Origin of the sequence: Aureivirga sp. CE67, assembly GCF_015767245.1 — a bacterium.
Lineage (GTDB): Bacteria > Bacteroidota > Bacteroidia > Flavobacteriales > Flavobacteriaceae > Aureivirga.
This window is the reverse complement of record NZ_JADOTV010000020.1, coordinates 1-57,671: the sequence shown is the minus strand read 5'-3', so window position 1 is coordinate 57,671 and position 57,671 is coordinate 1. Positions and strand designations below refer to the sequence as shown.

The following is a 57,671-nucleotide window of genomic DNA, read 5'->3' as shown; positions in this document are numbered from 1 at the left end:
CATAGATTCAGAATGATTTACAATGTCTTCTTCAGTATAACCAAATTCTAAAGACCCTCCATTTTCACATAATGCATTTCCATTAGTTTGAGTATGTGGCTCATCAGGATCTTCTAAAATTCCTAAATCAAAACTTCCTCCTTCTAAAAATACTCCTGAATCATAAGCTGCATCACCTGCATCTGCAATAGCTAGCTTTATTGTATAAGTTTCACCAGGTGTTACAGGATGTTGTGCAGTAAGTTCAACAGTTTGGGCATTAAAATTAATAGCACCATTTCCTGAATTTACACTATCGTAGAACTCATAAGTTTCTTGCTCAATAGTACATAAAGCACCTGAATGTACATTAGTAACCATTACAGGAATTGTCGTATTTGGAACAACAGCAATATTCTTTCCTCCTAAATCTAAAGAAACTGGAGGTGTTGTAGAGTCTGCATCTCCGTCATATTCATTTACATCTGATATACCAGGACCACTTAAAATAAATGCAAAAACATCAGAATAAGAACATTCGAAACTACCATATTCTTCAGATGCGAAAATATAGTCGAATTCTAAATTACTGACTAAAGGAACAAATGTGAATTCAAATATAGTAACATTTCTAACAGCTGGTCTTGGAACAGAAGAACTTTGTATGATACTTAGTAAATGATCATCTCCGTTTTCGTACCACCAACTACCCCATTCACTACCATCACCTAATGTACTACTTATATCTGTATTCCCAGCTCTGTATGCTTTACCTGAAGTCATGACAATTCCATTTTGAAACGGAAAGTTTTCAGTAACTCTTTTAAAGAAACCATAACTTTTTCCTGTTCTATCAGTTTCGTCATGTTCTATATCATATTCTAAAGTACCATCATTTATAAAAGTACCATCATTTGTGGTATGACTAATCCAGCCCATTTCTGTACATTCCCCAGATAAAAGAACTTGTTCTACTAAATCTTTTGGTTTCATTGTAGAAGCAGAAATGTTTTCTGGGTTTATTTGTATTTTTTGTGAATAAGCAGTTGCACTAAGCAAAAGCGATGCTGCGCAACCATAGAGTAATTTTTTAACCATAATTTTTATTTTTTTGTAAGTAATTCAAACAAATATATTAAAAGCTAACTTTTAATATTATTTTTTTGTAAAAAAAAGGAAAAAAAATTACATATAAAAGATATTTTTAACAATATTTAGATACCTAAAGCTTTTTAGAATGGTTTTTTTTTAGGAATAATTTATTTTTATTAAAACAAAAAACACCTTCCTTAAGTAGAAAAGAAAAGTGTTTTGTTATGTTTTGCTTATTATTTGTTATTCTTTTACGATAGAAAATAAATTTGGTTTAAAGGTAATCATTAACCAAACCCAATTATTTGTAGCATCTTTATCTCCACCTTTTAAAAGTTCCATCTCTTCTGTAGCAAACATTTGAGAATATCCGCCAGTTAATTGAATGTCTCTAAACATTTTATAGCTTAATTGTAAATCGATTTCTGTTCCTAGTGTTTTACTAGTTGTTCTTCCTGCTCCATCTACAATAGTATTTGCCGCTGCAAAAACATGTGGTTGAATAGTTGCTGCAAATTTTCCTTTTTTATAATTTAACTGACCATTAAAATCCGATAGGCCAACTCCTCCATGTGGATTTCCTACATAGAAATAATCCATCCATCCATTGAATTTATGATTTGTTCCAAATAAAGGATTAAAGGCTTTTACTTTATCACTAGTATCTGTCATGTCTTTCCCTGAAAGATATTCATAACCAACTCCAATAGAAAAATTATTATTGATATTATATTTAGCAATTCCACCAGCATAACCAGCCTCTACAGTATTCCCCATTAATTTTCCAGTTTGCCAATACCCTGCAAGAGATAAATCTAACTTCCCAAGTTTGTAAGTTAATCTTGGTCCCCAAGTTTGCATATAATCTACTTTCGTATCATTTGTTGGTTTTTGATATTCAAACCCAGTATTTAAAATTAAAAAACTAAGACCGAATTTTCCAAAAATTCCATGATACCATCCGTACTGAAAATTTTTATATTGATTTATTTGATATCTTTCTCTTACAATTGTTTCATTATCTGCATTCAAAGCATATCCTAAATCAAGCCTGTGTTTTTTTGAAGGTACGTAGTGAATAACTAATGCATCATGGCTTCTAGCTTGCTGTGCCCAGTCTACACCACCAAATATTCTTTGATCATCATAAGAGATAACTTGACGTCCAAATTTTACAGCAACACTTTTAGATAAAGCTAGCTCAGCCCATGCTTCGTGAACCGAATTGTTTTTATCATCTTTTGCTAAAGTTGGAACATCTCCCCAGATTCGAACATTTTGGAGAGAAACTTTTAATCTTAGATAACTTTTTTCAAAATCAAAGTTAAGACGAGTTCTTTGTGAAATAAAATTTGCTGCATCTTGACTTTCATCAAATAATGTTTGAAAACCATGTCTGTTTTCAAATCTCGGTCGGATTTCCGCTGACAAATCAAATTCTTGCCCATTTACGCTCATACAAAACAGTACAACGATCATTGATAATACAACTTTTCTCATATTTATTAATTTGAGTTAAAATTCATTTAAATTGAATAAACAATGGAAGATAAATCTGCGTTGGGGAAGAGGTTGAGTTTTTTAAATAAAAAACTGATTTTTAACTAGATAAATATAATGACAAAAAATATTCTAGGTTTATTTTTTGTGTAAATTTTAGGTTTTAATTAGGTTTTTAACATAAATTAATGAAAAAAAGATTTGAGAACTTTTAATATGATATAACTATATCTATTTTATTTAAAACCTGTAGTTGTTTTCTGTTTTTTGAATTAAATAATGAAATTGTGAAATTTGTTTAAAAATTAATTTTTTCATTGAAATCTTAAAAAAAACTTAAAATTTACTTTTCACACAATAAATAATTAAAAATACTTAAAATCAAATGGAGTTTACACTTAATATGGTTAAATTTGCGAAGTTTTTGATTTACACAAGAAATACATATGAAAAAAATTCTTAATATCCTATATTCTACACGTCTTATGGCGGTACTTTTCCTAGTATTCGCTGTAGCAATGGGAGTTGCAACTTTTATCGAGAATGATTATGGAACACAAACAGCACAAGCCTTGGTTTACAGTACTTGGTGGTTTGAGCTTATTATGGTTCTATTTATGATTAACTTTTTTGGAAATATTTTCAAATATAAATTGTATAAAAAAGAGAAATGGGTGGTTCTTTTATTCCATTTAGCTTTTGTTCTAATTATTGTTGGAGCAGGTATTACAAGATATATGGGTTACGAAGGAATCATGCCTATTAAAGAAGGGGAGACTTCAAACGTTTTCATGTCTCGTGATAATTATTTGACAACAATAATTGATGACGGAAAAGACCAAAAAAGACCAATCGAGAAGAAAATGTTACTTTCTTCAATGGGAAAACCAAATTATTCTTTTAAAGCAGATTTTAAAGGTCAAGAAGTAAAATTTGATTTGGTGGAATATATTCCTTTTGCTGAAGAAAAATTTGTAGAATCTGAGGATGGAATTGAATATTTACACTTTGTAGAATCAAGTCATGGTGGTCGTCATGATCATTATATTCAAAAAGGAACAAGTCAAGTTGTTCATGGAGTTTTAGTAGGTTTCGAGAGTGGAGGAGATTCAAATACAATTGAGTTTAAATTAGATAATGATGGAGCACTTCAATTATTAACGAAACAAGATGGAACTTTCTTCCGTATGGCAGATAGTTTTGAAGGAACTGTTAAGAAAGACTCGCTTCAGAGCTTAAACTTATTGACTCTTCACAATGTTTCAGGAATGCAATTCGTTGTTCCAAAACCTCCAGTAAAAGGGAATTATGAAACAATTTCAAATAAAGAAAATCAAGGTAATTCGGATAAATTAGTTTTCAACATTACTACAAATGGAGAAACAAAACAGATTGCTATTTCTGGTAAACAATATGCAATTGATCCTCCTTCAATCCAACAAGTTGGTGGACTTACTTTCCGTATGACTTATGGAGCGAAGCAATTAGAACTTCCTTTTAGTATTCGATTAAATGATTTCCAGTTGGAAAACTATCCTGGTTCTCAAAGTCCAATGTCTTATGCGAGTGAAGTGACAGTTTATACTCCAGAAAAATCTTTTGATTATAGAATTTTTATGAATAATATTCTTCATTTTGATGGATATAAATTCTTCCAAGCAAGTTATAATATCACAGAAGAATATGAGGAAACACACTTATCCGTGAATCATGATGATTGGGGAACTTTAATTACTTATGTCGGGTATTTTGTATTATTCGGAGGAATGGTTTTAGCTTTATTTATGAAAAACACAAGAACAGATCACCTTAAAAATCAATTGAAAAAAATTAGAGCAAAAAGAACTAGTTTAGTTATTGCTTTCTTATTAAGTTTCTCAACTTTTACTTTTGCGCAGCAACAACATAAGCAACATAAAAAAATTACAGAAGCTCAAATTGATTCTGTAATTGTAGCAACAACTGTTGACAAAAATCACGCTTACGAGTTTAGTAAGTTAGTTATCCAAGATTATGGTGGTCGTATGAAACCTCTTCATACTTTTTCTTCTCAATTATTGAGAAAAGTAAGTGGTAAAGACACTTATAAAGGTTTAGATGCAAATCAGGCTTTTATGTCTATGAATTTAATGCCAATGGTTTGGTTTGAAATTCCAATTGTTAAAATCGATAAACATGAGAAAAAACTTAAGAAGCTTTTAAAGTTACCTGAAGATGCTAAATATGCAAGTCTTCAAGACTTTTTTGATCCAGCAGGAAATTATATTTTAAGAGAGGTTCAAGAAAAAGCTTTTAGAAAACAAGTTAAGAACAAATTCGAAACAAATGTTATCGATGTAGACAAACGTGTAAATCTTCTTTACAGTGCGCTTTATGGAGATCTTTTAAAGATTTTCCCTCTAAAAGACAGTCCTGAAAACAAGTGGATTTCTCATGCAGAGTTTGATCAATTCAATAATTTCACAGGAATTGATTCTGTTTTTGTTCGTCAAATAATGCCTGTTTATAAAAGTACACTTTACACAGCAGCAAAAACAAATGATTATAAGGAGGCAAATGATATTTTAGATGGAATTAAGAAATTTCAAACAAAATTTGGTTCTGCCGTACATCCAGGTGAAAAGAAAATTGATTTAGAAATCACATATAACAATGTACAAGTTTTCAATAAACTTATTAAAGCATATTTGTTTGCAGGATTAATAATGTTATTGGTTGTAATATTTCAAATATTTTATAGTAAATCAAAAGTTTTAAAATACACAGTTATGAGTCTTACAGGGCTTATTGTTGTATTTTTCGTATTACACACTGTAGGATTAGCAGCAATTTGGTATATCAGTGGACACGCGCCATGGAGTAATGCTTATGAGTCAATTATCTACGTAGCATGGGCAACGATGTTATTTGGATTAATTTATGGTAGAAAATCATCAATGACTGTTGCAGCAGCAGCATTTTTAACAGCAATGATGTTAATGATTGCTTCTTGGAACTGGATTGATCCAGATATCGGAAACCTTGCTCCAGTATTAAACTCTTGGTGGTTGATGGTACACGTATCTGTAATTGTTGCAAGTTACGGTCCTTTTGGTTTAAGTATGATTCTTGGAGTTGTAGCAATGATATTAATGTTGTTAATGAATGATAAGAATAAGAAAAAAATAAAATCTCACATCAAAGAATTAACTTATGTAAATGAGTTATCAATGACTGTTGGATTAGTACTTCTTGTAATCGGAAACTTCCTTGGAGGAATGTGGGCCAACGAAAGTTGGGGACGTTACTGGGGATGGGATCCAAAAGAAACTTGGGCATTAATCAGTATTATGTTCTATTCTTTTGTACTTCACTTAAGATTAATTCCAGGTTTAAAAGGAGTATTTACTTTCAATTTCTGGTCAGTAATTACATTCGGATCCATCTTGATGACATATTTTGGGGTAAACTTCTACCTTTCAGGAATGCACTCTTATGCAAGTGGAGACCAAACAATTACTCCAACATTTGTATACTACACCGCAGCTATAGTTGCAGTATTTAGCGCAATTGTATACTGGAGATACAAAAAGAACTATAAAACAAAAAAATAAAATTCACAATGTGCATTTTTATAACAGTTTTTGATTACAGTTATAAAAATGTACATTTGCAGTTATAATAAACAAATCAAAACAATGTACAATAAGTATATAAAATTAGTTCTTGCAGTTGCTATTTTTGCTTGGGCTGTATTTCAATTTGTGGAAGGAAATATCATGAATGGTATTTCATTAATTTTATTAGCAGGAATTTTCGTGCTTTTCTATTTCAAAAATGAATTCATTATCATGGCATTTTTACAACTTCGTAAACAAGATTTCGATGGTTGTCAAAAATGGTTAGGATACATCAAAAATCCACAATCAGCTTTAGTAACAAAACAACAAGGTTATTATTATTATTTACAAGGTTTAATTGTGATGCAAACAAACATAAACCAAGCAGAAAAGTTATTCAAAAAAGCTTTAAGCATCGGTTTATCAATGGAGCATGATATCGCAATGGCAAAATTAAACTTAGGTGGAATTGCAATGTCAAAGCGTAGAAAACGTGAAGCAACAACTTATTTAAACGAAGCTAAAAAGCACGATAAACAAGGAATGCTAAAAGATCAAATCAAAATGATGAAAGATCAAATGAAGAAAATGTAATTTATACTTTTTTATAAAATATATAAGTCCTACAATTTATTTTGTAGGACTTTTTTTATTTATAATAATTAAAATTCCTATCTTGAGAGGGGCTAGGGGTGTGTTTCAATTTATAATTTAACTAATTAATTTTTGGCGAATCCTTTAACTCTTCGTCTCCGCTATGCTTCGCTCAGAGTACAGGTCGGGCTTTCCATTTCAAGTTTTCTTCTTCAAAAAAAGAAAAACTAAACAATCCGTGGGCTTCTATGGTCGCCTCCGTTTGTGAAATTTTTCTAATTTTTTTCAAAAGAAAAGCTTTCCATTTCAATCCCTTTCGCAAAGAAAATAATAAAAGAAAATTCCGTATTTTTAATTCAAATTTTCAAACAAAAATAATGTACGATATCGGAATCATCGGTGCAGGACCAATCGGACTTGCTTGTGGAATTGAAGCAAAAAAAAATAATCTAAGTCATGTAATTATCGATAAAGGAACTCTTACGAATTCGATTTATAATTACCCATTAAACATGACTTTTTTCTCTACTTCAGAAAAATTAGAAATCGGAAATATTCCTTTTATTTCACACGGAAACAAACCAAATCGTTTTGAAGCTTTAGAGTATTACAGAAGAGTTGCTTCACATTGGGAATTAAATCTAAAATTGTACGAAGAAGTCCTGAAAACACATAAAAAAGAAGAATATTTTGAAATAGAAACTTCGAAGAATACTTATTTATGTAAAAATATAATTGTTGCCACAGGCTTTTACGATTTACCTTTTCTAATGAATGTAAAAGGAGAAGATTTACCAAAAGTGAAACATTATTATGATGAGCCACATCCGTATTTTCAGCAAGATATTATTGTAGTAGGAGCAGCAAATTCTGCTGTAGATGTTGCTTTAGAAACTTTTCGAAAAAAAGCCAATGTAACGATGGTGATTCGTGAAACAGAAATCGGACAAAACGTGAAGTATTGGGTAAAACCAGATATAGAAAACAGAATTAGAGAAGGAGAGATTAAAGCTTTTTTTGAATCCAAAATCACTGAAATTCGACAAGATGAAGTGGATATTGTAACACCAGAAGGAAAGAAAACTTTAAAAAATGATTTTGTTCTTGCAATGACGGGATATAAACCAAATTTCAAATTGATAGAAAAAATGGGAGTGAAATTCCATGACGATTCTTATAGAACTCCAATTTATAATCAAGATACTCATGAAACTACAGTTTCAAATCTTTATATAGCTGGAGTAGTTTGCGGAGGATTGAAAACAAATAAATGGTTTATTGAAAATTCAAGAATTCATGCAGAAAAGATTATTGAAAATATAGTTAATAAATCATAAAAGTGGAAGAATTGAATGAGAATAAAGGTGTTAATTATATTCTCAATATTCGAATTTACAACATTCCTTCATCAGCAAAACTATAATAAGATTTTTGTGTGATAATTAAATGATCTAAAAGTTTAATATCTAGAACATTTCCAGCTTCTTTTATTTTTGAAGTAATATTTCTATCAGCGTTACTTGGTTTTAAACTACCTGAAGGATGATTGTGTCCAAGAATGATAGAAGTTGCACGAATTTCCAAAGCTTTTTTGAATAATAAACGAACATCAACAACGGTAGCTGTTAAGCCTCCTTTACTGAGTTGCATTTGAAAAATAACTTTATTTGAGTTGTTTAAGAAAATAATCCAAAATTCTTCGTGTGGAATATTTCCAATAAGTGGATGTAATAATTCGAAAACATTTTTGCTAGAAGTAATTTTTGGTTGCTCTAGAGCAGCTTCCAGTCTTTGTCTTTTACCAAGCTCTAAAGCTGTGACAATACTGATTGCTTTTGCTTCTCCAATTCCTTTGAATTCCATTAAGCTTTCTAAAGATGCTTTGGAAAGTTCATTTATATTATTGTTGAAAGATTTTAAAATTCGTTTGGAAAGAGCGACAGCAGATTCATTTCTAGAACCTGAACCGATTAAAATAGCAATTAATTCTGCGTCTGATAGAGCATTTTTCCCTTTTAGAGCTAATTTTTCTCTCGGCCGATCATCATCTGCCCAATGTTTAATAGATTTTTCTAAATTTAAACTCTCCATATGCTAAATTTTTTTTTCAAAAATAAGTGTAATATCTTTGCACTAAATATCATAAATATATGAAAATTATCATTGCCGGAGCAGGAGATGTTGGATTTCATCTTGCCAAACTACTTTCCTACGAGTCTCAGGATATATTTGTAATCGATTTAGATACAGAGAAATTAAATTATATTAACTCTCATTTAGATGTAATTACTGCAAAAGGAGATGCAACTTCTATTCAAAGTTTAAAAGACATAGGAATAGATACTGCAGATATGTTACTTGCGGTGACTGAATCTCAGAATACGAATATTGCAATTGCAGCAATCGCTAAAAAACTAGGAGCGAAGAAAACAATTGCAAGGATTTCTAATGCGGAGTTTTTACGTTCTGAAGATATTGATTTCAAGGAATTAGGAATTGATTCTATGATTTCACCAGAGGAATTGGCAGCAAAAGAAATTAATCTTTTACTTCGTCAATCTGTTTTCAATGATACTATTGAGTTTGAAAATGGAGCACTTCAAATTTTAGGTTGTGTGTTGGAAGAAAATTCGCCAATTACGAATTTGACTGTAAAAGAAGTACAACAAAAATTTCCAAGTATAGATTTTACAGCTATTGCAATCAATAGGCAAGATGATACGAAAACAGTAATTCCTAGAGGAGATACTATTTTTAAAGCCTTTGATCAAGTTTATTTTTCAACTCCAGCAGAAGATGCAAAGAAAATCAATCAATTGATTGGAAAAGAGTCTATTGGAATTAAAGATATTATGATTCTTGGTGGAGGAAAAATTGGGAAAAAATCAACAAGAAATCTTTGTAGTACAAATTTCAACATCAAACTAATTGAAAAGAATAAGCAAAAAGCTTTTGAATTAGCAGAAGAACTTCCAAATGCTTTAGTGATTAATGCAGACGGAAGAAATGTAGAAATTTTGGAAGAAGAAGATATCAATGATATGGATGCTTTCATTGCCGTAACAGGAAATTCGGAAACGAATATTATGTCTTGTCTTGTAGCAAAATCAAAAGGAGTGAGGCGTACAATTGCTTTGGTAGAAAATATGGATTATATCAATATTTCTCAGACAATTGGAATTAATACTTTGATTAATAAAAAACTTCTTGCTGCGAGTGCAATTTTTAAGCATGTCCGTAAAGGAGAAGTTTTAGCACATGCAAGTTTACACAATGTAAATGCAGAGATTTTAGAGTTTGAAGTTCATCCAAATTCTAAAGTGACGAAAAAGACAATCAAAGAAATCGGTTTGACTAAAAAAGCCGTTTTTGGTGGTGTGATTCGAAATGGAAAAGCATATATGACAATAGGAGATTTTAAAATGCAAGAAGGAGATAAGGCAGTAGTATTTTGTTTACGTGAAGCTATTTCTGATGTTGAAAAGTTATTTAACACGAAGTAGTAATGAACAGAATCAACTATAAAATTGTAACCAGCTTTTTAGGAATGACCTCAATGCTAAATGGATTTTTCATGCTTTTAGCAGTTCCGTTTAGTTTGTATTATGGAGAAGCAGCTTATAAAGGAATTCTTTTAGCAGGAATTATAGCCATTGCTTTAGGTTTTTTTATGTGGTTTTTTAATAAAGGCGCAAAGAAAAATCTTCATAAAAGAGATGGATATGTAATTGTAACATTCGGATGGTTAATGTTGAGTTTGACAGGAACGCTTCCGTATATGCTTACAGGTGGAATTCCGAGTTTTACAGATGCTTTTTTCGAAACAATTTCTGGATATTCGACCACAGGATCCTCCATTTTAAGTGATATTGAAGCGATGCCAAAAGGATTGTTATTTTGGCGAAGTGCAACACACTGGATTGGTGGAATGGGAATTATTGTACTGACAATTGCAATTTTACCACTTTTAGGAATTGGAGGAATGCAGCTTTTTATGGCAGAAGCGCCTGGACCTTCCGCAGATAAAATGCATCCGAGGATTACGGAAACTGCGAAAAGACTTTGGTTGATTTATTTCTGTTTGACGATTGCGGAGTTCTTTTTACTTAGAATTGCTGGAATGACTTGGTTTGATGCGATAAATCATGCGATGGCAACGATGAGTACCGGAGGATTCTCTACGAAAAACTCGAGTATGGCTTATTATAATGGTCAGCCAATGATTCAATATATTGTCACAATATTTATGTTTATTGCTGGAGCTAACTTTATGTTGAGCTATTTTGCAATAAAAGGAAAGATAAAAAGAGTAATTCAAAACGAGGAATTTAAATATTATTTCTTCGGAATTTTATTGGTAACAACAGTAATTACAGGATTAATTATTTTCTTTCAAGATCCAACTTTACAGACGAGTATCAATCATCCGAAGCCTTTTGGTAGTGCAGAAAGTGCATTTAGACATGCGTTATTTCAGGTTACTTCTGTATTGACAACAACAGGATTTGTTTCTGCTGATTTTACAATGTGGAATTCGTTTGCTACAATGGTGATGTTTTCTTTATTCTTTATTGGTGGTTCTGCAGGATCGACGAGTGGAGGAGTGAAGATTGTTCGTCATATTGTGATGATTAAAAATAGTATTCTTGAGTTTAAGAAATTATTACACCCAAATGCAGTAATTCCTGTGAGATATGACGGGAAAGGAGTGCAGAGAAATATTGTTTTTAATATTCTTTCGTTCTTTATTCTTTATATGTTGATATTTATTTTAGGTTCAGTTTTATTGACATTTTTAGGATTGGATTTTATGTCAGCAATTGGAGCAACAGCTTCTTCTTTAGGGAATATTGGTCCAGCAATTGGAAGTGTGAGTCCTGTAGATAGTTTTGGACATTTATCGGATTCTGCAAAATGGTTTTGTTCTTTCTTAATGTTGATTGGAAGATTAGAATTATTTACTGTTTTAATTCTTTTAACTCCATTCTTTTGGAAGAAAAACTAAATGATTGGAAGATGATTTTTTGCGAAAGGGATTGAAGTGAAAAGCTTTTCTTTTGAAAAAAATTAGATTTCTTAACAAACGGAGGCGACTTTAGAAGCCCACGGATTGTTTTTAGAAAATCTTTTTTTGAAAAAGAAGACTTGTAACGGAAAGCCCGGTTTTTCTGAGTTTTTTGAACGAAAGAAAAATTCGCCCAAATAGATAGAATCACGTTTTTTTTAAGGGGGAAGTTGAATAAAATATTAACACACCCCTAGCCCCTCTCAAGAGGGGAATTTGAAAAATCTAGATAAAATAAAAAGCCTTGAAGTTAAATTTTCAAGGCTTTTCTGTTTTTTATAAAGTATGTTTTATACTAAAATTTCGTGTCCGTTTCCATCAACATAATCTTGAAGGTAAGCGTATCTGTCTGTAAGTTTTTTATCCGAAGTCATTAAAGCTCGGTGTAAAATTCCTGAAGTGTCATTATCGAAAAATGCAGGAATAACGTGCTCTGCGAACATATCTCCAAATCCTACAGAAGCATCATTTGGCAATTCGCAAGGAAGATTATCTACAGCCATTACTGCAATAACATTTTCTTTTGTGTAATCATCTTCGTTTTCTGTAATTGCATTGTATCCATAGACAGGATCTGCAATTGTAGAAGGTTTGATCGTACAAGCTACTGGCCCGTCGATATCACAACTGATATCTGCTACTACTTTGATTTTGAAGTTAGATTTTTTAGCATCTTCTCTTGTAAAGATAAATGGTGCATCATCTCCGTAGAAATGACCAGCGATATACATATCTGAAACTTCTGCAAAACGCATGAAATCACTTTCGTAATCTGTTGGGTTATTGTAGAAATCGTGAACAGGTAATGTTTGTCCGTCTTTTCTTTTGTTGTAGTCTAAAGAATCTAATTGAGTGTAAACAGGTTCTTCGAAAGTTTGGGTTAAGTACTCTTCGATAGAAACCTCACGCATTCCCATTCCGTCTAACATTTCTTTAGCTCCAGAGGCTACACGCCCTTTTCCTGTAAGTGCTATTTTGATGTTTGGAAGAGAAATATTTTTTAATTCGTTGATTAAAGCTTCTTGGTTTGGTAAATTCTCTGCTTTTGGCATTTCAAAAGTTTTGAATTTTAATCCCCAAGCTCTAAATCCATTGTAAGCCCCTACAATTCCGGCATATCTTCCAAATGCAACAACTCTTTGCTCTTTTTCATTTGTCAGAACTTCATGATCAAAAAGGCTTATGTTTTTCTCTAAAATTGCTTGTAACAAACCTCTGTTGTAAGGTTGTTTTTTAATTGTGTGAGAAAAGAAAAAATACTTTTTATTAGGAATTAACGCATCGATTGGAACTTCTTTAACTCCAAGCATTACATCACAGTCAGAAACATCTGATACAATGTTTATTCCTTCTTTTTCATAAGCTTCATCACTAAAAACTCTGATATCAGAACTTTCAACCACGATTTCTAGATTTTCGTATTTTTCTTGAAGTTCTTTACACTTCTTTGGCGAAAATACAACTCTTCTGTCTGGTGGGTTTTTGCGTTCTTTAATAATTGCAATTTTCATATTTACTAACTAATCTGATTTATCCTTGCGAAGGTATCTATATTAATTTCAATTAACAAGTGATATTATTAACAATTTTTTTACTACATTTGCATCCCATTAGTTTTAGGGGACGACTGGTTTTGACAGCGAGGTCAGTTGAAATGTAAGCATGTCGAGACAGGAAACAATTCTCGTAAATCTTGGTTTCAAACAAGTAAACGGAGACAACACTTTCTCTTTAGCTGCTTAATAATCTGAATATCAGTAAGATTCAAGCCTCGTCGCATTAGATGCGAAAGCTAAATGTCTCAGAGCAGCGCTGGTCCACCGCGGTTCTAATAGAGACATCGTAAAAGTAGACATAGGAAAAATATAGTTTCGATGTTTTTCCGAAAATTAAGAAACTAAGGATAATGTGGGCGGTTTTTGGTCAGCATTATTTCGAAAATTAAACAAGAACTAAGCATGTAGAAAGCATTGAGATTGCTTGTTTGGACGAGGGTTCGATTCCCTCCGTCTCCACAGAAAAGCCATAAACTTGACAGTAAAGTTTGTGGCTTTTTTAATTTTTAATCTTTATTATTATGGTAAACGAGTTATACATCATTGATAGAAGTAAGGTTCAGTTAAATGAAATTTCTTTTAGTGAAGAATTAAAAGAAGAGATGGATGTTCTTTTGAAAGAATTTGAACATCTGGAAACTTTGAATCAGTTTAATTTACCTATTAATAATAAGATTATTCTTCATGGAAAAACTGGTTGTGGAAAAACCATGACAGCCAAAGCTATTGCAAATCACCTAAACAAGAAACTTTATATTGTAAATCTTGGAAGTATTGTTTCTGCAAAACTGGGTGAAACAGCAAAAAATATCACACATTTATTTAAAAGAGCAGAAAGAGAAAAAGCTGTTTTGTTTTTTGATGAATTTGATTCTCTTGGGAAAATTCGTGATTATGATAATTCGGATAGTGGAGAGATGAAGCGAGTTGTAAATTCAATTTTACAATTAATCGATTATTTACCTTCTACAGCAATTTTGATAGCGGCAACAAATCAGATCCATGTAATTGATGAAGCTCTTTTGAGAAGATTTGATATGAAATTGGAATACAAAGCTCCTAACAAAGAACAATTAGAAGCTTTTTATCAAAAAGAAATGGAAAACTATCCTAAAGAATATAATCAGATTCCAAAATTATTTGATGTTTCTTATGCTGAGGCTAAAATGCATCTTCAAAAAGAAATCAAGAAAAATATTTTACAGACTTTAGAGTATTCTTCTGTTTTGGTTTAAAGTAATTGTTTTAATTTTTCAAAATCATTACTTGTTAGAAGTTGAACGTTTTCAGTAATTTTTTCTATTTCCCAATTCCACCATTTTATTTGAAGAAGTAATTCGATGTTTTCTTCAGAAAATCGTTTTTTTATTACTTTTCCAGGATTTCCACCTATAATACTATAAGGAGAAACATCTTTGGTAACTGTTGTATTTGTTGCAATAATAGCTCCATCTCCAATTTTTATTCCAGGCATGATGGTTACATTGTGTCCAAGCCAAACATCATTACCTATAATAGTATCTCCTTTTGTCGGGTAATTTTTTCCGTCCATAGCATTTTGCCAATCATTTCCAAAAATAGCAAAAGGATAAGCAGAAATACTTTCTGTTAAATGATTTCCTCCATTCATGATAAATTTCACATCTGATGCGATCATGCAGAATTTTCCGATGATTAATTTATCGCCAATAAAGTCAAAATGATATTTAATATTCTTCTCAAAGTTGTCTACATTCTCAAAATCGTCGTAATAAGTATAATCTCCAATCTCAATATTTGGGTTTTTTACCAGATTTTTTAGGAAACATAGCTTATTATAGTTCGGAATTGGAAAAATTTTGTTTTTGTTTGGTGCGGCCATTTTTATGAATAAATTTTGAATCAAATAAAAAACTATTATTTTAAATAAAGAAACCTTAATGAAAACAAATTTTGATTATCAAAACTATATGCTTAAATGTTATGATTATTAGTGTGTTAAAATAAATTAACAAAAATTAAACATTAATAATGTTTAGTTTGTATATTAGGGCTTTTATTTTTTGAAGATAGATGAATAGTTAATATAATAATTATGAATTTTGAATATTTAACACCTGTAGATGAACGATTGTTTGACATTCAATCAAATGCAACTTTAAATTCATTTTTCAATAGCATTGAAGTTCACACAAAAGCTAATGGAATTCCGAGTTTAGAAGGAGTGAAGATTGCGATTATTGGTGTTAATGAGCAGAGAAAATCTATAGGGAATGAAGGGAATGGAGAGGAAGTAGATAAAATTCGTCAAAAATTATATCAACTACATTATGGAAACTGGAATGCAAAAATAGTAGATTTAGGAACTTTAAAACAAGGAGAAACTTATGAGGATACTTGTTTTGCTTTAGAGATTATTCTATCTACTTTAATTTCAGATGAAATTATACCAATTGTAATAGGAGGAGGGCATGATTTGACTTATTCTATGTATAATATATATAAAGGTATAACAAAAGGTGTGAATTTGGCGGTAGTAGATTCAAGATTTGACTTTGGATTGGTGAATTCTGAGATAAATTCTAAATCATATTTAAAAAAGATAATCACAGAAAAACCGAATAATCTTTACAATTTTGCTAATCTTGGATATCAAACCTATTATAATTCGCAAGATGAGATAGAATTATTTGAATCGATGAATTTTGAAACGTATAGAATTGGTGAAATTATTTCAGATTTTCAAGTTGCAGAGCTAGTTTTTAGAGATTCGGATATTGTAAGCATTGATATATCAAGTGTTAGGGCTTCTGATGCACCAGGTAACGCAAATGCTGGGATTAACGGATTTTATGGAGATGAGATTTGTAAAGTTTCAAGATATGCGGGAATAAGTGATCGTGTAAGTTCTTTTGGAATTTTCGAATATAATAGTATTTTTGACACACGATTGTTCACGGCAGAACTAATTTCTCAGATTATTTGGTACTTTATTGAAGGGGTAAATTTAAGGGCTCAAGACTTCCCTTACACCTCATTGGAGAATTATCAAAAATTCATTGTACTTGTTGATAATGAGGAGTTTAATTTTTATAAAAGTCAAAAAAGTGGACGTTGGTGGATGGAAATATCTTTGACAAAAAATACTAATGAGCGAAAAAATACGTTAATACCTTGTACCTATCAGGATTATTTATTGGCAAACAAAAATGAAATACCTGAAAGATTGTATAAATCTTACAAAAGATTAAAATAAATAGGATAATTTTAACGTTTTAATTTATAGTTTGTTAAAGATATAACATAAAAAATAAGAATAATGTTTTAAAAGAAGTATATAAAAAGAATTGCTTTTTATTAAAAAAATTTATAGGTTTACGCACTTTTAGAAAAGATAAATTATAATTATGAAGAAAATAGCGTTTTACATGTTACTCGTTGTAGTAGCTTTTAGTTGTGGTTCAAGCGACAAAGGTGAGCTTGTAGGAGCTCAAACCAAAACTAAATGGATTGGGGAAAAACCATATGGAATGACTTTTATTCCAGGAGGAGCATTTACAATGGGTAAACAAGATGAGGATATTGCTGGAGCGCTTAATACACCAGCAAGAACAGTAACTGTTAGACCATTCTATATGGATGAAACAGAAATTACTAACAGTGAGTATAAAGAATTCGTTTTTTGGGTTCGTGATTCTATCATCAGAACTAAATTAGCGATCTTAGCTGATGAAATGAACGGAGGAGAAGGAGAAGGGACAATCTTAGAAGATTATCAATTCTTAGCAGCTGATACAGCAGATGCTACTCCATATGAAAAATATATGTTAGAGAACTACGGAAGTTTAGGAGATATCAATTCACCAACTCAAGGTAGATTCTTAAACTGGGATGAAGATTTAATTTGGAATACTACAGAATTCCCAGATCAATATTATACAGAAGTAATGGATTCTATGTATTTACCAATCGAAGAGAGTTTTGATGGTAGAAGAATGTTAGATGCTAACATGTTAAAATTTAAATATTCTTATTTAGATGTAGAATCAGCTGCAAGATCTAAGGGAAAAAGATCAGAGCACATTATTCATGAAACTGTACAAGTTTATCCAGATACTACAGTATGGATTAAAGATTTCAAATATTCTTACAATGATCCAATGCACCAAGATTATTTCTTCCACCAAGCTTACGCTGATTATCCAGTAGTAGGAGTTAACTGGGGGCAAGCAAAAGCATTTTGTAGCTGGAGAACTAAAAAGAAAAATGACTATTTAAAAGGTAAGAAAAAAGCAAGTAAAGTTCCTTTCTTCAGATTACCAACTGAGGCTGAGTGGGAGTATGCTGCTCGTGGAGGAATTGACTATGCTACATTCCCATGGGGTACATCTTACACTACAAGTGATCAAGGATGTTTCTTAGCAAACTTTAAACCAAGTCGTGGAGATTATGCAGTAGATAATGCTTTATATACTATGGAAGCTAAAGCATACCACCCAAATCACTATGGATTATATAACATGGCAGGAAATGTTTCTGAGTGGACAAATTCAGCTTATGTTGATCAAGCTTATTACTTAGAGTCTACAATGAATCCAAACGTTGAAGATAGACACAATAAGAGAAAAGCTATTAGAGGAGGATCTTGGAAAGATGTTGCTTACTTCTTAGAGGTTTCAACTCGTGATTTCGAATACGCTGATTCAGCTCGTAGTTATATCGGATTCAGAACTGTTCAAGATTACTTAGGAACAAGCTTAAAAGGAGATAAATAATAGAAAAATAATACTTTAAATTAAACCCAAATAATTAACTAACTTAAATTTTAAAAATTATGGCAAAGTCAAAAGCAGGTAAGAAATTAATGAATATGGCATACGGATTAGGAGCCTCAATTGTAATTATCGGAGCTTTATTCAAAATCTTACACTTAAAATTCGGACCTATCACAGGAGGGGTGATGTTAACAATCGGACTAGTAACAGAGGCATTAATTTTCGCAATTTCTGCATTTGAACCTGTTGAAGAAGAATTAGACTGGACTTTAGTATACCCAGAATTAGCTGGAGGAGCTGCAAAAGAAAGAGAAGCTCAACAAGCTGCACAATCTAACGAGCAATCAATGTTATCTCAAAAATTAGATGATATGTTAAAAGACGCTCAATTAGATGCTAACTTAATGAAGAGTTTAGGAGATTCAATCCGTAACTTCAAAGGTGCTGCTGAAAACATCCAACCAGCTGTAGATTCAATCGCTGCTACATCTAAATATAGCGAGCAATTATCTTTAGCTGCTAACCAAATGGAATCTTTAAATAACTTATATAAAGTACAATTAGAAAGCGCTTCAAGACAAGCTGAGATCAATGCTTCAGTTGCAGATAACGCTGGAAAATTAAAAGAGCAAATGGAATCATTAGCTACTAACCTTTCTTCATTAAACGGAGTTTACGGAGGAATGTTATCAGCAATGACTTCTCGTTAATTAGTTTTTTTTAAAACAAAACAACGATTTTATAAACAAATTAAAAATTTTAAAACTAACTAATTAAATTATGGCAGGAGGTAAATTATCACCAAGGCAGAAAATGGTGAACCTTATGTACTTAGTATTCATCTCGATGTTAGCGATGAATATGTCAAAAGAAGTACTTTCGGCATTCGGGTTTATGAAAGAAAAATTAGTAGACCTTAACAATGATGCAATTACGAAAAATCAAGATGCTTTAGCGCATTTAAAGCAGAAAGCTGAAGAGCAACCAGGAGAATATGGAGATTCTTATAAGACTGCTGAGAAAGTAGCTAATTATTCAAAAGAATTTTATGCATATTTAGAAGGATTAGAGGATAAATTAACAGCAGATTTAGAAGATAAGAAGAATTATGAAGCTATGGACGGAACGGACAAAGTGGATGCTTATTTCTTTACAGCTGATAAACCTAATAAAAACGGTGAAGAGTTTTTAAAGCAAATTAATGATTATAGAACAAACGTTTCGGCTTTATTGACAGCACCTAAGTATGCTCCAATTGTAAAGAATGTTGAAAAACGTTTTGATACTTCTCCAACAGAAAAAGAAGGATTAAAAATCGATTGGATTAAGAGTAGATATGAAGGGTTTCCTTTAATTACTACTTTAGCTAATATCGAGCAAATGCAATCTGATATTAAGAATACAGAGTCTGAAATTTTATCAACTTTATTAGGAACAAGTTTAGCTAGTTCTGCATCTTTAACTAAGTTTGATGCAATGGTTGTTTTTGACAAGTCTGCATATTACCCAGGAGAGCAATTATCAGGAAAAATCGTTCTTGGTAAAAACGATCCTAACTTAACAGCTTCTAAAGTTGTTATTAACGGTGCAACTGTTGATAAGAAAAATATCAAAGCTGGTCAGGTTATGTTAAGTGGATCTGCTGGTGGAGTTGGTGAAAAAGAATTAAAAGGAGAGTTTTTCTTCATGGAAGATGGAAAAGAAATTAAGATTCCAATCACAGGAGGAAAATATTCTGTAATTCCTGAGCCAGGAAGTGCTGTAATTTCAGCTGATAAAATGAATGTTGTATACCGTGGATTAAACAACCCAATGTCTATTTCAATTCCAGGATTACCAGATAACAAAGTAAATGTTTCTGCTCCAGGATTAAAGAAAGGATCTGGAAACGGAAAATATATTTTAAATCCAGGACAAGGAAAAGAAGTGAAAATTGTTGCTTCAGGTACTCTGCCAAGTGGAAAGAAAGTTTCTTCAACTTCTGTATTTAGAATTAAAAATGTTCCAAAACCAGGTGCTACAATTAGAGGGCAATTTGATGCAATTAAATTACCAAAGTCTAGTTTAGAAAAAGCTACAGTTGAAGCAATGATTCCTGACTTTGATTTTGATGTTAAATTGACAACAAATAGTTTCAAAATTAAGATTGAAGGTCAAAATACAATCTTAGTAAATGGAAATAAATTAAATGCAAAAGCTAAGAAAGCTTTAAAGAGAGCTAAACCTGGAAGTACAGTAATGATTTTTGGAGTTAAATCTAAAATGGCAGGAGGAGCGATTAAGGTTAAGGAAGCAACTCCTTTAGTTGTAACTTTACAATAATAATTAAAAATATAGTATATCATGAATTGGAAGAGTTTTACAGTAGCAGCAGTAGCATTATTTACAACAGGTATTGCTAGTGCACAATCAAATTTATTGAATGCTACGTCTCCAGAAGAAATCGGAAAGAAAACACAACAGCAAAAAGATGCTGATAATAACGATAACCCATTAGAATATGGTTTCGTAGATGATAGAGATTTATTATGGTCTAAAGTAACATGGGAATATATTGATTTAAATGAAAGAATCAATTTACCATTGTACTACCCAGTAGATACTAATAATATTTCTTCAGACAGAAGATCATTATATGATACTTTATTAAAAGGAATCCGTCAAGGAAAGGTTACTAAAATCTATGATGATTCTTATTTTACAACTTCAATGACTATCAAAGAAATTGATGAGAAATTAGTTCGTATTGATACATCTGATTATGCAATTGACTTATTAAACGAAGATCCAAATGCTGATATTAGAGATTATGTTGATACATATAACTTAGAATCAAGACACGTTGTAGGATTCCAAATTAGAGGAGTTTGGTACTTTGACAAAAGACAAGGTGAGTTAAAGTATCGTTTAATTGGATTAGCTCCTGTAACACCTGATGTTCAGACTCTTGGGAAAGAGGATGAGTTAGGTGAAAGTGAAAAATTACCTTTATTCTGGGTATATTATCCAGATGCAAGATATGTTTTACACAATGCTAAAGCTTTCAATGAAAAGAATTCAGCATATCCAATTTCTTATGATCATTTATTAAATGCTCGTAGATTTAATGGAATCATTTACAGATCAGAGAATGTTTATGGAAACAGAGATGTTCGTGATTATGTAAGAGGAAATTCATTATTCCAAGTTTTAGAGTCTGATCGTATTAAAGATGAGATTCGTAGTAAAGAACACGATATGTGGAGTTATTAATATAAAACTTTTCCAATTCAAAAAAAGCTCTTGATGAAAATCAAGAGCTTTTTTTGTTTCTAATATTTAGCTTTTATCAACATTTTAAATAGAATCCTTTTTTATATTATTGATGTTTTTAATTAAAATAAGAGAATGAAGAAAAGAGAGGTAGGGTATATGATTAAATTTTTGGTAATAACATGTCATGAATAAATTCTTAATTAAGAATTACTCTTGCCTGAATATAAATAAAAAGGATAAGTCTAAAACAAAAAAAACCAGAGAATAAAATCCTCTGGTTAAACATCAATTGTTGTTAACTTTAAAATAGAAAACCCAATGAAATTAATTCTGATTAATTGTTAATGGTTCAAAATCTGCAACTGCATTTACTGCAGCTCCAGGATGTTCTGTATAAGAAACTCCTTTTTCAAGAGTTAAAAAAGAATCTACATAATCATCATCATTTGTATACCAGCTGTCAGGTAAGGCCTGTAAAATAGCACTTCCAAGAGAACCTAATGCTCCAACCCAAGGTTGATCTGATAAAGAATCTGCAATTTCCGTTACTCCAGAAGCTACATCCGTTACTACATCTTTATAATTTCTACGATCATCTTGTTCGAAAATTTGAATATTTGCTGCTTCAAACTGATAATCTTCCCAATAAAGCATAATTTGATGTGGTTGGTAAGCAACTCCAGCATAATCTAAATAGATCATCGGGATAATATTTAATTCAGGGGAATTGTCTTCATCTTTAATACCTGAAGTAATCGCATACATTTCTGCTGCTCCTAAAATCCATGGTTCCTTATCATCCTGAAGTGTGATTTTAGTCATTTTTGTAACTTCAAGACTTTGTGGAGTTTCTGAATTACGCATTTGCTGATGTCTCAACTGCATTCCAGATGATTGTAATCCTCTTTGTTGTAAAAGTGAATTCATCTGTACAGTTTTTAATTTAAGTGCTTCAAAACCATTATTTTCAAAAACAATAATTGGAGTATTTGGTTTTTGTACCCCATCTAAATACACGGCTCTTCCATTAATATCATACACTTTTACTTCAGACATGTTTTTTTCGTCTAAATTTTCTGGTGCAAAAGCAAATAATAATGATGAATCTTCTGTGAATTTGTCAGGATTTAGCATCCAAACTTCTGTAGCTTTGATACGGTTTGTACGTTGTGTAGCTGAGATTTTATCCAAATAACTTCTCATAAAATCAGTTTCTTCACCAGATTGATTAATATCCGTAAATAGAGTTTCAAACAAGATAGGTGTTATACTTTCTTTGATGCTATTTACAATTCTAGCACTATTTTGATCTTGTTTAAAGACTTTGATAAAGTTTTGGATAAATTGATCTTCTGCAGAAGAAACTTCTACAACTTGAAGGTTTTGTTCTGGTGAAAAGTCTTCTTGCTTTTCACATGATACAGAAGCTAATGCCAATGATACTCCTGTAACGATCGGTAATAAGTTTTTCATGTTAAACATTTTTTAGTTTTCATAATTCGAAACAAACTTATCGAAATAATACTATATTACCTTTCTTTAATACTTTTTTAACACTTCAAAATTACAACTTTAACATATTTGTTATTTTTAACATTTAACTATTTAATAATGTAAAATTGTAAAACGTTAATTGTCAATACTATTAAAAATAAATTCTAAAAATATGATATTGATAATTATATTTTAGATGTTTTTTCTAATAGATTATTTTTAAAATAGATGATATTTTAAGTTGAAAATAAATAATAATTAAACTATTCATCTTTTTGAGTTATAAAAATTAAAATTAAGAACATATAAATTAACAAACTCTCAGATGCACTTTTGGAATTGAAATTTGTTGATAAATAAGATAAAAACCATTCACCACCAATAGTAATAAAAATAAAAAACCATTGAAAAATAGATAAAGTTAATCCTAGAATAGCAAACTTTTTTTTACGATTATATATAGCAGAGGATTTACTTAAATGTTTCAGCATTTGGATTCCGCCATAAAGAGTAAATAAAAAGATTATCGTCTCAAAAAATATTATAATTGAGAAAAAAATCTTAACTACTAATTCAGATTTTATAGAACGCCAACTTTGAGAAGAAGCAAAGCTAGAAATAGAATCCATACCTATTATATTCAAAATATAAGTGAAGTTAGCTTCCCAAAAGAAAATATTATTAAAAAGGACAAAAAAGAAATACAATGAAATTAATAAAACAAAAAATGCTTTGATAAATCGGATTAAATTCATGAGATTCAAATTAAAATTAACTTTAATAAATTTAACATTTTTACAAACATGATAATTTTTTAAAGCTAAATTTTGAATTTTATAACTTTTGATGCTAATATTTTTGTGTTATTCTCATAAAACTCAACGATTAAATGAATTGGATTATAAAATATTTATTTTTTTAAGAAATTTATTTGTTCTATTAAAAAAAATATACATATATTTGCTACGTGGTAGGAGCCCTCCTACCCTCTTTTTCATAGCAATTTTTCCCCGTTCATTAGAGCGGGGTTTTTATTTTAAACTATTTTGTAAAATTCCAATCTTGAAATTCCTCCATATAATTTTCTGAATTAGAAATCATTTTGATAAATGCACTTCCGATAATTGCTCCATTCGCATATTCACAAGCCACATCAAAAGTTTCTTTATTTGAAATTCCAAAACCAATCATTGTTGGGTTTTTTAAATTCATTTTCTGAATTCTTTCAAAATAAGAAATCTGTTTTTCGGAAATAGAGCTTTTTGCTCCTGTAATTGAAGCAGAAGCAACTACATAAATAAAAGTTTCTGACAAAGCATCAATTTTTCTAATTCGCTCTTCTGAAGTTTGTGGAGTAATCAGAAAAACATTTTGAATTCCATATTTTTCAAATTTCTCTTTATAAAACTTTTCATATTCAAAAATTGGTAAATCTGGTAAAATCACCGTTTCAATCCCACAAGTTTTACATCTTTCACAAAATTTATCAACTCCATATTTTAAAACTTGATTCAAATATCCCATCAAAACCATTGGAATAGAAACTTCATTTTTCGCTTTTTCTAGTTGTGAAAACAAAATATCTAGATTCATTCCATTTTCCAGAGCTATTTTACTGCTATTTTGAATTGTTTCTCCATCTGCCATCGGATCTGAATAAGGCATTCCAACTTCTACAAAATCAATTTTATTTTTTTCTAAAGTTTTTAAAATTGGAATTGTACTATCCAGTGTTGGAAATCCAGCAGTAAAAAATAGTGAAGAAATTCTATTTTTCTTCTCTTTGAATATTTTATTTAGTTTATTCATGATCTAAGTATTTTTGATAAGTAGCCAAATCTTTATCTCCTCTTCCTGATAAATTTAAAACCACAACATCGTCTTTTTTGAAATTAATTTTTGATAAAACTGCCAAAGCATGCGCCGATTCCAAAGCAGGAATGATTCCTTCCAATCTTGTCAATTCTAAAGCAGCCTCCAAAGCTTCCATATCTGTTGCATTTAAAAAAGTAGCTCTTTTAGATTGAAATAAATGCGCATGTAATGGTCCAACTCCTGGATAATCCAAACCTGCTGAAATAGAATAAGGCTCGATTACTTGCCCAAATTCATCTTGCATTAACAAAGTTTTACTTCCATGCAAAATTCCCATATCTCCAACCTGAGAAGTTGCAGCAGTTTCTTCAGTTTCCACACCTTTTCCAGCAGCTTCTACAGCGATTAATTCAACGTTTTCATTCTCTAAAAAATGATAAAAAGCTCCAGCAGCATTACTTCCTCCACCAACACAAGCAATAATTTTCGTTGGAAATTCCGTTCCAGTTTTTTCCAATAATTGCGCTTTGATTTCCTCACTAATCACCGATTGCAATTTCGCTACCATATCTGGGTACGGATGCGGCCCAACCACAGAACCGATTAAATAATAAGTATCTTCTGGATTTCCAATCCAATCACGAATTGCTTCGTTTGTAGCATCTTTCAAGGTTTGACTTCCACTTTTCGCAGGAATCACAGTAGCACCCAACATTTTCATTCGTGCAACATTTGGCGCTTGCCTTTCAATATCCACAGCTCCCATATAAACCACACATTCCAAATTCATCAAAGCACAAACCGTTGCAGTTGCTACTCCATGTTGCCCAGCTCCAGTTTCTGCAATAATTCGTTTTTTACCCAAATGTTTTGCAATCAAAATCTGCCCAATAGTATTATTAATTTTATGCGCCCCTGTATGATTTAAATCTTCTCTTTTCAGATAAATCGGCACATGATATTTTTCCGACAATCGCTTTGCAAAATACAATGGCGTTGGTCTTCCAACATAATCTTTCAAAAGTTGAATATATTCTTTCTGAAAAGCTTCTGAACTGATAATTCGTTCATAATTCAAAGCTAATTCTTCCACATTCGGATATAAAAGTTCAGGAATAAAAGCTCCTCCAAACTCTCCGTAATATCCATTTTTATCTACTTTATATTTCATTTCTTAGTTGTGTCTTAAATTGTCTGATTTTCGTAATATTCTTGTATGCTGCCGAAGTTTCAAATCCGCTATTGATGTCGATTCCCATAAATTTCTCATGCTGAAAATCTTTCAAACTCGAAACATCATTTGGCGCAATTCCGCCACTTAAAAGAAAAGGACGAATTCCTGTATAATTTTGAAGCAAATCCCAATTAAATTTCGTTCCATTTCCACCATATTCCTGACCTTTTGTATCAAAAATGAAGAAAGAACAATAAGGTGTATAAGGTATTGTAGTCTGAAAATCGAAAGTCGAATCCACAGAAAATGCCTTAATGATCGAAATATTTTTCTTCATCAAATTAAAACATAATTCCGTCGTTTCATTTCCGTGTAATTGCACATAATCCAAATGATATTCATTCACTTTTTGCTCAATTTCCATTTCTGTAGCATTGACAAAAACCCCAACTTTTTTCACATTTTCAGGAAAAGTAATATTCGGATTATCCGCTACAAACCTTTTCGATTTTTCATAAAAAATATAACCAACAAAATTTGGTTCTTCATCCAGCAACGCATTAATATTCATCGCTTCTCTCATTCCACACACTTTAATTTTCATTTTATTACGATTTGCTTAATTCTTAATTTAAATTCAATTGTTAATTACTGTCACGATACTTTTTGTACAAATATTTTCAGATTTCCAATTTCCCCTCTTGAGAGGGGCTAGGGGTGTGTTTTAAATAAAACAAAATTTCCTTATAATAATTCGTGATAATATTTATTATGATTTTATGTTCAAATATTCAGGGCGAAACCCTTTTTTCAACGTTTCTAAAAACGTTGAAAACGGGTCGGGCTTTCCGTTTCAAGTTTTTCATTTCAAAAAAAGATTTTCTAAGCAATCCGTGGGCTTCCGTTGGTCGCCTCCGTTTGCTAAGAAACTCTAATTTTGAAAAAGAAAAAGCTTTCCACTACAATCCCTTTCGCAAAACAAACATCATAACTTCAAAAAACATTTAACCTATTCAAAAACAGTTTTTTAAAATATTTTAAACCTTAAAAATAAAGACGTAAAATCCCTAGCCTTACTATTTTAGTAAAGTTTTATTTTAGTTTTTCAATAAGTTTTTTGCTAGTTTATTATCTCTATCCCTCCTAAAAAAGGAGAGATAGAGATTTATATTTATGGTTTCGTAGGATACAATTCTTTAATGAAATTCTGACAAGACAATCCTGGATTATCTGTGCTCATAAAATGTTCTCCCATTAAAAACCCTCTAAATCCAACTTGTTGTAAATTTCTAATTGTGTGAATATCGCTAATTCCACTTTCAGAAACTTTTACACAAGAAGCAGGAATCATTTCAGACAAACGAAGTGAATTGTCAACAGAAACTGCAAAAGATTTTAAATCACGATTATTCACACCGATAATTTTATTTGACAATTCTAGTTTATCTAAATCTCTTTCATCATGAACTTCATACAGAACTTCCAAACCAAGATCTTCTGCAAGTTTTCCATAATGTTTTAATTCTTCTTTATTCAAAATTGAAGCGATCAATAAAATTGCATCCGCACCAATTGCTTTCGCTTCTACAATCTGAAAAGCATCTACGATAAAATCTTTTCTCAAAATTGGAATGATATTATTTTCCACTCTTGCAAGCATAAGATCCATCATATTTCCTCCAAAAAAAGCAGTATCCGTCAAGATAGATTGTGCAGCAACTCCAGCTTTTAAATAACCTTTTGTTACATCTGCAATAGTAGATTCCGAATTAATTACTCCTTTTGAAGGCGATTTTCTTTTATATTCAGCAATAATTCCTGTTCCTCCAACACGAGTTAAAGCATCTTTTAGAGAAATCGTTTTTCTTTTAAAATTCGGACTTTCAATCAGTTTTTTCAAAGGAACTTCTGCTTTGAATTTCTCAACTTCTTGCTTTTTATATGCTACAATTTTATCTAAAATATTTTCCATTTTGTCTTATATAATTTTGTCTAAAGTATGTTTTGCTTTTAAACCAAATAACGAAGATTCGGCTTGTTCGTACGCTTGTTCAAAATTAAGCTTTTCATTCATTGTTTGAATTGCAAAAGCAGCATTTGTTAAAACAACATCATTTTGTTCTTTTGTTCCATTTCCATTTAAAATAGTAGTGAAAATTTTCGCAGAACTTTCAACAGAATTTCCTCCAAAAATTGCTTCTGGTTCAATTGTTTTTTTCTCGAAAAATTCTGGTTTTAATAATTGTTCTTTTTCTTTAGAAATAATTTTAAAATCTCCTGTCAAAGAAATTTCGTCATAACCATCTAAACTGTGAACAATTGTATATTTTTTATTTTCCTTTTGCTGAAAAACATAATTATAAGCTCTCGCAACTTCCAAATTAAAAACTCCAACCATTTGATGTGTTGGTTGACTCGGATTTACTAATGGACCTAGAATATTAAAAAATGTTTTCAATCCTAATTCTTTACGAATTGGCGCAACAGCTTTCATCGCAGGATGAAAAAGAGGTGCGTGTAAAAAGCAAATATTTGCTTCCTCCAACTGTTTCTTTAAGATAGAAGAATCTGTTGTAAATTCATAACCAAGATGTGCTAACAAATTCGATGATCCACAAAAAGAAGAAACACCATAATTTCCGTGTTTTGCAACCTTATATCCTGCTCCAGCAACGATGAAAGAAGTTAAAGTCGAAATATTAAACGTATTTTTTCCATCTCCTCCAGTTCCACATAAATCAATCGTTTCATAATCTGATAAATCAACTTTAATAGCCAATTCTAGCAAAGCTTCTTGAAAACCAATCAATTCATCAACAGAAATTGGACGCATCAAGAAAACTGTCATAAAAGCAGCAATTTGCGAAGGATTGTATTGATTATTTGCAATAGCAATCAGAACTTCTTTTGCTTCTTTTTTGTTTAAAGTTTTATGTTCAAAAAGTGCATTTAAAATCGCTTTCATTTTAATTCAATTTAGCATGTTCGATAAAATTTTTCACCATCTGCGTTCCTTCAGGAGTTAACACAGATTCTGGATGAAATTGTACAGCACTTATATTAAATTCTTTGTGTCGAATTGCCATAATTCCATCCGTTTCATCCGTTGCAGTAATTTCCAATTCTTCTGGGAAATTTTCTCTACTTGCAATCCAAGAATGGTATCGAGCAGCTTCAAAAGTTTGTGGAATATTTTGAAAAACAATAGAATCATTTTTCACAACTTTCATAGGTGTAGAAACTCCATGAAATACTTCATTCATATTGATAATTTTTCCACCAAAAACTTCTGTAATAGCTTGCAATCCTAAACAAACTCCAAAAATTGGTTTCTTTCCAGTGTATTCTCTAATCACATCTTTCAAAATCCCAGCTTCTTCAGGAATTCCAGGGCCTGGCGAAAGAATAATCATATCATAAGCAGCAACTTCTGCTACAGAAATTTCATCATTTCTAAAAACACTTGGCAATTCTCCTGTGATTTTTTCCACCATGTGAACCAAGTTATAAGTGAATGAATCGTAGTTATCTATAATTATAATTTTCATTTTTCTCTTCTTTTAATTGGTGAGCTAATTTCAATTTACCTCAAAAGTTCTTGTTGTTTATTACGATAATCTTTTATTGTCTTTTTTATCATACGTAGCTCTGCTATGCATTCCAAAAAATACTTCAAAATATCATCATACTAAACAATAATAATATTTTGTTACAAATTAAAACTAACTCAAATTGTTTCTGCCAAATGCAATGCTTTTTTCAAAGCAGCAAGCTTATGATTTACTTCTTGTAATTCTTTTTCTTCTTCCGAATGAATCACAACTCCAGCTCCAGCTTGGTAATAAAGTGAATTATTTTTGCTTACAAATGAGCGAATTGCAATAGCCAAATTTACATCATCATTTAAACCTATAAAACCAATTCCTCCACCATAAAAACCACGTTGCTGATTTTCATATTTATTGATTAACTCCATGGCTTTATATTTTGGAGCTCCACTTAGAGTTCCAGCAGGAAAAGTTCCACCAATCATCTGAATCGAATCGTCTTTTAATTTCCCTTCCACAGATGAAACTAAATGAATCACATGACTAAAAAACTGAATTTCTTTGAAAACTTCCACATTCACATTGGACGCATGACGACTTAAATCATTTCTAGCCAAATCTACTAACATCACATGTTCTGCATTTTCCTTTTCATCTTCTGAAAGTTGTACGGCTAATTTTCTGTCTTCTTCATCATTTCCTGTTCTCTTGAAAGTCCCAGCAATAGGGTGCATGATTGCTTTTTTATCTTTAATTTTCAACTGCGCTTCCGGAGAAGAACCCATTAATTTAAAACTTCCATAATCAAAATAAAAAAGATATGGAGAAGGATTTATCGAACGAAGAGCACGATAAACATTGAAATCATCACCAGAAAAATCTTGTTTAAATTGACGAGAAACTACCATTTGAAACACATCTCCACGTTGACAATGTGCTTTAGCGTTAGTCACATAATTTTTAAATTCTTCGTTTGTGCAATTAGAAGATTCTTCACCGACAGTTTGAAAACTATAATTTGTCAAAGAAGAAGAAACCAGATATTTTTTAATTTCTTCAATTCTAGAATTTTCATTTTTAGGTTTATTTTCAAGAATGTATAATTCATTTTTGAAATGATTTATAGCAATGATAAATCTAAAAAAGCTGAATTGAAGCGTTGGAATTTCAGAGCTTGGTTTTGGATTTGTGAATTTTAATTTCTCAAAATATTGTACAGATTCGAAAGTCATATAACCATAGAATCCATTGAAATTTTCTGTTTTTTTTGTTTGCTCAATTTCAATATTTCTTTTAAAAACCTCAAAAACTTCTGAAAAATTATTTTCAATTATTTTCTCTTCTAAAATTTCATTGTAATAAGAAAAACTCACATTTTCCTCTTCAGCTTTGATTGTCAACATTGGTTCTACACATAAAAAAGAAAAGCTGTTTTCTTTCGTATGATAATCCGAACTTTCCAACAAAAGGCTATTTGCAAATTTGTCGCGAATCTTCAAATACAAACTCACTGGTGTGATTGTGTCTGAAAGATATTTTTCCGAAATGGTTTCAAATTTAAATTTTCTCATGATTTATTGCACAAAAAAAGGGCTTATCGTGAAGATAAGCCCCTTGTATATATTTTTAAAAATAGTATATAGCGTTACTCCTCACTTATTTTGATAAGAGAGCTGTGCCACCAGATATTATTTTGTAAATTCAACATTTGATTGTTTTTTCTTTTGTAAAAATTATATTTCGAAATATGGTTACAAATGTATGATAGATTTTTAAATATCAAAACGTAAAATAGAAAGAAAACCTTTTTTTAACATTTGAAAGATGAATTTTTTCTTGTTTGAAATCTTCTGTAAGCCTTTGTTTAATAGGAGGTTTTGTGAAAAAATATTACTTCTAAAATATTAAGTGTTAAAATTAAATTTTAAGAGATATTTTTAGGATTCAGGGTTAATTTCAAACATTTTTCCTGCTTCTACCTTATATGTTTTGTGTGGATATTTCACGATTAGACCAAAATCATGTGTTGCCATCACTACAGTTTTTCCACTCAAATATATCTGTTGTAAAAGTTCAATGACTTCCGCAGAAGTAATCGGATCTAAATTTCCTGTAGGTTCATCTGCAAGAATAATTTCAGGATCGTTTAACAAAGCACGTGCAATTGCAACTCTTTGTTGTTCTCCACCAGAAAGCTCATATGGCATTTTGTGAGACTTATTTTTCATTCCAACTTTTTCCAAAACTTGTTCTGCTTTTGCTTTCATCTCACTTTTCTTTTTCCAACCAGTGGCTTTTAAAACAAAAAGTAAATTTTTCATTACAGAACGATCATTTAACAATTTAAAATCTTGAAAAACGATTCCAATTCTTCTTCTTAAATTAGGAATATCTTTCTCTTTTAACTGATTTAAATTAAAACCTACGATTTCACCTTTTCCTTCTAACAATTCTAAATCACCATAAAGTAATTTCATTAAACTACTTTTTCCACTACCAGTTTTACCTATTAAATAAACGAATTCTTTTTTTTCAAGATTCAAATTCACGTTTGATAATACTAAATTATCATTTTGATATATGAAAGCATCTGTTAGAGATAAGATATAATTTTTCATTAGGATATGGATATTTCAATTACACTTAACAATATTATAAATGTTGAATGAATTGTGTTTTTTAGTTTAAATATGATGCTAATATACTTTAATTTTCTCTTTAAAACTCTAACTTTTGTTTCAATATCTTTATTTTAAAAACAGTGTATTTTAATACATAATTCAAAATATTAACATTTATTTCATATTAACACTTGCAATATTGTATTTTTATAGTAAATTTAACAACTTATAAACATAATATTAAAAACAAATATTTACATCTATGAGAAAAATTACTCTATTACTTACACTACTTGTAATGACAATGGGCTGGCAGGCGTCAGCACAGTGTCCGGACGGGTATACAAAAGTTCTTCTAAATGTATATAGCGATAATCCAGATGCTATAGAAGGAGGAGAATTATGGATTAGTGTTACTTCAGAAGAAGACGGACAAGGATCTATCTATTGGTCACAAGGTGACGAATTAGGTGATAACAATGGATTAGATAACATTGACTTACCAGTTGAAATTTGTATTCCAATTGGAGAAGACGTTTACATCAATGCTTATGATAAATTTGATGATGGTTGGACAGATTTCAGTTTGGAAAATGAATTTTTTTATGAAATTACAGATCCTTCTGGTACAATTATCATTGCTAATAATAGTGGATTAACACCTGGTCCTGCACCAATTCAAGCAGTTACTCCTAGTGATGGGAATACGGATGGTAGCTCAGCTCAATGGAATGAAGATGATGATTTAGAAGTTTCAGAAATGTTTAGTTATACACCTCCAACATGTCCTTCACCATCAGGAATTAATGCAACTGAAACTAATCCAACAGATGTTACTGTAGAATGGTCTGCTGGAGGTACTGAAGCGGAATGGGAAGTAATCATCCAAAACGCTGCAGATCCTGCTCCAACAGAAAGTACTTCAGGTACATTAGTGGATGATAACACAAACTATATGCAATCTGGTTTAGACCAAGGAACAGAATATGTTGTTTGGGTAAGAGCTAAATGTGCTGATGATGATTACAGTTATTGGACAAGTAACTTTACTTTCACAACTGGAATTTCTTGTCCAGATCCTTCAGGGATTACGACTGATGGTGTTGCAGGAGAAAGTGTTACAATTACTTGGACTGCAGGTGGAACAGAAACACAATGGGAAGTTATTGTTCAACCAGCTGGAACAGGGTTAAATGGAAGTTCTACAGGAACAGTTACAAATGATAATCCATATATACATACAGGATTAGATCCAGAAACAGATTACGAATATTATATCAGACCAATTTGTGCTGATGATGATATAGGAGCTTGGTCAGATGTGACTAACTTTACTACACCATGTTCATCAACAACTTTACCTTATGAATATAGCTTCCCTAATCAAGAAGCTGATTGTTGGACATTTGAATCTTTTGCAGGAAATCCATGGAATGTAAATACAGGAAATGCTTCAGATGGAGATGGAGGTCATTTACAATTTAATTATGCAAATACAACATCTGATTCATGGGCTTATAGTAAAGGGATATATTTAGAAGCAGGTGAAGGTTTTTTACTAACTTTTGATTATAAAAGTTATAGCTCTTGGTATACTGAAAAGTTAAAAGTAACAGTTGGAAATGCACCATCTAAAGATGCACAAAATACAGTTTTAGATGATTTAAGTATTCAAAATACAACTTATGAAGAAGCTGAGATGATTTTTACGGCAACAGAGTCAGGTGTTTATTATATTGGATTTAATTGTTATTCTGGTCCATGGACTTATTACTTATATGTAGACAATATTAAAGCTGTCGTACCACCTTCATGTCCTAAACCTAAAGACCTTAGTGCATCAAATGTTACAACAACAAGTGTTGATTTAACATGGACTACTGGAGGAGCTTCTTCTTGGGATATTCTTTATCAAGAGGCAGATTTTGGAAATACACCAGATGAAGTTAATGGAACTATAATTGAGGATGTAACTGAGAATGATCCATATGTTTTAGATGTTTTATCTCCAAATACAATATATAATATCTTTGTAAGAGATGATTGTGCTGATGATGATAAAAGTGAGTGGAGAGGTCCTGTAAATATTAGAACTTTATGTGCAGATTATGATATTCCTTTTACAGAAAATTTCGATACAGATTCTAATACTACTTTTTGTTGGGATAGATCAAATGGAAACTTTGGAGGAAATACAGGAGATTTCTTTGAAGGAAACCAATCTTATAGTGTTACTGAATGGGGTGCATGGCCAGAATATATATATAATTTCGATGATGTAATAATATCACCACTAATTAATCTAACAGGAGATGATCTTTTAAAGTTTAATTATAAAATTACTCAAAATAAAGATGAATGGCAAGAGACAATGCAACTTGAAGTTTTTGTTTCTGACACAAAAGAAGTAGTTGATTTTGAGTCTATAAAGGTGATTGGGTATGAAGATTTAGTTTCTGGAGAATATCAAGAAATTGAAATCGATTTATCAACTTATAATACTTCAAAATATTTTGCTTGGAGAATTACTGGTTCAGGTCCAAATAATAATACTTTTATTATTGATAATGCTAGATGGGAACCAAGACCTCCATGTCCAACACCAGGAGAACTTACAGTAGATAATATTACTTTGGATTCAGCTGAATTTACATGGAATCCTTATAATGATAATACTAATTACCATTTAGTTGTTCAAACAGAAGGAACAGGTGAGCCAACGGATACCAGTACAATTATTGAAACAACAACTTATGAAGATGTATTAGTAACACCTCTTAATAGTGATACATTATATGAAGCATGGGTAAGAAATGCTTGTGGTGATGTAGATGGAAATAGTGAGTGGTATGGACCTATAACTTTCAAAACCCTTTGTGGAGTTGCAACAATTCCTTGGGAAGAAGATTTCGAAGATATGATTGAATTTGGTCATAATATTATTCCTGATTGTATGATTTTAGAAGGTGAATCTGTTTATTCTTACAATGAAGTACAGCCATTCTATAATCAAACACCTAACTCTGGTAATAACTTTATTTCGGTAGAGTATGATTCAGATGCTTGGTTATTAACACCATTATTTAATTTAGATCAAGATAAAAACTATAAAGTATCTTTTTCTTATATTGTAGATGGAAATTATGATGAAGGAAGTAAAGGATTTGATTTTGAATTACTATTTGGTGATGAGCAAAATTCTAATTCAATGTTAATTACACAAATAAACGAACAAGGACAAGAAGAAGAAATAGTTATTGGATACAGAATAGGATACAAGCAATTTAATATTCAATTACCTTTAGAAAATGATGAACCACAAAATGTATATCAAACATATGAGGCTGTTTTCTCTCCTGTTCTTTCAGGAAATAAATCTGTAGGTATTCACATTTCTGCAGCATTTGATCCTTATTATATGACAATTGATGATATCAAAATTGAGGAAACAGAGGAAGAGGTTACTAACCCTCTTAATGTTTCTGAGGAACAAAGCTTATTAGAAGGGATTAAATTATATCCAAACCCAACAAAAGGTGTGATTAATATTAGTTCTCAAAATGTAATTTCTTCAGTAACTATTACTAATTTATTAGGACAAACAGTTGTTGAGAAAGAAGTAAACAATACAATGAATACTTTAGATATTTCTAATTTACCAACTGGAAGCTACTTTGTAAAAGTTCAAGTTAAAGACCAAGTTGGAACTTACAAGATTATCAAAAACTAATAAAATTTAATTTTATACTTAGAAAGGCTATCAGAAATGATAGCCTTTTTTGTTTTTAAGCTATTTTGAAGAACACTTAGAATAAATTATTAACTTTAGTATAGAAGTAATAATTTTGTAGAATAATAATTAAAAACATAATCATGAGAAAACAGTTACTATTACTTATTTTTTTAAGTATTTCATTTATTGGATTTTCACAGAAAAAATATTTACAGTGTGGTCAGGTATTAGATATAGAAAATGAGCAATATTTATTAGAAAAAACAATTGTAGTTGCAAATGATAGTATTGTAGATATTTTAGATGGATTTATTGATCCTGTGGATGAAAAAGATTTTGTTATTGATTTAAGAACTAAAACAATTCTTCCTGGGTTTATTGATATGCATGTTCATTTAGAAAATTCTCCTTCAAAAAATAGTTATTTGGAGAGGTTTACTTGGAACGATGCCGATATCGCTTTTAGAGCTTATCAAAATGGAAAAAAAACGTTGATGGCAGGTTTTACTACTGTTAGAGATTTAGGAGGAACAGGTGTAAATACTTCTTTAAGAAATGCTATTTATAATGGAACTGTTGAAGGTCCAAGAATTTTCTCTGCTGGAAAAGCAATTGGTTCTACAGGAGGACATGCAGATCCTACAAATGGTTTTAAAAAATCTTTACAAGGAGATCCAGGACCAAAAGAAGGAGTGGTTAACGGACCAACTGATGCAAGAAAAGCAGTTAGGCAAAGGTATAAAGAAGGAGCAGATTTGATTAAAGTTACTGCAACAGGAGGTGTATTAAGTTTGGCAAAAAGTGGAACAAATCCTCAGTTTACTTTAGAAGAATTAAAAACAATTGTGAAAACAGCCAAAGATTATAAAATGATGGTTGCTGCACATGCACATGGAGATGAAGGAATGCAAAGAGCTATTTTGGCTGGAGTTACTACAATCGAACATGCTACTTTTATGAGTGATACTACAATGATTTTAATGAAAGCTAAAGGTACTTATTTAGTTCCAACGCTTACAGCAGCAGTAGCAGTTACGGAGTATGGAAAGCAAGATGGATTTTATCCAGAAGTAGTTGTTCCTAAAGCTTTAAAAGTTGGACCTCAGATTCAAAGAACTTTTGAACTTGCGCATAGAAGAAATTTAAATATTGCTTTCGGAACAGATGCAGGAGTTTTCCCTCACGGTGAAAATGCAAAGGAATTTGCTTTAATGGTCGAAGGAGGAATGACAATTATGGAAGCGATAAAATGTGCAACGATTATTAATGCAAATCTTTTAGGGGAGAAAAGAATAGGACGAATTGAAAAAGGAGCTTATGCAGATATTATTGCAGTAGATGAAAATCCGATGTTGAATAATAAAACTTTGGAAAATATCATCTTTGTAATGAAAAATGGAAAAGTCTATAAGTCTGAATTATAAAAATATAACTTAATTTAAATATGTAAAATGAGATCTTTTTGATCTCATTTTTTGTTTAAAATAAAATTGAAATAGAAAGAGGTAAAATAATTTTTTGAATAAAAAACCTTTGTTTTATTAGATTCTTTAGGAAAATTTAAATAAAAATTTTGAAAAAAGATAGTAAATTTGTGAAATGGAGAAAGATTTAAGTAACTACCGAAAATCCTACGAGAAAAGTGAATTGAAGGAAGATAACCTTCCTGAATTTCCTATGGAACTATTTAAAAGATGGTTTCATGAAGCTGAAGAATCTGAGACAGAGGAAGAGGCAAACGCTATGACTATTTCTACAATTGGAGTAGATGGATATCCAAAAGCGAGAGTTGTTTTATTGAAAAAGTTTACTTGGGAAGGATTTATTTTTTATACCAATTATAATAGTGAAAAAGGAAAATCGATTGCAAATAATCCAAATGTTTGTTTGTCTTTTTTCTGGCATGGAATGGAACGCCAAATTATTATAAAAGGAAAAGCTGAAAAAATAGCTGAAAATTTATCTGACGGTTATTTTGATTCGAGACCCGATGGGAGTAAACTTGGAGCTTGGGCTTCAGATCAGAGTTCTCATGTTCCTTCAAGAGAATATTTGGATCATAGACTAGAAGAATTTGAAGTGAAATTTCAAGGGAAAGAAATTCCACGACCTGCACATTGGGGAGGATATATTATAAAGCCAGTTTCTGTAGAATTTTGGCAAGGTAGATCAAACAGGATGCATGATAGAATCTTGTATACAGAAGAAGAAAATTATGAGTGGAAAATCGAAAGATTAGCACCTTAACTTTTAACCAAAAAAAAATGAAAACACTATATATTGTAAGACACGCAAAATCATCTTGGGAATACGAAGGAATCAAAGATATTGATAGACCTTTGAAAAAACGAGGAATTAATGATGCGTATTTGATGTCTAAAATATTAAATGAAAAAGTTCCAAGACCAGATGTATTTCTTTCGAGTAGTGCAAATAGAGCACTACATACGGGAATAGTTTTTTGTAGTACGTTTGGTTATCCTTTGGCAAATTTAAAAATTAACAAATCGCTGTATAGTTTTAGTGATGGATATTTGATTAAGACAATAAGAGCCTTGGATGATGCGTTTGATTCAGCAATAGTGTTTAGTCATAATCATGGAATAAATGATTTTGTAAATGATTTTGGAAATAAAAATATCGAGAATGTTCCTACTTGTGGAATTGTTGGTATTCGATTCAAAATTGATCATTGGAAAAACATTAAAAAAGGAAATACTTTTTTAACGGAATTTCCAAAACATTATAAGAATAAATAAAAAATTAGAATACTTTGGAAATAGAAAAATATGCAGCAATAGATATAGGTTCTAATGCAATCCGATTGTTAATTTCGAATGTGATTGAAGATGAGGGATACCCGACGACGTTCAAGAAATCGTCACTAGTTCGTGTGCCTATCCGTTTAGGAGCTGACACTTTTACAGAAGGAATTATTTCGGAAGAAAATAAAAAAAGAATGATAGATGCGATGAATGCTTTCAGTTTGTTAATGAATGTTCATGGTGTTGTAAAATATAAAGCTTGTGCTACTTCAGCAATGCGTGAAGCTTCTAATGGAGAGGAAGTTGCGCAGGAGATTCTTGATAAAACCAATGTGAAAATTGATTTAATTGATGGAAAAGAAGAAGCAGCTATTATTTTCTCTACAGATTTGACGGATTATATCGATAACGATAAATCTTATTTATATGTTGATGTAGGAGGGGGAAGTACTGAGTTTACTATTTTTTCTGAAGGGAAAATTGTGAATTCAAAATCTTTTAAAATTGGTACGGTAAGACTTTTAAGTCCGGATCAGAAATTGAAACCAATTTGGAAAGAAATGGAAAAATGGATTAAGAAAAACACGAAAGACTTAGAAAAAATGAGTGTAATTGGTTCTGGAGGAAATATTAATAAAATTCATAAAATGTCTGGAAGAACACCTGGGAAACCGCTTTCTTATATTTATATGAATGCGCAATATCATTTCTTGAAAGAATTATCTTATTCAGAAAGAATTTCGGAACTAGGTTTAAATCCAGATCGAGCAGATGTTATTATTCCTGCAATCAAAATTTATCTTTCTGCAATGAAGTGGGGTAATGCAAGGAAAATATTTGTTCCAAAAATTGGATTATCCGACGGAATTATAAAAGGATTACATTCTAAAACGTTATAAAAGAAAAAGACTATTCAAAACTGAATAGTCTTTTTTTTCGGGTAAAAGCAATTAGATTTCTTGTTCATCAACCCAAACAATCATTTCATCTTTAATTTCACTTTTTTTCTCGCCGTAAAGTTTCCATTTTTCTTTAGTCAGAATTTTCTCTAATTCTTCCTCATATTTTGTGTTTTCAACTCGTAGCTTTCTAGGGATTTTAAACTTTGATGAATTTTGAAATATTTCTTTTCGATTTTTATCTGTTTTAAGATTTAATTCATGAACTTTTGATTTTTCTTCTTCGTTTAAATTCAACTTAGAAACCATGATTTCTGTTCTTTTTGCAGAAATATCTTCAGCTAGAATTTTTTTTAATTTATCCAACTTCGATTGACTAAAACAAAGTGTTGAAATAAGTGTGAATAAAACCGTTAATATTGATTTTTTGAAATACATAATTTTCTTTTTTACCCTTCAAAAGTAGAATGGAAATTAATTCTTTGAAAATCTTTTAGATGAATAAGAAAATTGAATAGATGAACCTCTGAAAATTATAGATGTTCATTTGTTTTTCTTCCTTTAATTCCTGTGACACAACCAAAAAAGAAACTAATATATTCTAATTCGAAATTTTTCTTTTTAAATATATCATATATTTTTTTTGAATTTTTGAAATTTGAAACATAAATTCCAAGCATTTTATAAGATTCGTTGTTTTTCAAACAAAATCTGCCTATCAGAGGAATAATTTTTTGAATGTAGAATAGGAAGAGTTTTTTTAGAATATAATTTTTTGGAACGGAAATTTCAGTAAAAACAAATTCTCCATTTGATTTTAAAAGTCTTTCTGTTTCTATTGCAAGTTTTTCTATTTGATTTTTAGTCAAAGTTTTTAAACCATAACAAGAAACGATAGTGGTTAAAGATTGAGATTCTAATTTGTTTTCAAAGAAATCTTCCTGAAGAATGTTTATGTTTAATTCTTTATTTTTTCTTGTTTCTTTTTCAAATTTTGAATCATTTTCTTAGAAAAATCCAATAGAATTATTTCTTTATTTTTAGATTTAGTTTCGGATAAATATTTTAAAGATTCTCCCATTCCTGAAAAAAGATCTAAAACTATTTTTTCGCCATTCAAATCAATTTTATTAAAAGTTTTTCTACGCCAAATCTCTGAAAAACCAAAAGAAGTAATCAAATTCATAAAATGATAGGAAGAAGACATTTCATCAAATAAATCTTGAATGTATTTAGAATTGTAAATGTTATTCATAGTTTATTTGTTTTTAGAGTTTTTTAAATCTTGTTCTAGACTTTTTAAAACATAATTTTGAATTTGTTTGAAACCTAATTCTTCCAGTGGCTTCCAATAAAATCTAGGATAAAGCTCTGTGGTATAACTTATTTTTTCTGTGATTTTAGTGTTTTCTTTATTTATTTTTTCAATTAAATAAGAATTACTTTTCATGCCCAGCCATTTTCGTCCTGTTATTTCAAGATTCAGAACATTAAAATGAATCATTTTATTTTTTTCAATTTCCGTAATTTCTTGTACAAATTTTCCGCTATTTGAATAACATATTCTAATCGCTCCAATTTCATCTTTTTCCAATTCACAAGTCTCAGGAATAGGAAGGTTGAGGTACATTAAAAAAGATTTTTCAGAGTTAATAGAATCTAAATGTATCAAACTATTATAAATTTCATCTGGCGAAAAAGGAAGAATTAGTTCAGATTTCACTTCTGATATTTCAAACTTTTTTTCTGTCAATTTTTCTTCTACAAAACTAAAAGAAAGAAAAAATAAAAATGGAAGAATACTCGATTTTAGTTCATTTTTGTTTTTTTTCTCTGGATACACTTTACAGTAAATCCTTTTTGCACAAATTCCTAAAATTGTAGCGATAATAACAATTGGCATTGCCATTAATACACAAATCATTCCTTCTAAACCACCACAAATAAGAAGAATAAAAAATATAATAAATGAAGTAATTAAACCATAAAAACTAACCGATTTTACTATTGATTTTCCAAGTAAATAACCTAAAATAAAAGGAAGAAATACAAAAAATGAAACTCCATATCCAATTATACCTTTATGAAGTAAAATAAAACCTGTAAATAGAAAAGTTAAACCGATTAGAATTGAAATACTAAATTCTTTTTTCATAACTAATTAATTAAATTTTCTAAAGCATTTTTTAATTCTGGAAAATGAAATTCAAAACCTTCTTTTTCCAGTTTTTTCGGATGAATATATCTTCCATATAAAGCAAGTTCAGCATCTGTTTTCAGAAAGTATTTTGCTCCAAATTTTGTCATCCAAGTAGGGGAGAAGATACTGATTGGAGTTTTTAAAACTTCACGAAGTGTTTTCATAAAAACTTTATTAGAAACAGGTTTTGGCGCAGAAACATTATAGATACCAGAATATTTGTCATTTTGAATTGCTTCCAAAACTATTCTATGAAAATCCGTCTCATGAATCCAACTCATTCCTTGATTTCCACTTCCTGTTTTTCCTCCAAACCCCAATTTTGTGATTTGCTTCAATTTTTTCAAAGCACCACCGTTTTTTCCAACAACAAAACTTGTACGCATTACAAATCCTCTACAATTTTTTGGTAGATTTTCATGAAAAGTTTCTTCCCATTTTTTTCCAACAAAAGGTGCTATTCCATAACCAAGTGTGGCATTTTCATCACAGATTCTATTTCTAGAATCTCCATAAATATGTGCCGTAGACATTTGAATCCAAATTTTTGGAGGATTAGAAATTGTTCGCAAAGCTTCTCCAATAATTTTGGTACTATCAACTCTTGATCTTAAAATCTCATCACAATTTTCGGGAGTTTTGATACAGTTCACACTTTTTCCAGCAAGATTGATAATTGCTTTCGCATTCTCTAATTCTTTTGCCCATTCTCCAAGAGAAAAACCATCCCAAATAGCAATTTTTTTACCTTTAAATATTTTGGGATGGCTCCGAGCAATGATGACTACATCATATTCTTTTTCAGTTAAATAATTAGCAAGACTTTTCCCTAAAAAACCTGTTCCACCAGTAATAATGACTTTTTCTTTTTTCATACTTATTATAGTTATTAAACTTTCAGAAAATATTGAAAGTTTGTGTTTTTAAAAAAACTCAATACTTAAATTGAGTTTTAAAATATTTTTTATTTGATCAGTTTTACCATGTTTTTATAAAACCAATGTTCGTCAGATTTTACAAATTTCTTTACAATTCCATCCAACTTTGAAGTAAAAGACTCCAGATTTTCAATAGTTTCTACAAATTCTTTTGCTTTATCAGAATCGTCTTCCACATTTTTCACTTCCTTTAAAATCTTGATAATTGGTTCCACTTCACGTTTACTTCTTTCTTCCGTAATTCTTCGAGCAACTTCCCAAATATCTTTGTCCGCTTTGAAAAAATCCTTTCGCTCCCCAATCTTGATTTCCTTACTCACAATTCCCCAATCCATCAAACCACGTAGATTCATATTTGCATTTCCTCTTGAAATTTTCAAATATTCCATTACATCTTCCGTAGAAAGCGGTTCTTCACTCACCAAAAGTAAAGCATGAATTTGCGCCATGGTTTTATTAATTCCCCAATTGGAACCTAAAACACCCCAGCTATGCACGAATTTTTGTTTTGCTTCATCTAATTTCATGTTTCAAAGATATAAAACTTTCAATAAAAATTGAAAGTTTTGAAAATTATTATAAAATAAAACATTTTTTAAAAAGATAAACAGATAATAATTTCCCCTCTTGAGAGGGGCTAGGGGTGTGTTTTAGATTAAACAAAATTTTTTTATAAGATTTTAAACGTGATTATGTTTATTGTAAAAACATTTTCCATATTAGGGCGAAACCTTTTTTCTTCGTTTCAAAAAACTCAGAAAAAGGCCGGGCTTTTCTTTCTAAGTTTTCTTCTGCCAAAAAAGTTTTTCTTGGCAATCCGTGGGCTTCTAAGGTCGCCTCCTTTTGCCAAGAAAAAACTAATTTTTGCCAAAAGAAAAGCTTTCCACTACAATCCCTTTCGCAAGAAAAACGATGTTAATAAATATAAACTAAACTATTACTTTTTATAAATTATCAGATTCCACTCTTGAGAGGGGCTAGAGGTGTGTTTTAAAATAAATAATACTAAAGATTTTTACATTTTACAATTCTAAACCCTAACCAAACTTCGGGTTTTGTATACTTAACTTGATTTTTAAAAGTTCCTTTATTGTGATAATAATTATCTCCCATCGCAATTCCTTTTGTTGAAGTCATTTCGCTGATATTATCAAATAAATGATAAAATCCTTTTTCATTAGCAACTAAATCATAAACAATGGATGGTTCTAAAATTTGAACTCCAAATTCATCATAAGGTTTTTTATTTTTAAAAAATATTTCCTTTTCAGAAATGTATAGAATTTTGTCTTTTGTGTTGAAATTCGTTATCTCATATTTGTTTTTTTCATCTAAATCATTTTCAGATTTTTCCCAAATAAACTTTTTGGAAGAATCTAGATAAATTTCAGGATGCACCACGAAAATATTTTCACTCTTCTTAAAATCCACAATTTTGAATTTATCTCCTTTACTTATTTCTTCCCATTCTTGAACAGAAATCAATCTAAAATAAACATTCTCATCAGGATGTTCTTCTGTATATTTTTTGGTGATCCAACTACAAAATTTATTTGCTTGTTCAAATGAAACCCCAATAACAGGATGAGGAATTTGAGTAAAAGAAGGATGGTAAAAGTATTGATCATTTCCTAAAGGAAAAGAATATGAAAACATTTCGTTCATTTGCTTTTTTACTTCACTATCATAATCTTCATTTTTATGGGCTTTTAAAAATTCATTAAATTCTACTTTATTTACTTCAAATTTTGAAACAGAAATAGAATCATTGATAGAAATAAAATTTTCCGGATTTTTCCAGTTTATATTTTTTTGAGCAAAGAAAGAAACTGGAAATAAGAGAAAGAATAAAAGGGATTTTTTCATAACTGAAGTTTTTAACAAAAGAAGTCGAAAAATAGGAATAATTTTTCCTAACTCAATACTTAAAAACTCTTTAACTTGAAAATATCATCAATATGTACTAAAATTGTAAAATAATTGTTAATAACTTATCAAGAAGAATAGTAATAAATGTAGTAAAAAACCTAGCATTTTATTATATTTGTCTGTTTTAGAATTTACATAAAAAGAGATATACAAAAATATGAGCGAAGAAGCTAAAAAACATAATTATTCCGCTGACAGTATTCAAGCGTTAGAAGGAATGGAGCATGTTCGTATGCGTCCATCGATGTATATTGGAGATGTAGGTGTTCGAGGATTGCATCATTTGGTATATGAGGTTGTAGATAACTCTATTGATGAAGCAATGGCAGGACACTGTACTGCGATAGATGTTTGGATAAATGAAGATAATTCGATTACTGTACGAGATAACGGTCGTGGTATTCCTGTAGGAATGCATAAAAAAGAAGGAGTTTCTGCGCTAGAAGTAGTAATGACTAAGATTGGTGCCGGAGGTAAGTTCGATAAAGATTCTTATAAAGTATCAGGAGGTCTTCACGGAGTAGGTGTATCTTGTGTAAATGCACTATCAAATCATTTAAAAGCTACAGTTTACCGTGACGGAAAAATCTGGGAGCAAGAATATGAAAGAGGAAAAGCTTCTTATCCTGTAAAACAAATTGGAGAATCTGATACTACAGGTACAGAAGTTACTTTTCATCCAGATGATTCTATTTTTACACAAACTACAGTATATAATTACGATACACTAGCTGCACGTCTTAGAGAACTTTCTTATTTGAATAAAGGAATTAAGATTTCTATTACAGATAAAAGAGAGAAGGACGATGAAGGAAACTTCGTACATGAAGCTTTTGAAAGTAAAGAAGGATTAAAAGAATTTGTAAAATATTTAGATGCAACAAGAGAGCAATTAACTACTAGTGTAATTTCTATGGAGGGAGAGAAAAATGGAATCCCTGTAGAAGTTGCAATGGTTTATAATACTTCTTATGCTGAAAACTTACATTCTTATGTAAATAATATCAATACGCACGAAGGAGGAACACACCTTTCAGGTTTCCGTCGTGGATTGACAAATACTTTAAAGAAATATGCAGAAAATTCTGGAATGTTGGATAAATTAAAATTCGATATTTCTGGAGATGACTTTAGAGAAGGTCTTACTGCGATTGTTTCTGTAAAAGTAGCAGAACCTCAGTTCGAAGGGCAAACAAAAACAAAGTTAGGAAATAGAGAAGTTTCTTCAGCAGTAAGTCAAGCAGTATCAGAGATGCTGAATGATTATTTAGAAGAAAATCCGAATGACGCAAAAATAATTGTTCAAAAAGTAATTCTTGCTGCACAAGCTCGTCACGCTGCTACAAAAGCTCGTGAGATGGTGCAGAGAAAAACAGTTATGTCAATTGGAGGTCTTCCTGGAAAATTAAGCGATTGTTCGGAAACAGATCCTTCAAAATGTGAAGTATTCTTAGTAGAGGGAGATTCTGCCGGAGGAACTGCAAAACAAGGAAGAGACAGATTGTTTCAAGCTATTTTACCTTTAAGAGGGAAAATCTTAAACGTAGAAAAAGCAATGCAACATAAAGTTTTTGAAAACGAAGAGATCAAAAATATTTTTACTGCTTTAGGAGTAACAATTGGTACTGAAGAAGATAGTAAAGCTTTAAACTTAACAAAACTTCGTTACCATAAAGTAGTAATTATGTGTGATGCCGATGTAGATGGTAGTCATATTTCAACACTAATTCTAACATTTTTCTTTAGATATATGAAAGAATTAATTGAAAATGGACATATTTATATCGCAACACCACCTTTATATTTAGTGAAAAAAGGAACTAAGAAAGAATATGCTTGGAATGATGACCAACGTGATAGAATTGCGATGGGAATGGGTTCAGGAGCATCTATTCAACGTTATAAAGGTCTTGGAGAGATGAATGCAGAACAACTTTGGGATACTACAATGAATCCTGAGTTTAGAACTTTAAGAAAAGTAACCATTGATAGCTTAACAGAAGCGGATAGAGTTTTCTCTATGCTTATGGGAGATGAAGTTCCGCCAAGAAGAGAATTTATTGAGAAGCATGCTGTATATGCAAATATCGATGCTTAATAGAAAATATAGAAAAATTAACACAATTAAATAGAAATAATGAAAGTAACAGTAGTAGGAGCAGGTGCTGTAGGTGCAAGTTGTGCTGAGTACATCGCAATTAAAAATTTTGCATCTGAAGTAGTAATCGTTGATATTAAAGAAGGATTTGCTGAAGGAAAAGCAATGGATTTAATGCAAACAGCTTCTTTAAACGGTTTTGATACTAAAATTGTTGGAACAACAGGAGATTATACAAAAACAGCAGGAACTGATGTAGCTGTAATTACAAGTGGAATTCCTCGTAAGCCAGGAATGACTCGTGAAGAGTTAATCGGAATCAATGCTGGAATCGTGAAATCTGTTAGTGAGAGCTTAATTGAGCATTCTCCAAATGTAATCATCATCGTTGTAAGTAACCCAATGGATACGATGACTTACTTAACTCACAAAGTAACAGGTTTACCAAAGAACAGAATTATCGGAATGGGTGGAGCTTTAGATAGCGCTCGTTTCAAATATAGATTAAGTGAGGCTTTAGAATGTCCTACTTCTGATGTTGATGGAATGGTAATCGGTGGACACAGTGATACTGGAATGATTCCTTTAACAAGATTAGCTACAAGAAACAGTGTTCGTGTATCTGAATTCTTATCTGAAGAAAGATTAGATAAAGTTGCTCAAGACACAATGGTTGGAGGAGCTACTTTAACTAAATTATTAGGAACTTCAGCTTGGTATGCTCCAGGTGCAGCAGTTTCTTCTATGGTTCACGCTATCGCTTGTGACCAAAAGAAAATTTTCCCATGTTCTACTTACTTAGAAGGGGAGTACGGATTAAATGACATTTGTATTGGAGTACCAGTAATCATCGGTAAAAACGGAATCGAGAAGATCGTTGATATCAACTTAAGTGATGCTGAGAAAGAAAAATTAGCTAACTCTGCAGCAGCAGTTACTAAAACAAATGGATTATTAGAATTATAAGATTCGAAAATATATTCAATAGAAAAACTCCCAAAGTTGATTCGTTGGGAGTTTTTGTTTTTTATCTGTTGTAAAGTGGATGATTAGGAGAAAGTTCTAATAAATCCCATTGATTTCCATAAAGGTCTTTAAAAACAGCAACTGTTCCATAATCTGCTTCGATTGGATCTCTTGTAAATTCAATTCCTTTTGATTTCATAGCTTCATAATCACGCCAAAAATCATCTGTTTTTAAGAATAAGAAAACTCTTCCTCCAGTCTGATTTCCTATTGCATTTTCTTGTTCTTCATTAGAAGCTTTTGCTAATAAAATAGTAGCTCCAGATGAATTCGGAGGAGAGATAACTACCCATCTTTTGTCTTGTTCTGGTTGGTATGTATCTTCAATTAATTCAAAATTTAATTTTTTTGTGTAAAAATCAATTGCTTCGTCATAATCTTTTACAACTAAAGCTAAATGAATTATAGACTGTTTCATATTTATAAGGTTTTAAACCAAAATTAAAAATTTTATAGAGCTGTTTAAAATTTATATCCAAAAGTTGTATAGAATTTTAAAAGCTTTATTTGTTGTTTATTCAGTCATCTATTGGTTTGCTACATCTAGGTACTTGCATATAATAAACGCTATTTTGAATCTCAATCACATATTTTTTATCTTTTATACAAAAAGCTTTATAATATTTTTCATTATCTAGATTGTAAATTTTCATTATTAAAAAAGTACTATTGTACATCCAACCTTCTGAAAAATCTATATTATAATTATATTTCTTAACATAACCATCTTTTAAAACTTTATAATATTCAAAAGTTAGAGTTACAGAGGGATCCTTAAAAAAATTTTCAGGTAGTATAAGAGGTTTACCAATACTGTAAGAATAATTAAAACTATTTCCATTATTATTAAAGTCCATCCCAAGATTTGTAATTAATTCATCATCAATCAACAGTATAAAATTAACACCTTTATTATCTTGAGAGAAAATATAGTTTATATTTAAAACAATAAGGATAAAAAATAATTTAATGTTTAAGTTGTCCATTTCTATAGTTTGATAAAATATTATTTATAGTTTTAGATTTAATCACCAATTCTAAAGATTCTTTTCTATTATTAAAGACAGTTACTTGAGTATTTCTGCCTTTAACAGATTTATGCCAAGTCAATACTTTATTTTGAGTTGTACTCTTAGTTTTTAATAGCTATTACAGTACTCAACAGAGTCGAGTATTAGTGGTTATTTATTCGAGAGCGAGCAAAAGGATAAATATTTTTAACAAACAGGTTTGTTATTTAAGAAATTTTATTTACCGTCTGTAATGTTTTCACTTTAGAGGAAAGTAAATAATAAAATCATTGCTTTATGAAAGCTTCAAAGTTACCTCTATATAAATTTGAATCTTTTCTAAATTGAATAAAACCTAAGCTGGGAGCGTTGGGATATTTAGAATAATCTATTCTAAAACGATAAGTATAAGTACTTTTTCTCCCATCTATTGTTATTGGTTCCCTATTAATGTAATATTCAAATGGAATAGAATCATTATTACTTTTGATTAAATATCCTATTTTATTTTTTTTTAAAACCAAAGAATAAAATTTCCCATTCAGATTTCCTTTATAAATTGTTTCTTTTCTAATTACAGAACAACTAGAAAAAAAAATACTAAAAAATATAACTAAAATAAATATTCTCATTTTCACTATTTTAAGCCTTTGTAAATTCATATTAAATAATTTTATCTCTGATTAATTCCATTAGAACTTTGATATGGGTAACGCTGAATTTCAACTATACTTTCAATATAATTTATTGTGATGTCATTAATTTTTTTAAAACGCTTTTAGCAGAAGTATAATGTTACCTAAATCTAGTAGGGAATGAGATTAATAATCGATAATTTTAATCCCATAGATACGTTTAGTATCTATATATTTATATTCCAAAACATTCTTCAAGCTATCTTTGTTTTTAATATAATTTTTTCTACCATTGAAAGATATTGATTTTAAAATTCCATTATGTTTAAGTAACGAGTCTGTTCTTTTAAAAACTTTAATATCAGAATTTAAGTCAATAGATTTTTCCTTATAATAAATACCTAAATTGTAATAAGAAGAATCATTTGAATTAAAAACTACATTGAATCCTTGATTCTTAGCATAGATGTAATTTTTTTTTGGAAGAAAAGGTGAGTAATATTTCCCAGGAATTAGATAAAAATGATGTCCCGTTTTTTTCCAAATAGTAAATACCTTTGATTTATCATCATTATAAATGAAATATCTTTTGTAGAATAATTGATAATAACTAAAAAGGATTAATATTATTAATAACAATTTATATTTCTTCTTCATCTGTTTTAGCAATTTGTTTGAAATATACGATAATATTTTAATTTTTATTATTAAAAAGTCCTGAAAGAACGTCATAAGGCAACACAGTTTGAAGACCTGTGAAAAAGATATAAACTATATGGAAAAACCAATACTTTAAATAAATAAAGTACTGGTTTTCTTAATTTTTAAATAGTTGTTTCGCTATTCGAAAGAATTGAGCATTAGCGATTATTTATTCGGGCTTCAGTTGGGGAGAATTCGAATTTCTGTAACTTCGAATCTGACAGTTTATAATACATTGCTTTATTTCTCAAATGCACATTAGCATACCCTATTTCCCAAATATAATCTTTGGGCAAATTTTGTTTTAAATTTTTCTTAGAAATTATATTTTTACTTAAATCATTTGGATCAAATACAACTACAGGTGATTCGTTTGTGAAAAAATATCCGCTATACTTTATTTCAGATACTAGTTCTGAAGTATCTTTTGAAATTTCAGAAGGTATGAGGGTATATGGAACTAAATCTGGAAATAATTTGACTACTATAATAGTATCTGTATTAACTTTTTCGAAAAATACATGATAAATAGGTTTTTTAAATTTTACAAAAGGGTTTTTATCACTATGATTTTTATTAGTAGGATTTTTATCAATATAATTAACTAAAACCTTCTTAAAATCATTATTTACTATTACTTGATTTGTATCTTTTTTACAAGCTATAAAAATCAAACATACAATTATAATTTTCTTCATAATTAAAATTTATAACTTTTTCTGCGCTTAGTAGTACCTTCTATTGTACTAATTTTTCCAATTCTGTTTTTCATAGCTCTTTTTCTATGTATAGAATTATCCTTACGAAAATATATAAGTAAGGTTTATTTGAACCATATTTTCCTAAATAATATTCTACTCTTGAACTTTCAGCCTCAAGACTTCTAATTCTTTCTTTTCATTAAATTGTAATGGATGAAAATGAACCATTCCTAACCAATCTCTCTCATCTTTTTTAGCTATTCGTTTGAAATATACGATAATATTTTTTTTATTAACAATAAAAAGTCCTGAAAGGACGACATAAGACAACATAGGATGAAGTCCTGTGGAAAAGATATAAAAAACCCAGCATTTTAAAAGGATAAAATACTGGTTTTCTTAATTTTTGAGCAACTTTTACAATTCTAGAGAAAGTCGAGTACTAGTGATTGAATCTAAAAGAATAATTCTAAGTTTTTATTTGATAATCTCATAAACAATCTCTTTATTTTCATTTAAACTAAAAGCACATGGGAGAGATTGAACACCAGTTTTTTTCATTAATCTACTCACAATACTTTTTGAATTGGTAAGATCTTCTGTAGTTACTTTAATAATTTTATAAGATAAATTTTGTTCTAAATTCAATTCTAAATCATGTGTGTAAAGGACTTTTTCTCCTTTTTGTTCCTGTAGAAATTTAATTAGTTGTTTTTTTTCAATTAAAAATTTACTTAATCCTAAAGCCATTGCAATTAAAAATCCAATAGCTACATTTATTGCTAATGATAACATAGTTGAAAATAAGGTTTTGTTTTTTTAACAAAGCTATCAATAAGATTCGCTTAAAAAAAATATTTAACCCTTGTAAAAAATACTTTCTTCATATTTTTCTACAGAATCTACCCAATGTTGAGGTATGTTTTTTTCATCCGAAGATAACATCGTAATTCCACCAACAATAGCACAAATCGTATCTCGATCTCCTAAAACAGTAATCGCCTTCCAAATAGATTCTTCAAAATTATCTAGATTATGAGCAGCACACCAAATAGAAAATGGAACTGTGTCTTTTGCTATAATTTGCACACCATTTCCTAAAATAGATTTTACAGTTTCGATGTGATAATTATAAGGAATTTTGATTCCCTTTTTAATTTTTGAAGTGGTATCCGTATCTGGTAATTCGGTAACAATTTTTTCTATAAATTCCGTAGGAGTATATTTTTCCAATTTTAATTTCACTCTTACTGCCAACGCAGAGGCAATTGAAACAGCGATCGCTCCCGTAATTCCTTCAATATTTGTATGCGTAATTTCAGCTGATTTAATCGCTTGTTCTTTTACTTTTTTTAAATCATCAAAGAAAAAAGCACCGATAGGACAAACACGCATCGAAGCTCCATTTCCCATAGAACCCATACCTTCAAAAACATTTTGAGAAACCTCTTTCCAATTTCCTCCTTCGCCAATTTCTCTCAATATTTTTCTAGCAGTAGCACCATAACCACGATTTAAATCCTTCTCATGATTTCTAACAAATGATTGAATTAATTCATCTTGAATAATTTCTTGATTTTTCTCTAACTGCTCATAAACAGCAATTGCCATGATGGTATCATCTGTAAAATCCCAAGTAGTTTTTGGTATTTTTCTCTTTCTTAAATGTTCTAAAATCATTTCTGTTTCTCCAAAGAAGCTCTCTCCAAAAGCATCTCCAATAGAAGTTCCTAATAAAGATTTTCTAGCAAGTTCTAGTCTTTTTTCAGTTGTCATTTTTTTTGATTTATTTTTTTGCGTAATATATACAAAAAAAGCATATCAACACCGAAGTTTTAATATGCTTTTTTTAATCACTTATCAAATATATAAATTCTATGATTTTAGAATAAATAACTATCAATTATCGATTTATTTTTTAAAAAATATTTATAAGGTTTAGTTGTTTTATCTTCTTGTATTAAATCTAAATTAATAAGTTCATTCAAATCTTTACTTGCAGTCTGTCTTACAATATCATTTCTTTCAGAATAAGAATTCATTGTAATTTTTTCTCCATTTTTTAAGTATAAATATCCAATTAAATCTGCTTGTCTTTTATTTAACCCTTTATTTAATAATTCATATGAAACTAAATTTGCTTTTTTTCTTTCTTCTATTTTTTTATCTCTATAGCGTACTAATTTTTCAAAAGCTATTCGGATATTTTTTATCGAATAAGTAATGAAATAATTTAAGTCATTATTGTCATATTCTGTTTTTAAAAAAGCTTTATCATATTGATTTCTAGATTCTAATATTACTCTTGATATTGAGATGTTCTTGACTAAGTTATAATCTTTTTTTAGTAAAAACCAATAAAATAGAGCTCTCGCAGTTCTTCCATTACCATCTTTAAATGGATGAATAAATCCGATCATAAAATGAATAATTGAAGCTTTAATTATTGGATGTATGAATTTTTTGTCATCATTAATAAACTCACATAATTCGTCCATTAAAGGTTTAACTTCTTCCCAGTCAGGTGGAATATGTGCAATTTCACCATCAATATGATCTGTAACAAAAACTTCACCTTCTCTAAAATCTCCTGAATATTTTTCAGCGTCAGTATTGGCTGTCATGATTTTATGTAATTCAATAATTAGTTTGAAATCTATTTTCGAATTAATATATTCTGAAATAAATTTTATTGCTTTTAAATTATTAAAAATCATTTGTTCAGATTCATTTCTAGGATTTCTTCCTGACTTCAACATGTCCTTAGCTACTCTAGTTGTTGTAGCAGCTCCTTCAACTTGTGAAGAAGCTACAGCTTCTTCAAGTAATGAATTTTTGAAAAACTCTAATTTATCTGAAGGGAGGATAGGATTTTTTTGAAGTCCCCCCATTAATTTTAAGTCAAAATCATGTAAGTTTCTTGATATATGTTCAGAAATGAAATAATAAAATTTATATTTACCAAATTGTAAATTTTCATATTTACTAATTCTATATGATTTAATCAAGGTCCAATTTTCTATTGGTGTAGATAAAGGAGCATCTTTTCTGTATTTTAAATCATCCCAATAAAAATACTTTTCATCAGATTTATTTATAAACTCAGTATATTCTCCTTGAAAAATTTTTTCAAGGTAATTAATATTTAATTTAAACTCAGGTGGTCCTTCTAACTTCATAGTAACATTGTTAAAATGTAGTTCAAAATTAACAATGTTTTTTAGTTATTACAAATATTTTTAAGTTAAAAATTACTCAAAAATTAGTTTAATATTAATTGAATTTTTTTAAGTTGTTATCAGATATTGATAAAATATAGAAAACTGCGAATTATCAAATAAAACTTCTTTCGAACCATCCATCAGAAAACTAATGGTGTGTTTATTTAAAACAATTTGTTGTTTGGAAATTGCTTGCGAATTTTGATAATCAAAAACCTGAACAGGTAGGGTAGAGTCTAGATGAAATGCTTCAGGAAGATTGATTGTGTCCATTTTGATTTTATTTGAGATGGTAAAATTAAAACTAAAATGTTGGAAGCAAAATTTTAAAAGACAATAAAAAAGGCTTTCAAATATATATTTAAAAGCCTTTCATTTATTTAATATTTTTTCAATACTTCAAATTCGTCATAAGTTAAAACCCATTTTCCATCGATTCTTTCCCACTTTTCTTGATAGATTTTTCCTTCTCCAATATTCATACTCCATCTTGATTCTAATAGAGCTGAATTTTCAGTAGCTGCTGTGAAAATTGGATTATGATACGTTAAGTTTTTAGCTCCATCTTTGATTAATTTTGCCCAAAAACCTTCAATTCCATTTTGTCCTACAATAGATGCAAAAGGAACTGCATTCATCACAGCATTTTTAGAGTATCCTTCTCCACAAATGTTGCTTTTACCAGAATTAAATCCATTTGTCCACTGCATAGAAGCTTTAATAACTTCCTCTAACACAAGATGACTTCCAACAGGATTTGTAGTGTTTTCTTTAGGAGTTTTAAATTGTTCTAAAACTTGAAAATTATCATAAGTTAGTAACCATTTTCCATTGATTTTTTTCCATTTCTCTTGAAAAATGATTCCTTTTCCAACATTCATACTCCAATTTGCAGATAAAAATGCTGTAGTTTCATTCGGAACTTCTACACTTACGTTTGTATAAATCAAATTACTAGCTCCAGATTCGATAAATGGTGTCCAAAATTCAGAAATTTCTTTAGTACCTTTTTTTAATCCAAATGGCTGCGCAAGCATTACTGCTGTAGAATCATAACCTTGAACACAGTTGGCAGCATTTCCTTTGTTAAAAGATTGGATCCATTTTTTACTAGCTTCCAAAACTTCTAAAGCGATCTCATGATGTTTTGTTGGAGAATGTTGCTGATAAGACTGCGTTATCGTTTCTTTTTTTATTTCTTTTTGTTCAGAACATGAAATAAGTGTTATTCCTACAAAAATTGCAACAAGTAATGTTTCTATGCGTTTCATTGTGATTGTGTTTAAATTCGATGCAAAGAAAAGGCAGATAATTGTGCAATACTTGTGACTTTTGTTACAACAGATATGATTTTTATGAAATTATTATTTCTTTTTGCCCCAAAACAACTTTGTTTTCTTTTTCCAAATTTTTTAAAAGTCTAGAAATAACCTCTCTAGTAGTTCCAAGTTCTTTTGCCAATTGCTGATGTGATTTTTTTACAATTGAATTTTCAGCTTTAGAAATTAAATAATCATACAAACGATCTTTTAGTGGTTGAAAAGCCAAATTTGAATATTGATTAATAAGATGCATATAGCTTTCTCGGAAAATATTGGTGGTGAAATTATTCCAAGATTTATATTTAAAATTCCAATCTTTCACAAATCGAACAGGAATATTTAAAATTGTACAATCTTCTTCAACAATTGCATTCACATTACTCTTACAATCTTCAAAACAAGCAGATAGTGATAGAGTACAAGTCTCCATACTATTCAGATAGTAAATCAGAATTTCACGATCTTCGTTTGCTTGGTAAACTCTTACTTTTCCTTCTAAAACAATTTTTAAAACCTTAATGTATTCATTTTCTTTGATGATAAAATCACCTTTTTTATGTGTAGTAATGGTAGAACATTCTCGAATCTCTTTTATTAGTTCTGGTTCCGTGATTTTAAGTTTTTGAATAAAAATATCTATCATGAGTTTTTATAATTTGATTACAAAGGTCTTGTAAAATATATTAATCCAAAAATTAAGGTCAAAAAACAACTAAAAGCAAAGCCGCATATAAAAAAGAACATTCTAAATCTTTTTATTTGAATTTTGTTTTTGAAATAATACCAATCGATTAATTCTAGAAAAACTCCTGAAGAATATGCAATATTAGCCATGATTCCCCAAAATAGAATTCCAAATAAATCGAAAAATAAAAAAGAATATCTACTATTAATAATTCCTAGTGATAATGTTGAAACCCCAATTAATCCAAGTGAAATATTAAATATTATTCTTTTGGATTCCCACCATTTTATGTCAGCTTTTAATTCTTCTATTGTCATTTTTTATTCCATTTTTTCATAATAATATCTAGTCAAACGAGTACGTCTTTTGTTTGTAAATTTGGATTTTTCTATAATTAGATTTTGATTATTGTATTTGTATCTAGTGGTGTAAATTATTCCATTTGACTTTATTGTCTTACTCTCTATCAAGTTTCCTTTATTCCAAGTGTTTATAATCTCCCAACTTTCTTTTTCAGGAGAATCATTTAAACTTTTCTCATTTAAGATGTTATTATTTTTATCATAAACTGTAATTATTTTTTGAAAGTAACTTCCATTCGAATCTGTATTATTTAAAGTAGTTTTAATTGTTTTATCAGAATCATATGTAAATGTTGTTGTCGATTTCCAAAGAGGTTTCTCATAAATGTACCAACCAGTAGAATCTATCTGTTTTTTTAGTCTATTTTCCTTATCATAAAAATAATAATTTTTGGTATGCAATTCATTTTCGTCTGTGTATGAAATACGTTCTATAAGTCTATTTTTTTGATCATATTTCCATTTAATAAATAAATATTTTGGTTTGCAGTAGTAACAATAATTTCTATTTTCAGGATTATAACTTTTTGTTTTTATATATCTGGTGCTATCAATAGTAATATATTGTTTTATCTTTTGATTGTTTGAGTTATAAATAGTCTCATATATTTTAGGATCTTGAATGGATTTTATATGCGTAGTATCTTTGGAGGATTTATCGATAGAAAATTGATTATTTATAATTCTATATTCTGACCGTATTTTGTTATTTTGATCATCATAAGTATGAATAGATTCTCCTTCCTCTATTTCATATTCAATATAACCGTATTTCTTTTTTTTATGAATTTCTATTGGAGAGCTTGTACCTTTTAGCAATAAACCTTCGCTGTTATAATAACTTTTAAATTTAGATGGATTCCACACAGCTGGTGCATGACTAGAATATATTAAATAGCTATCAATACCGTAAACAGTATTATTTTTTAAATCAATTTCTTTAGAAAATAATAGTATACTATCTCTTCGTTTTTCTTTCCCATTTTTTCTTAAGGGAATTCCATATGCTGAAGCTTTCTTTTTTTTATATTTCAAAAAATTAGAATAATCCCAATCTAATTCCTTTGTATTTTGACTAAAAATGGAAATAGAGATAAAAGAGATAAAACATAAAAGAATATTTTTCATAGCTGTTGAGTTTAATTTTTTTGTTTAAGTTGATTATAAAAAAGTTTAGTGTTTTATTGAAAATAAGAGTTCATAACAATGCTTGTAAAAGTAGAAGAATTATCTATAAAATACAAAATAAGGAAATTCAATAGAAATGATTTTACTTTAGTAAACATTATCACGATTGATTTTGTAAGGGACTTCTGAGTGTAACTCTGAAATTATGTATTCCGACAGCAATTTTCATAATTTTCTCTCTTTTTTCAAAGTATTTTATTCGAATTTTCTC

The 57,671-nt window shown here is 30.0% G+C and carries 50 protein-coding genes, 1 other RNA gene and 1 pseudogene (1 of these 52 running past the window's edge); 19 read left to right on the top strand and 33 right to left on the bottom strand.

Translation table 11 applies throughout. From position 1 onward, the window contains the following. Together I0K12_RS17955 and I0K12_RS17950 are read right to left on the bottom strand one after the other, a co-directional pair. Positions 1 to 1,077 carry the start of a choice-of-anchor L domain-containing protein gene (locus I0K12_RS17955; RefSeq protein WP_196889524.1) on the bottom strand. 1,092 nt of this gene lie to the left of the window's left edge, so 1,077 of the gene's 2,169 nt are visible here — the first part of the coding sequence; the start codon lies at positions 1,075 to 1,077; the stop codon falls past the left edge of the window. 237 nt (positions 1,078 to 1,314) lie between these two features. Continuing rightward, on the bottom strand, positions 1,315 to 2,571 hold the full coding sequence (locus I0K12_RS17950) for an alginate export family protein (RefSeq protein ID WP_196889523.1): 1,257 nt from the start codon (positions 2,569 to 2,571) through the stop codon (positions 1,315 to 1,317). A 446-nt stretch (positions 2,572 to 3,017) separates the two neighbouring features. On the opposite strand from I0K12_RS17950, the gene ccsA reads away from it, so the two are divergent. The 3 genes from ccsA to I0K12_RS17935 all read left to right on the top strand — a co-directional run bounded on the left by ccsA (position 3,018) and on the right by I0K12_RS17935 (position 8,101). Next, positions 3,018 to 6,164 (top strand): cytochrome c biogenesis protein CcsA, encoded by a 3,147-nt coding sequence (ccsA, locus tag I0K12_RS17945; RefSeq protein WP_196889522.1) that lies wholly within the window; start codon positions 3,018 to 3,020, stop codon positions 6,162 to 6,164. 84 nt (positions 6,165 to 6,248) lie between these two features. After that, positions 6,249 to 6,764, top strand: coding sequence for a DUF2892 domain-containing protein (locus tag I0K12_RS17940; RefSeq protein ID WP_196889521.1), 516 nt, complete (start codon positions 6,249 to 6,251; stop codon positions 6,762 to 6,764). A 377-nt stretch (positions 6,765 to 7,141) separates the two neighbouring features. Further along, on the top strand, positions 7,142 to 8,101 hold the full coding sequence (locus I0K12_RS17935) for a YpdA family putative bacillithiol disulfide reductase (protein WP_196889520.1): 960 nt from the start codon (positions 7,142 to 7,144) through the stop codon (positions 8,099 to 8,101). 55 nt (positions 8,102 to 8,156) lie between these two features. Here the strand turns inward: I0K12_RS17935 and radC are convergent, their stop codons facing one another. Next, on the bottom strand, positions 8,157 to 8,855 hold the full coding sequence (gene radC / locus I0K12_RS17930) for a RadC family protein (RefSeq protein ID WP_196889519.1): 699 nt from the start codon (positions 8,853 to 8,855) through the stop codon (positions 8,157 to 8,159). A gap of 59 nt (positions 8,856 to 8,914) precedes the next feature. On the opposite strand from radC, the gene trkA reads away from it, so the two are divergent. Both trkA and I0K12_RS17920 read left to right on the top strand, forming a co-directional pair. After that, positions 8,915 to 10,267 (top strand): Trk system potassium transporter TrkA, encoded by a 1,353-nt coding sequence (gene trkA, locus I0K12_RS17925; protein WP_196889518.1) that lies wholly within the window; start codon positions 8,915 to 8,917, stop codon positions 10,265 to 10,267. A 2-nt stretch (positions 10,268 to 10,269) separates the two neighbouring features. After that, positions 10,270 to 11,769 carry a TrkH family potassium uptake protein gene (locus I0K12_RS17920; RefSeq protein WP_196889517.1) on the top strand — a complete coding sequence of 500 codons (1,500 nt, stop codon included), beginning with the start codon at positions 10,270 to 10,272 and terminating at the stop codon, positions 11,767 to 11,769. Between the two features lie 350 nt (positions 11,770 to 12,119). Here I0K12_RS17920 and I0K12_RS17915 read toward each other — a convergent pair whose 3' ends face one another. Next, positions 12,120 to 13,340: an NAD(P)-dependent oxidoreductase gene (locus I0K12_RS17915; protein WP_196889516.1), complete on the bottom strand. Its 1,221-nt coding sequence runs from the start codon at positions 13,338 to 13,340 to the stop codon at positions 12,120 to 12,122. 108 nt (positions 13,341 to 13,448) lie between these two features. Here I0K12_RS17915 and ssrA point away from each other — a divergent pair. Together ssrA and I0K12_RS17905 are read left to right on the top strand one after the other, a co-directional pair. Next, positions 13,449 to 13,847: a transfer-messenger RNA gene (gene ssrA / locus I0K12_RS17910) on the top strand. A 59-nt stretch (positions 13,848 to 13,906) separates the two neighbouring features. Beyond that, positions 13,907 to 14,620: an AAA family ATPase gene (locus I0K12_RS17905; RefSeq protein ID WP_196889515.1), complete on the top strand. Its 714-nt coding sequence runs from the start codon at positions 13,907 to 13,909 to the stop codon at positions 14,618 to 14,620. Here the strand turns inward: I0K12_RS17905 and I0K12_RS17900 are convergent. Beyond that, entirely contained in the window at positions 14,617 to 15,246 is a 630-nt protein-coding gene (locus tag I0K12_RS17900; protein WP_196889514.1) for a CatB-related O-acetyltransferase, read from the bottom strand. The two genes, I0K12_RS17905 and I0K12_RS17900, sit on opposite strands and share 4 nt — an antisense overlap. Positions 15,247 to 15,459: 213 nt before the next feature. On the opposite strand from I0K12_RS17900, the gene I0K12_RS17895 reads away from it, so the two are divergent. From I0K12_RS17895 to gldN, 5 genes are all read left to right on the top strand, one after another. Then, positions 15,460 to 16,620 carry a formimidoylglutamase gene (locus tag I0K12_RS17895; protein ID WP_196889513.1) on the top strand — a complete coding sequence of 387 codons (1,161 nt, stop codon included), beginning with the start codon at positions 15,460 to 15,462 and terminating at the stop codon, positions 16,618 to 16,620. A 151-nt stretch (positions 16,621 to 16,771) separates the two neighbouring features. Further along, a complete protein-coding gene (gene gldK / locus I0K12_RS17890) occupies positions 16,772 to 18,139 on the top strand; it encodes a gliding motility lipoprotein GldK (RefSeq protein ID WP_196889512.1) in 1,368 nt (455 codons plus the stop codon). A gap of 59 nt (positions 18,140 to 18,198) precedes the next feature. Beyond that, positions 18,199 to 18,849, top strand: a complete 651-nt coding sequence (gene gldL, locus I0K12_RS17885; protein WP_196889511.1) for a gliding motility protein GldL — start codon at positions 18,199 to 18,201, stop codon at positions 18,847 to 18,849. A 70-nt stretch (positions 18,850 to 18,919) separates the two neighbouring features. Then, complete coding sequence (gene gldM / locus I0K12_RS17880; RefSeq protein ID WP_196889510.1) at positions 18,920 to 20,461, top strand: gliding motility protein GldM; 1,542 nt, start codon at positions 18,920 to 18,922, stop codon at positions 20,459 to 20,461. Between the two features lie 21 nt (positions 20,462 to 20,482). Beyond that, positions 20,483 to 21,391: a gliding motility protein GldN gene (gldN, locus tag I0K12_RS17875; protein WP_196889509.1), complete on the top strand. Its 909-nt coding sequence runs from the start codon at positions 20,483 to 20,485 to the stop codon at positions 21,389 to 21,391. A 327-nt stretch (positions 21,392 to 21,718) separates the two neighbouring features. Here gldN and I0K12_RS17870 read toward each other — a convergent pair whose 3' ends face one another. The 10 genes from I0K12_RS17870 to I0K12_RS17825 all read right to left on the bottom strand — a co-directional run bounded on the left by I0K12_RS17870 (position 21,719) and on the right by I0K12_RS17825 (position 32,043). Beyond that, on the bottom strand, positions 21,719 to 22,867 hold the full coding sequence (locus tag I0K12_RS17870; protein WP_196889508.1) for a DUF3103 family protein: 1,149 nt from the start codon (positions 22,865 to 22,867) through the stop codon (positions 21,719 to 21,721). A 284-nt stretch (positions 22,868 to 23,151) separates the two neighbouring features. Continuing rightward, positions 23,152 to 23,643, bottom strand: a complete 492-nt coding sequence (locus I0K12_RS17865) for a DUF2165 family protein (RefSeq protein ID WP_196889507.1) — start codon at positions 23,641 to 23,643, stop codon at positions 23,152 to 23,154. A 286-nt stretch (positions 23,644 to 23,929) separates the two neighbouring features. After that, positions 23,930 to 24,697, bottom strand: coding sequence for a tryptophan synthase subunit alpha (gene trpA / locus I0K12_RS17860; RefSeq protein WP_196889506.1), 768 nt, complete (start codon positions 24,695 to 24,697; stop codon positions 23,930 to 23,932). Then, the gene (gene trpB / locus I0K12_RS17855) at positions 24,690 to 25,874 is read right to left on the bottom strand and encodes a tryptophan synthase subunit beta (protein ID WP_196889505.1); all 1,185 of its coding nucleotides are present in this window, start codon (positions 25,872 to 25,874) and stop codon (positions 24,690 to 24,692) included. The genes trpA and trpB overlap by 8 nt, the downstream gene beginning before the upstream one ends. Continuing rightward, positions 25,864 to 26,481 carry a phosphoribosylanthranilate isomerase gene (locus tag I0K12_RS17850; RefSeq protein ID WP_196889504.1) on the bottom strand — a complete coding sequence of 206 codons (618 nt, stop codon included), beginning with the start codon at positions 26,479 to 26,481 and terminating at the stop codon, positions 25,864 to 25,866. The genes trpB and I0K12_RS17850 overlap by 11 nt, the downstream gene beginning before the upstream one ends. 567 nt (positions 26,482 to 27,048) lie before the next feature. Beyond that, positions 27,049 to 27,849, bottom strand: coding sequence for an indole-3-glycerol phosphate synthase TrpC (gene trpC / locus I0K12_RS17845; RefSeq protein ID WP_196889503.1), 801 nt, complete (start codon positions 27,847 to 27,849; stop codon positions 27,049 to 27,051). A gap of 6 nt (positions 27,850 to 27,855) precedes the next feature. After that, positions 27,856 to 28,842 (bottom strand): anthranilate phosphoribosyltransferase, encoded by a 987-nt coding sequence (gene trpD / locus I0K12_RS17840; protein WP_196889502.1) that lies wholly within the window; start codon positions 28,840 to 28,842, stop codon positions 27,856 to 27,858. A gap of 1 nt (position 28,843) precedes the next feature. Then, complete coding sequence (locus I0K12_RS17835; protein WP_196889501.1) at positions 28,844 to 29,425, bottom strand: anthranilate synthase component II; 582 nt, start codon at positions 29,423 to 29,425, stop codon at positions 28,844 to 28,846. A gap of 179 nt (positions 29,426 to 29,604) precedes the next feature. Next, positions 29,605 to 30,996, bottom strand: a complete 1,392-nt coding sequence (locus I0K12_RS17830; protein ID WP_196889500.1) for an anthranilate synthase component I family protein — start codon at positions 30,994 to 30,996, stop codon at positions 29,605 to 29,607. Between the two features lie 366 nt (positions 30,997 to 31,362). Further along, entirely contained in the window at positions 31,363 to 32,043 is a 681-nt protein-coding gene (locus I0K12_RS17825; RefSeq protein ID WP_196889499.1) for a cell division ATP-binding protein FtsE, read from the bottom strand. Between the two features lie 265 nt (positions 32,044 to 32,308). On the opposite strand from I0K12_RS17825, the gene I0K12_RS17820 reads away from it, so the two are divergent. The 5 genes from I0K12_RS17820 to I0K12_RS17800 all read left to right on the top strand — a co-directional run bounded on the left by I0K12_RS17820 (position 32,309) and on the right by I0K12_RS17800 (position 39,443). Then, the gene (locus I0K12_RS17820; protein ID WP_196889498.1) at positions 32,309 to 35,776 is read left to right on the top strand and encodes a fibronectin type III domain-containing protein; all 3,468 of its coding nucleotides are present in this window, start codon (positions 32,309 to 32,311) and stop codon (positions 35,774 to 35,776) included. 143 nt (positions 35,777 to 35,919) lie between these two features. Beyond that, on the top strand, positions 35,920 to 37,203 hold the full coding sequence (locus I0K12_RS17815) for a metal-dependent hydrolase family protein (protein ID WP_196889497.1): 1,284 nt from the start codon (positions 35,920 to 35,922) through the stop codon (positions 37,201 to 37,203). Positions 37,204 to 37,378: 175 nt separating this feature from the next. Continuing rightward, entirely contained in the window at positions 37,379 to 38,026 is a 648-nt protein-coding gene (gene pdxH / locus I0K12_RS17810) for a pyridoxamine 5'-phosphate oxidase (protein ID WP_196889496.1), read from the top strand. Between the two features lie 17 nt (positions 38,027 to 38,043). Further along, positions 38,044 to 38,538 carry a SixA phosphatase family protein gene (locus I0K12_RS17805; RefSeq protein WP_196889495.1) on the top strand — a complete coding sequence of 165 codons (495 nt, stop codon included), beginning with the start codon at positions 38,044 to 38,046 and terminating at the stop codon, positions 38,536 to 38,538. Between the two features lie 14 nt (positions 38,539 to 38,552). Further along, positions 38,553 to 39,443, top strand: coding sequence for a Ppx/GppA phosphatase family protein (locus tag I0K12_RS17800; protein WP_196889494.1), 891 nt, complete (start codon positions 38,553 to 38,555; stop codon positions 39,441 to 39,443). 51 nt (positions 39,444 to 39,494) lie between these two features. Here the strand turns inward: I0K12_RS17800 and I0K12_RS17795 are convergent, their stop codons facing one another. From I0K12_RS17795 to I0K12_RS17765, 6 genes and pseudogenes are all read right to left on the bottom strand, one after another. Beyond that, a complete protein-coding gene (locus tag I0K12_RS17795) occupies positions 39,495 to 39,881 on the bottom strand; it encodes a hypothetical protein (RefSeq protein ID WP_196889493.1) in 387 nt (128 codons plus the stop codon). A gap of 95 nt (positions 39,882 to 39,976) precedes the next feature. Next, a pseudogene (locus tag I0K12_RS22030) lies at positions 39,977 to 40,629 on the bottom strand (class I SAM-dependent methyltransferase). A gap of 72 nt (positions 40,630 to 40,701) precedes the next feature. Beyond that, the gene (locus tag I0K12_RS17780; protein ID WP_196889491.1) at positions 40,702 to 41,598 is read right to left on the bottom strand and encodes a hypothetical protein; all 897 of its coding nucleotides are present in this window, start codon (positions 41,596 to 41,598) and stop codon (positions 40,702 to 40,704) included. 2 nt (positions 41,599 to 41,600) lie between these two features. Next, a complete protein-coding gene (locus I0K12_RS17775) occupies positions 41,601 to 42,518 on the bottom strand; it encodes a TIGR01777 family oxidoreductase (RefSeq protein WP_196889490.1) in 918 nt (305 codons plus the stop codon). An 89-nt stretch (positions 42,519 to 42,607) separates the two neighbouring features. Continuing rightward, complete coding sequence (locus tag I0K12_RS17770) at positions 42,608 to 43,108, bottom strand: GbsR/MarR family transcriptional regulator (protein ID WP_196889489.1); 501 nt, start codon at positions 43,106 to 43,108, stop codon at positions 42,608 to 42,610. A gap of 478 nt (positions 43,109 to 43,586) precedes the next feature. Next, entirely contained in the window at positions 43,587 to 44,447 is an 861-nt protein-coding gene (locus I0K12_RS17765; RefSeq protein WP_196889488.1) for an SUMF1/EgtB/PvdO family nonheme iron enzyme, read from the bottom strand. Positions 44,448 to 44,667: 220 nt separating this feature from the next. Between I0K12_RS17765 and gyrB the strand changes: the two genes are divergently transcribed. Both gyrB and I0K12_RS17755 read left to right on the top strand, forming a co-directional pair. Continuing rightward, on the top strand, positions 44,668 to 46,608 hold the full coding sequence (gyrB, locus tag I0K12_RS17760; protein ID WP_196889487.1) for a DNA topoisomerase (ATP-hydrolyzing) subunit B: 1,941 nt from the start codon (positions 44,668 to 44,670) through the stop codon (positions 46,606 to 46,608). A gap of 39 nt (positions 46,609 to 46,647) precedes the next feature. Then, entirely contained in the window at positions 46,648 to 47,574 is a 927-nt protein-coding gene (locus I0K12_RS17755; RefSeq protein WP_196889486.1) for a malate dehydrogenase, read from the top strand. Positions 47,575 to 47,635: 61 nt separating this feature from the next. On the opposite strand, the gene I0K12_RS17750 is transcribed toward I0K12_RS17755, so the two are convergent. The 12 genes from I0K12_RS17750 to I0K12_RS17690 form a co-directional block, all read right to left on the bottom strand. After that, positions 47,636 to 48,052 (bottom strand): VOC family protein, encoded by a 417-nt coding sequence (locus I0K12_RS17750; RefSeq protein ID WP_196889485.1) that lies wholly within the window; start codon positions 48,050 to 48,052, stop codon positions 47,636 to 47,638. A gap of 100 nt (positions 48,053 to 48,152) precedes the next feature. Next, the gene (locus I0K12_RS17745; RefSeq protein ID WP_196889484.1) at positions 48,153 to 48,620 is read right to left on the bottom strand and encodes a hypothetical protein; all 468 of its coding nucleotides are present in this window, start codon (positions 48,618 to 48,620) and stop codon (positions 48,153 to 48,155) included. Between the two features lie 845 nt (positions 48,621 to 49,465). After that, positions 49,466 to 49,936 carry a hypothetical protein gene (locus tag I0K12_RS17735; RefSeq protein ID WP_196889482.1) on the bottom strand — a complete coding sequence of 157 codons (471 nt, stop codon included), beginning with the start codon at positions 49,934 to 49,936 and terminating at the stop codon, positions 49,466 to 49,468. Positions 49,937 to 50,139: 203 nt separating this feature from the next. Further along, the gene (locus tag I0K12_RS17730; RefSeq protein ID WP_196889481.1) at positions 50,140 to 50,679 is read right to left on the bottom strand and encodes a hypothetical protein; all 540 of its coding nucleotides are present in this window, start codon (positions 50,677 to 50,679) and stop codon (positions 50,140 to 50,142) included. A gap of 480 nt (positions 50,680 to 51,159) precedes the next feature. After that, positions 51,160 to 51,477: a hypothetical protein gene (locus I0K12_RS17725; RefSeq protein ID WP_196889480.1), complete on the bottom strand. Its 318-nt coding sequence runs from the start codon at positions 51,475 to 51,477 to the stop codon at positions 51,160 to 51,162. 63 nt (positions 51,478 to 51,540) lie between these two features. After that, positions 51,541 to 52,458, bottom strand: a complete 918-nt coding sequence (locus I0K12_RS17720; RefSeq protein ID WP_196889479.1) for an ADP-ribosylglycohydrolase family protein — start codon at positions 52,456 to 52,458, stop codon at positions 51,541 to 51,543. A gap of 107 nt (positions 52,459 to 52,565) precedes the next feature. Further along, complete coding sequence (locus tag I0K12_RS17715; RefSeq protein WP_196889478.1) at positions 52,566 to 53,861, bottom strand: Fic family protein; 1,296 nt, start codon at positions 53,859 to 53,861, stop codon at positions 52,566 to 52,568. 108 nt (positions 53,862 to 53,969) lie between these two features. Then, positions 53,970 to 54,176: a hypothetical protein gene (locus tag I0K12_RS17710; RefSeq protein WP_196889477.1), complete on the bottom strand. Its 207-nt coding sequence runs from the start codon at positions 54,174 to 54,176 to the stop codon at positions 53,970 to 53,972. A gap of 107 nt (positions 54,177 to 54,283) precedes the next feature. Then, entirely contained in the window at positions 54,284 to 55,174 is an 891-nt protein-coding gene (locus I0K12_RS17705) for a YybH family protein (protein ID WP_196889476.1), read from the bottom strand. A gap of 82 nt (positions 55,175 to 55,256) precedes the next feature. Further along, a complete protein-coding gene (locus tag I0K12_RS17700) occupies positions 55,257 to 55,868 on the bottom strand; it encodes a Crp/Fnr family transcriptional regulator (protein ID WP_196889475.1) in 612 nt (203 codons plus the stop codon). Positions 55,869 to 55,885: 17 nt separating this feature from the next. Next, positions 55,886 to 56,227, bottom strand: a complete 342-nt coding sequence (locus I0K12_RS17695) for a hypothetical protein (RefSeq protein WP_196889474.1) — start codon at positions 56,225 to 56,227, stop codon at positions 55,886 to 55,888. A 3-nt stretch (positions 56,228 to 56,230) separates the two neighbouring features. Next, positions 56,231 to 57,400 (bottom strand): hypothetical protein, encoded by a 1,170-nt coding sequence (locus tag I0K12_RS17690; RefSeq protein WP_196889473.1) that lies wholly within the window; start codon positions 57,398 to 57,400, stop codon positions 56,231 to 56,233. Positions 57,401 to 57,671: the final 271 nt, after the last annotated feature.

What these genes read in the sequence shown, in the direction of transcription:
- I0K12_RS17950 (WP_196889523.1), bottom strand. Translation starts at nt 2,571, where the DNA reads ATGAGAAAAGTTGTATTATCAATGATCGTTGTACTGTTTTGTATGAGC.
- ccsA (WP_196889522.1), top strand. Translation starts at nt 3,018, where the DNA reads ATGAAAAAAATTCTTAATATCCTATATTCTACACGTCTTATGGCGGTA.
- I0K12_RS17940 (WP_196889521.1), top strand. Translation starts at nt 6,249, where the DNA reads ATGTACAATAAGTATATAAAATTAGTTCTTGCAGTTGCTATTTTTGCT.
- I0K12_RS17935 (WP_196889520.1), top strand. Translation starts at nt 7,142, where the DNA reads ATGTACGATATCGGAATCATCGGTGCAGGACCAATCGGACTTGCTTGT.
- radC (WP_196889519.1), bottom strand. Translation starts at nt 8,855, where the DNA reads ATGGAGAGTTTAAATTTAGAAAAATCTATTAAACATTGGGCAGATGAT.
- trkA (WP_196889518.1), top strand. Translation starts at nt 8,915, where the DNA reads ATGAAAATTATCATTGCCGGAGCAGGAGATGTTGGATTTCATCTTGCC.
- I0K12_RS17920 (WP_196889517.1), top strand. Translation starts at nt 10,270, where the DNA reads ATGAACAGAATCAACTATAAAATTGTAACCAGCTTTTTAGGAATGACC.
- I0K12_RS17915 (WP_196889516.1), bottom strand. Translation starts at nt 13,340, where the DNA reads ATGAAAATTGCAATTATTAAAGAACGCAAAAACCCACCAGACAGAAGA.
- I0K12_RS17905 (WP_196889515.1), top strand. Translation starts at nt 13,907, where the DNA reads ATGGTAAACGAGTTATACATCATTGATAGAAGTAAGGTTCAGTTAAAT.
- I0K12_RS17900 (WP_196889514.1), bottom strand. Translation starts at nt 15,246, where the DNA reads ATGGCCGCACCAAACAAAAACAAAATTTTTCCAATTCCGAACTATAAT.
- I0K12_RS17895 (WP_196889513.1), top strand. Translation starts at nt 15,460, where the DNA reads ATGAATTTTGAATATTTAACACCTGTAGATGAACGATTGTTTGACATT.
- gldK (WP_196889512.1), top strand. Translation starts at nt 16,772, where the DNA reads ATGAAGAAAATAGCGTTTTACATGTTACTCGTTGTAGTAGCTTTTAGT.
- gldL (WP_196889511.1), top strand. Translation starts at nt 18,199, where the DNA reads ATGGCAAAGTCAAAAGCAGGTAAGAAATTAATGAATATGGCATACGGA.
- gldM (WP_196889510.1), top strand. Translation starts at nt 18,920, where the DNA reads ATGGCAGGAGGTAAATTATCACCAAGGCAGAAAATGGTGAACCTTATG.
- gldN (WP_196889509.1), top strand. Translation starts at nt 20,483, where the DNA reads ATGAATTGGAAGAGTTTTACAGTAGCAGCAGTAGCATTATTTACAACA.
- I0K12_RS17870 (WP_196889508.1), bottom strand. Translation starts at nt 22,867, where the DNA reads ATGAAAAACTTATTACCGATCGTTACAGGAGTATCATTGGCATTAGCT.
- I0K12_RS17865 (WP_196889507.1), bottom strand. Translation starts at nt 23,643, where the DNA reads ATGAATTTAATCCGATTTATCAAAGCATTTTTTGTTTTATTAATTTCA.
- trpA (WP_196889506.1), bottom strand. Translation starts at nt 24,697, where the DNA reads ATGAATAAACTAAATAAAATATTCAAAGAGAAGAAAAATAGAATTTCT.
- trpB (WP_196889505.1), bottom strand. Translation starts at nt 25,874, where the DNA reads ATGAAATATAAAGTAGATAAAAATGGATATTACGGAGAGTTTGGAGGA.
- I0K12_RS17850 (WP_196889504.1), bottom strand. Translation starts at nt 26,481, where the DNA reads ATGAAAATTAAAGTGTGTGGAATGAGAGAAGCGATGAATATTAATGCG.
- trpC (WP_196889503.1), bottom strand. Translation starts at nt 27,849, where the DNA reads ATGGAAAATATTTTAGATAAAATTGTAGCATATAAAAAGCAAGAAGTT.
- trpD (WP_196889502.1), bottom strand. Translation starts at nt 28,842, where the DNA reads ATGAAAGCGATTTTAAATGCACTTTTTGAACATAAAACTTTAAACAAA.
- I0K12_RS17835 (WP_196889501.1), bottom strand. Translation starts at nt 29,425, where the DNA reads ATGAAAATTATAATTATAGATAACTACGATTCATTCACTTATAACTTG.
- I0K12_RS17830 (WP_196889500.1), bottom strand. Translation starts at nt 30,996, where the DNA reads ATGAGAAAATTTAAATTTGAAACCATTTCGGAAAAATATCTTTCAGAC.
- I0K12_RS17825 (WP_196889499.1), bottom strand. Translation starts at nt 32,043, where the DNA reads ATGAAAAATTATATCTTATCTCTAACAGATGCTTTCATATATCAAAAT.
- I0K12_RS17820 (WP_196889498.1), top strand. Translation starts at nt 32,309, where the DNA reads ATGAGAAAAATTACTCTATTACTTACACTACTTGTAATGACAATGGGC.
- I0K12_RS17815 (WP_196889497.1), top strand. Translation starts at nt 35,920, where the DNA reads ATGAGAAAACAGTTACTATTACTTATTTTTTTAAGTATTTCATTTATT.
- pdxH (WP_196889496.1), top strand. Translation starts at nt 37,379, where the DNA reads ATGGAGAAAGATTTAAGTAACTACCGAAAATCCTACGAGAAAAGTGAA.
- I0K12_RS17805 (WP_196889495.1), top strand. Translation starts at nt 38,044, where the DNA reads ATGAAAACACTATATATTGTAAGACACGCAAAATCATCTTGGGAATAC.
- I0K12_RS17795 (WP_196889493.1), bottom strand. Translation starts at nt 39,881, where the DNA reads ATGTATTTCAAAAAATCAATATTAACGGTTTTATTCACACTTATTTCA.
- I0K12_RS17780 (WP_196889491.1), bottom strand. Translation starts at nt 41,598, where the DNA reads ATGAAAAAAGAATTTAGTATTTCAATTCTAATCGGTTTAACTTTTCTA.
- I0K12_RS17775 (WP_196889490.1), bottom strand. Translation starts at nt 42,518, where the DNA reads ATGAAAAAAGAAAAAGTCATTATTACTGGTGGAACAGGTTTTTTAGGG.
- I0K12_RS17770 (WP_196889489.1), bottom strand. Translation starts at nt 43,108, where the DNA reads ATGAAATTAGATGAAGCAAAACAAAAATTCGTGCATAGCTGGGGTGTT.
- I0K12_RS17765 (WP_196889488.1), bottom strand. Translation starts at nt 44,447, where the DNA reads ATGAAAAAATCCCTTTTATTCTTTCTCTTATTTCCAGTTTCTTTCTTT.
- gyrB (WP_196889487.1), top strand. Translation starts at nt 44,668, where the DNA reads ATGAGCGAAGAAGCTAAAAAACATAATTATTCCGCTGACAGTATTCAA.
- I0K12_RS17755 (WP_196889486.1), top strand. Translation starts at nt 46,648, where the DNA reads ATGAAAGTAACAGTAGTAGGAGCAGGTGCTGTAGGTGCAAGTTGTGCT.
- I0K12_RS17750 (WP_196889485.1), bottom strand. Translation starts at nt 48,052, where the DNA reads ATGAAACAGTCTATAATTCATTTAGCTTTAGTTGTAAAAGATTATGAC.
- I0K12_RS17745 (WP_196889484.1), bottom strand. Translation starts at nt 48,620, where the DNA reads ATGGACAACTTAAACATTAAATTATTTTTTATCCTTATTGTTTTAAAT.
- I0K12_RS17735 (WP_196889482.1), bottom strand. Translation starts at nt 49,936, where the DNA reads ATGAAGAAGAAATATAAATTGTTATTAATAATATTAATCCTTTTTAGT.
- I0K12_RS17730 (WP_196889481.1), bottom strand. Translation starts at nt 50,679, where the DNA reads ATGAAGAAAATTATAATTGTATGTTTGATTTTTATAGCTTGTAAAAAA.
- I0K12_RS17725 (WP_196889480.1), bottom strand. Translation starts at nt 51,477, where the DNA reads ATGTTATCATTAGCAATAAATGTAGCTATTGGATTTTTAATTGCAATG.
- I0K12_RS17720 (WP_196889479.1), bottom strand. Translation starts at nt 52,458, where the DNA reads ATGACAACTGAAAAAAGACTAGAACTTGCTAGAAAATCTTTATTAGGA.
- I0K12_RS17715 (WP_196889478.1), bottom strand. Translation starts at nt 53,861, where the DNA reads ATGAAGTTAGAAGGACCACCTGAGTTTAAATTAAATATTAATTACCTT.
- I0K12_RS17710 (WP_196889477.1), bottom strand. Translation starts at nt 54,176, where the DNA reads ATGGACACAATCAATCTTCCTGAAGCATTTCATCTAGACTCTACCCTA.
- I0K12_RS17705 (WP_196889476.1), bottom strand. Translation starts at nt 55,174, where the DNA reads ATGAAACGCATAGAAACATTACTTGTTGCAATTTTTGTAGGAATAACA.
- I0K12_RS17700 (WP_196889475.1), bottom strand. Translation starts at nt 55,868, where the DNA reads ATGATAGATATTTTTATTCAAAAACTTAAAATCACGGAACCAGAACTA.
- I0K12_RS17695 (WP_196889474.1), bottom strand. Translation starts at nt 56,227, where the DNA reads ATGACAATAGAAGAATTAAAAGCTGACATAAAATGGTGGGAATCCAAA.
- I0K12_RS17690 (WP_196889473.1), bottom strand. Translation starts at nt 57,400, where the DNA reads ATGAAAAATATTCTTTTATGTTTTATCTCTTTTATCTCTATTTCCATT.